This window comes from Pseudomonas sp. SMV7 (assembly GCF_052041995.1).
In the GTDB taxonomy this organism is placed as follows: Bacteria; Pseudomonadota; Gammaproteobacteria; order Pseudomonadales; family Pseudomonadaceae; genus Aquipseudomonas.
Genome location: NZ_JBKGGT010000011.1, coordinates 1 through 53,962, shown reverse-complemented (window position 1 = coordinate 53,962; position 53,962 = coordinate 1). Strand labels below are relative to the sequence as shown.

At 64.2% G+C, this 53,962-nt stretch carries 56 protein-coding genes and 1 pseudogene (1 of these 57 cut by a window edge); 24 read left to right on the top strand and 33 right to left on the bottom strand.

Going from position 1 to position 53,962, the window contains the following annotated elements; genetic code table 11:
* The 7 genes and pseudogenes from ACLEJP_RS15025 to mcpP all read right to left on the bottom strand — a co-directional run.
* A protein-coding gene (locus ACLEJP_RS15025) for a heme utilization protein (protein WP_440807582.1) crosses the window boundary here: on the bottom strand, positions 1 to 772 show its 5' portion. Its footprint begins 680 nt before the window's first position; only the first 772 of its 1,452 coding nucleotides appear in the window; the start codon lies at positions 770 to 772; the stop codon falls past the left edge of the window.
* A 50-nt stretch (positions 773 to 822) separates the two neighbouring features.
* The gene (locus ACLEJP_RS15020) at positions 823 to 1,401 is read right to left on the bottom strand and encodes an adhesin (RefSeq protein WP_440807580.1); all 579 of its coding nucleotides are present in this window, start codon (positions 1,399 to 1,401) and stop codon (positions 823 to 825) included.
* 1 nt (position 1,402) lies between these two features.
* Positions 1,403 to 1,840, bottom strand: coding sequence for a hypothetical protein (locus tag ACLEJP_RS15015; protein ID WP_440807578.1), 438 nt, complete (start codon positions 1,838 to 1,840; stop codon positions 1,403 to 1,405).
* A gap of 297 nt (positions 1,841 to 2,137) precedes the next feature.
* Positions 2,138 to 2,707, bottom strand: coding sequence for an AAA family ATPase (locus ACLEJP_RS15010; protein ID WP_440807576.1), 570 nt, complete (start codon positions 2,705 to 2,707; stop codon positions 2,138 to 2,140).
* The gene (gene pnuC, locus ACLEJP_RS15005) at positions 2,704 to 3,270 is read right to left on the bottom strand and encodes a nicotinamide riboside transporter PnuC (RefSeq protein ID WP_440807575.1); all 567 of its coding nucleotides are present in this window, start codon (positions 3,268 to 3,270) and stop codon (positions 2,704 to 2,706) included. The genes ACLEJP_RS15010 and pnuC overlap by 4 nt, the downstream gene beginning before the upstream one ends.
* Positions 3,271 to 3,385: 115 nt before the next feature.
* Positions 3,386 to 4,120 (bottom strand): methyl-accepting chemotaxis protein, encoded by a 735-nt coding sequence (locus tag ACLEJP_RS15000; RefSeq protein WP_440807812.1) that lies wholly within the window; start codon positions 4,118 to 4,120, stop codon positions 3,386 to 3,388.
* Between the two features lie 138 nt (positions 4,121 to 4,258).
* Positions 4,259 to 4,930, bottom strand: a pseudogene (gene mcpP, locus ACLEJP_RS14995) (methyl-accepting chemotaxis protein McpP); the annotation flags it as partial.
* A gap of 389 nt (positions 4,931 to 5,319) precedes the next feature.
* On the opposite strand from mcpP, the gene ACLEJP_RS14990 reads away from it, so the two are divergent.
* Positions 5,320 to 6,150, top strand: a complete 831-nt coding sequence (locus tag ACLEJP_RS14990; protein ID WP_440807573.1) for an undecaprenyl-diphosphate phosphatase — start codon at positions 5,320 to 5,322, stop codon at positions 6,148 to 6,150.
* Positions 6,143 to 6,556 carry a DUF1294 domain-containing protein gene (locus ACLEJP_RS14985; protein WP_440807570.1) on the top strand — a complete coding sequence of 138 codons (414 nt, stop codon included), beginning with the start codon at positions 6,143 to 6,145 and terminating at the stop codon, positions 6,554 to 6,556. Before ACLEJP_RS14990 ends, ACLEJP_RS14985 begins: the two co-directional genes overlap by 8 nt.
* Positions 6,557 to 6,634: 78 nt before the next feature.
* On the opposite strand, the gene ACLEJP_RS14980 is transcribed toward ACLEJP_RS14985, so the two are convergent.
* Both ACLEJP_RS14980 and ACLEJP_RS14975 read right to left on the bottom strand, forming a co-directional pair.
* On the bottom strand, positions 6,635 to 6,994 hold the full coding sequence (locus ACLEJP_RS14980; RefSeq protein WP_440807569.1) for an MmcQ/YjbR family DNA-binding protein: 360 nt from the start codon (positions 6,992 to 6,994) through the stop codon (positions 6,635 to 6,637).
* Positions 6,987 to 7,889 carry a LysR substrate-binding domain-containing protein gene (locus tag ACLEJP_RS14975; protein ID WP_440807567.1) on the bottom strand — a complete coding sequence of 301 codons (903 nt, stop codon included), beginning with the start codon at positions 7,887 to 7,889 and terminating at the stop codon, positions 6,987 to 6,989. Before ACLEJP_RS14975 ends, ACLEJP_RS14980 begins: the two co-directional genes overlap by 8 nt.
* A 132-nt stretch (positions 7,890 to 8,021) precedes the next feature.
* Here ACLEJP_RS14975 and ACLEJP_RS14970 point away from each other — a divergent pair, with 132 nt between their 5' ends.
* Positions 8,022 to 8,633, top strand: a complete 612-nt coding sequence (locus ACLEJP_RS14970; RefSeq protein ID WP_440807565.1) for an FMN-dependent NADH-azoreductase — start codon at positions 8,022 to 8,024, stop codon at positions 8,631 to 8,633.
* A gap of 182 nt (positions 8,634 to 8,815) precedes the next feature.
* Here the strand turns inward: ACLEJP_RS14970 and ACLEJP_RS14965 are convergent, their stop codons facing one another.
* The gene (locus ACLEJP_RS14965) at positions 8,816 to 10,213 is read right to left on the bottom strand and encodes a purine-cytosine permease family protein (protein WP_440807562.1); all 1,398 of its coding nucleotides are present in this window, start codon (positions 10,211 to 10,213) and stop codon (positions 8,816 to 8,818) included.
* Positions 10,214 to 10,447: 234 nt separating this feature from the next.
* Between ACLEJP_RS14965 and ACLEJP_RS14960 the strand changes: the two genes are divergently transcribed.
* From ACLEJP_RS14960 to ACLEJP_RS14945, 4 genes are all read left to right on the top strand, one after another.
* Positions 10,448 to 11,332: an EamA family transporter gene (locus ACLEJP_RS14960; protein WP_440807561.1), complete on the top strand. Its 885-nt coding sequence runs from the start codon at positions 10,448 to 10,450 to the stop codon at positions 11,330 to 11,332.
* A 59-nt stretch (positions 11,333 to 11,391) separates the two neighbouring features.
* Positions 11,392 to 11,712 (top strand): YbjQ family protein, encoded by a 321-nt coding sequence (locus ACLEJP_RS14955; RefSeq protein ID WP_003258990.1) that lies wholly within the window; start codon positions 11,392 to 11,394, stop codon positions 11,710 to 11,712.
* Positions 11,713 to 11,851: 139 nt separating this feature from the next.
* Positions 11,852 to 12,040 (top strand): hypothetical protein, encoded by a 189-nt coding sequence (locus tag ACLEJP_RS14950; RefSeq protein WP_085626612.1) that lies wholly within the window; start codon positions 11,852 to 11,854, stop codon positions 12,038 to 12,040.
* Between the two features lie 139 nt (positions 12,041 to 12,179).
* Positions 12,180 to 12,491, top strand: a complete 312-nt coding sequence (locus ACLEJP_RS14945; RefSeq protein WP_225778059.1) for a hypothetical protein — start codon at positions 12,180 to 12,182, stop codon at positions 12,489 to 12,491.
* Between the two features lie 45 nt (positions 12,492 to 12,536).
* Here ACLEJP_RS14945 and ACLEJP_RS14940 read toward each other — a convergent pair whose 3' ends face one another.
* On the bottom strand, positions 12,537 to 12,869 hold the full coding sequence (locus ACLEJP_RS14940; RefSeq protein ID WP_440807557.1) for a hypothetical protein: 333 nt from the start codon (positions 12,867 to 12,869) through the stop codon (positions 12,537 to 12,539).
* A 300-nt stretch (positions 12,870 to 13,169) separates the two neighbouring features.
* Positions 13,170 to 14,312: a class C beta-lactamase gene (gene ampC / locus ACLEJP_RS14935; RefSeq protein ID WP_440807554.1), complete on the bottom strand. Its 1,143-nt coding sequence runs from the start codon at positions 14,310 to 14,312 to the stop codon at positions 13,170 to 13,172.
* Between the two features lie 119 nt (positions 14,313 to 14,431).
* Between ampC and ACLEJP_RS14930 the strand changes: the two genes are divergently transcribed.
* Positions 14,432 to 15,424 carry a bile acid:sodium symporter family protein gene (locus tag ACLEJP_RS14930; protein WP_440807553.1) on the top strand — a complete coding sequence of 331 codons (993 nt, stop codon included), beginning with the start codon at positions 14,432 to 14,434 and terminating at the stop codon, positions 15,422 to 15,424.
* A 52-nt stretch (positions 15,425 to 15,476) separates the two neighbouring features.
* On the opposite strand, the gene ACLEJP_RS14925 is transcribed toward ACLEJP_RS14930, so the two are convergent.
* Both ACLEJP_RS14925 and ACLEJP_RS14920 read right to left on the bottom strand, forming a co-directional pair.
* Positions 15,477 to 16,067: an eCIS core domain-containing protein gene (locus tag ACLEJP_RS14925; protein ID WP_440807550.1), complete on the bottom strand. Its 591-nt coding sequence runs from the start codon at positions 16,065 to 16,067 to the stop codon at positions 15,477 to 15,479.
* A complete protein-coding gene (locus tag ACLEJP_RS14920) occupies positions 16,054 to 16,617 on the bottom strand; it encodes a TetR/AcrR family transcriptional regulator (protein WP_440807549.1) in 564 nt (187 codons plus the stop codon). Before ACLEJP_RS14920 ends, ACLEJP_RS14925 begins: the two co-directional genes overlap by 14 nt.
* An 89-nt stretch (positions 16,618 to 16,706) precedes the next feature.
* Here ACLEJP_RS14920 and ACLEJP_RS14915 point away from each other — a divergent pair, with 89 nt between their 5' ends.
* Positions 16,707 to 17,438 carry an SDR family oxidoreductase gene (locus ACLEJP_RS14915; RefSeq protein ID WP_289131388.1) on the top strand — a complete coding sequence of 244 codons (732 nt, stop codon included), beginning with the start codon at positions 16,707 to 16,709 and terminating at the stop codon, positions 17,436 to 17,438.
* A gap of 30 nt (positions 17,439 to 17,468) precedes the next feature.
* Positions 17,469 to 18,083 carry a 2-hydroxychromene-2-carboxylate isomerase gene (locus ACLEJP_RS14910; RefSeq protein WP_440807547.1) on the top strand — a complete coding sequence of 205 codons (615 nt, stop codon included), beginning with the start codon at positions 17,469 to 17,471 and terminating at the stop codon, positions 18,081 to 18,083.
* Here the strand turns inward: ACLEJP_RS14910 and ACLEJP_RS14905 are convergent.
* The 5 genes from ACLEJP_RS14905 to ACLEJP_RS14885 all read right to left on the bottom strand — a co-directional run bounded on the left by ACLEJP_RS14905 (position 18,056) and on the right by ACLEJP_RS14885 (position 21,889).
* Positions 18,056 to 18,337: a DUF7693 family protein gene (locus ACLEJP_RS14905; protein WP_440807545.1), complete on the bottom strand. Its 282-nt coding sequence runs from the start codon at positions 18,335 to 18,337 to the stop codon at positions 18,056 to 18,058. The genes ACLEJP_RS14910 and ACLEJP_RS14905 overlap by 28 nt on opposite strands.
* Positions 18,338 to 18,388: 51 nt before the next feature.
* The gene (locus ACLEJP_RS14900; protein WP_087500627.1) at positions 18,389 to 18,934 is read right to left on the bottom strand and encodes a cupin domain-containing protein; all 546 of its coding nucleotides are present in this window, start codon (positions 18,932 to 18,934) and stop codon (positions 18,389 to 18,391) included.
* A gap of 82 nt (positions 18,935 to 19,016) precedes the next feature.
* Complete coding sequence (locus tag ACLEJP_RS14895; RefSeq protein WP_440807542.1) at positions 19,017 to 20,222, bottom strand: MFS transporter; 1,206 nt, start codon at positions 20,220 to 20,222, stop codon at positions 19,017 to 19,019.
* 84 nt (positions 20,223 to 20,306) lie between these two features.
* Positions 20,307 to 20,840: a cytochrome b gene (locus ACLEJP_RS14890; protein WP_440807540.1), complete on the bottom strand. Its 534-nt coding sequence runs from the start codon at positions 20,838 to 20,840 to the stop codon at positions 20,307 to 20,309.
* Positions 20,837 to 21,889: a catalase family peroxidase gene (locus tag ACLEJP_RS14885; protein ID WP_440807538.1), complete on the bottom strand. Its 1,053-nt coding sequence runs from the start codon at positions 21,887 to 21,889 to the stop codon at positions 20,837 to 20,839. Before ACLEJP_RS14885 ends, ACLEJP_RS14890 begins: the two co-directional genes overlap by 4 nt.
* A 124-nt stretch (positions 21,890 to 22,013) precedes the next feature.
* Here ACLEJP_RS14885 and ACLEJP_RS14880 point away from each other — a divergent pair, with 124 nt between their 5' ends.
* Complete coding sequence (locus ACLEJP_RS14880; RefSeq protein WP_440807536.1) at positions 22,014 to 22,535, top strand: sigma-70 family RNA polymerase sigma factor; 522 nt, start codon at positions 22,014 to 22,016, stop codon at positions 22,533 to 22,535.
* Positions 22,532 to 23,284: an anti-sigma factor family protein gene (locus tag ACLEJP_RS14875; protein WP_440807534.1), complete on the top strand. Its 753-nt coding sequence runs from the start codon at positions 22,532 to 22,534 to the stop codon at positions 23,282 to 23,284. Before ACLEJP_RS14880 ends, ACLEJP_RS14875 begins: the two co-directional genes overlap by 4 nt.
* A 77-nt stretch (positions 23,285 to 23,361) precedes the next feature.
* On the opposite strand, the gene xthA is transcribed toward ACLEJP_RS14875, so the two are convergent.
* Positions 23,362 to 24,174: an exodeoxyribonuclease III gene (xthA, locus tag ACLEJP_RS14870; RefSeq protein ID WP_440807531.1), complete on the bottom strand. Its 813-nt coding sequence runs from the start codon at positions 24,172 to 24,174 to the stop codon at positions 23,362 to 23,364.
* 164 nt (positions 24,175 to 24,338) lie between these two features.
* Between xthA and ACLEJP_RS14865 the strand changes: the two genes are divergently transcribed.
* From ACLEJP_RS14865 to ACLEJP_RS14855, 3 genes are read left to right on the top strand one after another with little or no spacing between them, the layout of a single operon-like run.
* Positions 24,339 to 24,989, top strand: a complete 651-nt coding sequence (locus ACLEJP_RS14865; protein ID WP_289131397.1) for a GNAT family N-acetyltransferase — start codon at positions 24,339 to 24,341, stop codon at positions 24,987 to 24,989.
* Between the two features lie 52 nt (positions 24,990 to 25,041).
* Positions 25,042 to 26,784 (top strand): autotransporter assembly complex protein TamA, encoded by a 1,743-nt coding sequence (locus tag ACLEJP_RS14860; protein WP_440807529.1) that lies wholly within the window; start codon positions 25,042 to 25,044, stop codon positions 26,782 to 26,784.
* Complete coding sequence (locus ACLEJP_RS14855) at positions 26,781 to 30,455, top strand: translocation/assembly module TamB domain-containing protein (RefSeq protein ID WP_440807526.1); 3,675 nt, start codon at positions 26,781 to 26,783, stop codon at positions 30,453 to 30,455. The genes ACLEJP_RS14860 and ACLEJP_RS14855 overlap by 4 nt, the downstream gene beginning before the upstream one ends.
* Before the next feature lie 18 nt (positions 30,456 to 30,473).
* Here the strand turns inward: ACLEJP_RS14855 and ACLEJP_RS14850 are convergent, their stop codons facing one another.
* The 4 genes from ACLEJP_RS14850 to ACLEJP_RS14835 form a co-directional block, all read right to left on the bottom strand.
* Positions 30,474 to 31,028, bottom strand: a complete 555-nt coding sequence (locus tag ACLEJP_RS14850; RefSeq protein ID WP_440807523.1) for a DUF2589 domain-containing protein — start codon at positions 31,026 to 31,028, stop codon at positions 30,474 to 30,476.
* Positions 31,029 to 31,099: 71 nt separating this feature from the next.
* Positions 31,100 to 31,762 (bottom strand): DUF2589 domain-containing protein, encoded by a 663-nt coding sequence (locus tag ACLEJP_RS14845; protein ID WP_440807520.1) that lies wholly within the window; start codon positions 31,760 to 31,762, stop codon positions 31,100 to 31,102.
* 66 nt (positions 31,763 to 31,828) lie between these two features.
* On the bottom strand, positions 31,829 to 32,209 hold the full coding sequence (locus ACLEJP_RS14840) for a Mor transcription activator family protein (protein WP_225778040.1): 381 nt from the start codon (positions 32,207 to 32,209) through the stop codon (positions 31,829 to 31,831).
* Positions 32,210 to 32,459: 250 nt separating this feature from the next.
* Complete coding sequence (locus ACLEJP_RS14835) at positions 32,460 to 32,918, bottom strand: hypothetical protein (RefSeq protein ID WP_440807519.1); 459 nt, start codon at positions 32,916 to 32,918, stop codon at positions 32,460 to 32,462.
* A gap of 149 nt (positions 32,919 to 33,067) precedes the next feature.
* Between ACLEJP_RS14835 and ACLEJP_RS14830 the strand changes: the two genes are divergently transcribed.
* Positions 33,068 to 33,256 (top strand): hypothetical protein, encoded by a 189-nt coding sequence (locus ACLEJP_RS14830; protein WP_225778038.1) that lies wholly within the window; start codon positions 33,068 to 33,070, stop codon positions 33,254 to 33,256.
* Positions 33,257 to 33,291: 35 nt separating this feature from the next.
* Here ACLEJP_RS14830 and ACLEJP_RS14825 read toward each other — a convergent pair whose 3' ends face one another.
* A complete protein-coding gene (locus ACLEJP_RS14825; protein WP_225778037.1) occupies positions 33,292 to 33,666 on the bottom strand; it encodes a fe2+ zn2+ uptake regulation protein in 375 nt (124 codons plus the stop codon).
* Between the two features lie 198 nt (positions 33,667 to 33,864).
* Here ACLEJP_RS14825 and pvdQ point away from each other — a divergent pair, with 198 nt between their 5' ends.
* Positions 33,865 to 36,177, top strand: coding sequence for a bifunctional acylase PvdQ (gene pvdQ, locus ACLEJP_RS14820; protein WP_440807516.1), 2,313 nt, complete (start codon positions 33,865 to 33,867; stop codon positions 36,175 to 36,177).
* A gap of 59 nt (positions 36,178 to 36,236) precedes the next feature.
* On the opposite strand, the gene ACLEJP_RS14815 is transcribed toward pvdQ, so the two are convergent.
* Both ACLEJP_RS14815 and ACLEJP_RS14810 read right to left on the bottom strand, forming a co-directional pair.
* Entirely contained in the window at positions 36,237 to 36,959 is a 723-nt protein-coding gene (locus ACLEJP_RS14815; RefSeq protein ID WP_440807514.1) for a UDP-2,3-diacylglucosamine diphosphatase, read from the bottom strand.
* Positions 36,956 to 37,456: a peptidylprolyl isomerase gene (locus tag ACLEJP_RS14810; protein WP_440807512.1), complete on the bottom strand. Its 501-nt coding sequence runs from the start codon at positions 37,454 to 37,456 to the stop codon at positions 36,956 to 36,958. The genes ACLEJP_RS14815 and ACLEJP_RS14810 overlap by 4 nt, the downstream gene beginning before the upstream one ends.
* Positions 37,457 to 37,704: 248 nt before the next feature.
* Between ACLEJP_RS14810 and ACLEJP_RS14805 the strand changes: the two genes are divergently transcribed.
* Positions 37,705 to 39,408: a glutamine--tRNA ligase/YqeY domain fusion protein gene (locus ACLEJP_RS14805; RefSeq protein WP_440807509.1), complete on the top strand. Its 1,704-nt coding sequence runs from the start codon at positions 37,705 to 37,707 to the stop codon at positions 39,406 to 39,408.
* Between the two features lie 9 nt (positions 39,409 to 39,417).
* Positions 39,418 to 40,800 (top strand): cysteine--tRNA ligase, encoded by a 1,383-nt coding sequence (gene cysS / locus ACLEJP_RS14800; RefSeq protein WP_440807507.1) that lies wholly within the window; start codon positions 39,418 to 39,420, stop codon positions 40,798 to 40,800.
* Positions 40,801 to 40,834: 34 nt separating this feature from the next.
* Here cysS and ACLEJP_RS14795 read toward each other — a convergent pair whose 3' ends face one another.
* From ACLEJP_RS14795 to csiR, 3 genes are all read right to left on the bottom strand, one after another.
* The gene (locus ACLEJP_RS14795) at positions 40,835 to 42,226 is read right to left on the bottom strand and encodes a sensor histidine kinase (protein ID WP_440807505.1); all 1,392 of its coding nucleotides are present in this window, start codon (positions 42,224 to 42,226) and stop codon (positions 40,835 to 40,837) included.
* Positions 42,204 to 42,884: a response regulator transcription factor gene (locus ACLEJP_RS14790; protein ID WP_225778030.1), complete on the bottom strand. Its 681-nt coding sequence runs from the start codon at positions 42,882 to 42,884 to the stop codon at positions 42,204 to 42,206. Before ACLEJP_RS14790 ends, ACLEJP_RS14795 begins: the two co-directional genes overlap by 23 nt.
* 102 nt (positions 42,885 to 42,986) lie before the next feature.
* Entirely contained in the window at positions 42,987 to 43,685 is a 699-nt protein-coding gene (gene csiR / locus ACLEJP_RS14785) for a DNA-binding transcriptional regulator CsiR (RefSeq protein ID WP_440807502.1), read from the bottom strand.
* Between the two features lie 198 nt (positions 43,686 to 43,883).
* On the opposite strand from csiR, the gene glaH reads away from it, so the two are divergent.
* From glaH to proP, 5 genes are all read left to right on the top strand, one after another.
* The gene (gene glaH / locus ACLEJP_RS14780) at positions 43,884 to 44,861 is read left to right on the top strand and encodes a glutarate dioxygenase GlaH (protein ID WP_440807499.1); all 978 of its coding nucleotides are present in this window, start codon (positions 43,884 to 43,886) and stop codon (positions 44,859 to 44,861) included.
* Between the two features lie 113 nt (positions 44,862 to 44,974).
* Positions 44,975 to 46,225, top strand: a complete 1,251-nt coding sequence (gene lhgO, locus ACLEJP_RS14775) for an L-2-hydroxyglutarate oxidase (RefSeq protein WP_440807496.1) — start codon at positions 44,975 to 44,977, stop codon at positions 46,223 to 46,225.
* A gap of 228 nt (positions 46,226 to 46,453) precedes the next feature.
* Positions 46,454 to 47,347: a PA4780 family RIO1-like protein kinase gene (locus tag ACLEJP_RS14770; RefSeq protein WP_440807493.1), complete on the top strand. Its 894-nt coding sequence runs from the start codon at positions 46,454 to 46,456 to the stop codon at positions 47,345 to 47,347.
* Positions 47,348 to 47,467: 120 nt separating this feature from the next.
* Complete coding sequence (gene hemB / locus ACLEJP_RS14765; RefSeq protein WP_440807491.1) at positions 47,468 to 48,442, top strand: porphobilinogen synthase; 975 nt, start codon at positions 47,468 to 47,470, stop codon at positions 48,440 to 48,442.
* A gap of 154 nt (positions 48,443 to 48,596) precedes the next feature.
* Positions 48,597 to 50,099 carry a glycine betaine/L-proline transporter ProP gene (gene proP / locus ACLEJP_RS14760; RefSeq protein ID WP_440807489.1) on the top strand — a complete coding sequence of 501 codons (1,503 nt, stop codon included), beginning with the start codon at positions 48,597 to 48,599 and terminating at the stop codon, positions 50,097 to 50,099.
* Here proP and ACLEJP_RS14755 read toward each other — a convergent pair whose 3' ends face one another.
* The 3 genes from ACLEJP_RS14755 to treS form a co-directional block, all read right to left on the bottom strand.
* Positions 50,100 to 50,801: a YoaK family protein gene (locus tag ACLEJP_RS14755; RefSeq protein WP_440807486.1), complete on the bottom strand. Its 702-nt coding sequence runs from the start codon at positions 50,799 to 50,801 to the stop codon at positions 50,100 to 50,102.
* A gap of 9 nt (positions 50,802 to 50,810) precedes the next feature.
* Entirely contained in the window at positions 50,811 to 51,437 is a 627-nt protein-coding gene (locus ACLEJP_RS14750) for a riboflavin synthase subunit alpha (RefSeq protein WP_289131417.1), read from the bottom strand.
* An 81-nt stretch (positions 51,438 to 51,518) separates the two neighbouring features.
* Positions 51,519 to 53,585, bottom strand: coding sequence for a maltose alpha-D-glucosyltransferase (gene treS / locus ACLEJP_RS14745; protein WP_440807483.1), 2,067 nt, complete (start codon positions 53,583 to 53,585; stop codon positions 51,519 to 51,521).
* Between the last annotated feature and the right edge of the window lie 377 nt (positions 53,586 to 53,962).

Sequence of the window (53,962 nt, the reverse complement as noted above, 5' to 3'; positions counted from 1 at the left end):
CGCTGGCGCTTTGCGAGCCGGCCACGCTGAAGCTCGAGGAGGCACTGCGGTCGTCGGTCGAGTTGAACGTGCCCTCACGCGAGCTCGAACCACTCTGGCTGGTGGTGAAGGTCAGCGTGTCCACGCGGTAGGTGCGGTCGGCGCCGTTGTTGACCACCAGCCCCGGGCCGTTCTGCTCGGCCGAGGCGGTGGCGGTGGCATTGCCCAGCGGAGCACCGGTGTTGGCGATGGCCATGGTGTTCTTCTGCTGGTTCAGGTCGCCACCGGCGATGTTGACGCCGACGTTGCCCTCGGCGCCATCGGCCGAGCCGGTCATCACCGCCGAGTTCTGGGTGGACCAGTTGTCGACGCGGTTGTTGTTGCTGAACTGGCGAACGTCGGCAGTGGCCTCGGCGGTACCGAACACGAAGCTGTTATCCAGGCTGGACTCGGACGATGCGTTGGCAATGGCCGCGGCGTTGTCCTGCTGGTTACCGTTACCGGCTGCCACGTTGACACCCACGTTGCCGCTGGCACCGGTGGCCGAGCTGCTCATCTCGGCTTCGTTGACGGTGCCCTGGTTGGTGATGGTGTTGCCGGTGCTGCGCTGGCTGTCAATGGCGTTGGCAGTGGCAAACACAGGGATCCTCGTGGGAGGAGGCGTGTGCTGCCCGTTATTGTGGTGACCGTTGTGGTGCCCGCCACTCCGGTCGTTCTGTTCAGCTTGTACAGCAACAGCCATGACCGCAGCAATTGCGAAAACCAGAGGCTTGATTGCCATCGAGGGTTTCATGGTGATTCTCCGTACGTTATCAGGTTAAGTGTCGTTCTTGACTGAACGGGTCAATCCGCGACCCGGATGCTCAGGGTGTTGGCCATGCGGTTTCCCACCCCGGCACTCTGGTTCAACTGGATCACGCCACGGCTACCGGTGAAGGCCTGGTCACTGGTGGTGACCTGGCGATGGCCAGTTGGTGTGTCAGTTGCACCGGAGTTGTTGAGCAGCGCCACGTTCTGCTGCAGGAGGACGCTGTCATCGATGCTTTGCGGCTGGGCACCGATACTGATGCTCAGTGCATTCGCTTGCTGGGTATTGGCGCCGGCGCTCTGGTTGACCCCGAGGGCGCCGCTGCCGTTGCTGAAGGCGTTGCCCTGGATAGTCGCGCCGGCATCCATTGCCGGATTGGCGGGGGTACCCAGCCGTTGCCGTATCTGGGTGCTGGCATGTGCTTCAGGCCCGACCGCAATGGCGCGCGCATTCGCCTGCTGTTGCCGGTCACCTGCGGCCTGGTTGACCGAGAGGTTGCCTTGGTAGCGGCTGCCGGAGCTGTCGATGTCGGTGTGGTTGAGCACGGGTACTGGCGATTGGGCGAGCGCCGAGGCACTGCACAGCGTGGCCAGGATCAGCAGCGAGGGCTTCATCTCATTTGCCTCCCCCGGTCAGGATCTGCAGCGGGGCGAGGCCACGCTGCACGCTGGAGTTGACCATGTTGGCGATACCGTTGCCGGAGCCTGTGCCGCGCCCGCCGGAGAGGTTGGGCAGTTGCGTCTGGTTGCCGAGGTTGCCGCCCAGCTGGTTGGTCTGCTGGGTGACCAGGTTGCTGATGCCGGCGCCACTGCTGATGCCGGCGAAGTCGCCATCGCTCAGTTCGTTGGTTTGCCTGAGGACCTGGGCGGACGGGTTGGCATTGACGGTGATAGGGGACGGATCGGGGATCAGCGGCGGGACCGTCGCGTTACGCGTCTGCACGTCACGGGTAATGATGATGATGCCCTTGTCTGCCTGGGCGGTCAGGCTCAGCGAAGCGAGCACGCAGCCCAGCAACAGCAGGTGGTGAAGGCCTTTGTCAGTTTTCCTCACGACGGCAACTCCTTCTGTGCACGCTGGCCTTGTCAGCGATGCGAACGGGATAGCAGAAGGTGTGCCGCTTTTGGGAAAACGTTGTGGATCAGCAGGTTGGCGTGAGGTGGGGACAAACTGCGGCGTGTTCTGTCTCAGCCGTGAAACAGGCAAGCGCAAGGTTCATCGGCCAGGCCATGGGCGGCCTTGAGCGGGAAGCGATTATCGCTAGTGTTTCAGCATGTTGACAGTGCCGGCGGAGCCGGGCACAACCCCCGCAGTTTCGGGAGCCTGGGCCCACCGCGCTGTGTCGGCGGTTTAACACTCGGTGGGGCTGGCTGGCGCATCGCTATCAATCAGCCTAGCTACTGTTTGCAGAGCCAGCAACTGGCGCTGTGGCCAATTGCCCTCGATTATTTTGTATGCCTGGTGATGCTGCTGCAGCCAGTGCAGGCTGTCGTCGAAAAAGCGCTGGCGATCGCTCAGTGCTGGCTGGCTGCGCTGGCCATCGGCCACCCAGTCCACCCCTTGTGGGCTGAGCAACAGGTGCAGGTGATACTGCCGCGCCAGCAACGCTGGCTCCAGCCAGGCCGGGCAATCGCCGAACAGGGCCTGGCTCCAGAGCATGTTGCTGAGCAGGTGGGTATCCAGAATCAGCAGTGGCGGCGCTTTGGCACGGGCACTGTCCTCCCACGCCAGCTGGCCACGGGCGATGGTGGGAATGTCGGCGTAACAGGTGTCGCGGCACTCCTGGTCAATGAAGTGGCGCACGTATTCGGCCACCACCACGCCGCCGAAATGCGCCTGGATCACGCCGCTGAGCCAGCTTTTACCGCTGGATTCCGGGCCGCACAGTACCAGCACTTTCATCGCCTGGGCCGTGCTCATGGCTGTACCAGCGCCGGGTCGCGATGCCATTCCAGCCAGCCGCGCAAGGCAATGACGGTGAGTACCGCGAAGAAGCCCGCCGTGAAGTACAGCTGCTGGTGCAGGTACTGGCCAACGTAGATGATGTCGACCACCACCCACAGCGGCCAGCACTGCAGGCGTTTTTGTGCCATCCACAATTGCGCCACCAGGCTGAACCCGGTCAGGCTGGCGTCCAGCCAGGGCAGGGCGGCGTCGGTCCAGTTGGCCATGGCCGCGCCCAGTGCGGCGCTCAGCAGCACCCCGCTGGCCAGGCCAGTGAGCAGCGCCGGGCGCTGCAGGCGCGAGACCTGGCGGGCGTCTTCAACATGGCCCGGGCGTTTCCATTGCCACCAGCCATACAGCTGCAGGAGGGCGTAGGCCAGTTGCAGCAGCATGCCTGAATACAGCTTTACCTCGTAGAACAGCCAGCCATAGATCAGCACCATGACCAGGCCGATCGGCCAGCACCAGGCGTTCTGCTTGACCGTGAGCCAGACAGCGATGACGCCGAGGACGGCGGCGATGAGTTCAAGGCCGGACATCGGCGATCCTTGGAGAGACTATCGGAGAGAGCGGCGATTGTAGCGGGTCGGTTGGGCCAGGTGTAGGGCGTCGGGGCATTCGGGGCTGCTTGGCAGCCCCCAGGCATTCTCGACTCTACACCTTGAACTGCCGCAACAACTGTTCCAGCTCTTCGCTCAAGCGCCCCAGTGCCACGCCGGCCTCGCTGGACTGCCGCGCCGCATCGGCGGTCTGTTGCGACAAACCGGCGGTATCCAGCACATTGCGGTTGATCTCCTCGACCACATGCGACTGTTGCAAGGTGGCGCTGGCAATCGAGGCATTCAAGGCGGTGAGGTTGTTCAGCACCTGGTTGATGGCGTCCAGGCTGGCACCGGCTTCGCGGGCTTGCTCGACGGTCTGGCGCGAGGCTTCGCTGCTGGTGTCGATGGCCTTGACCGCAGCGTCCGACTGGCTTTGCAGGTGCTCGATCATGGTGTGGATCTCGGCCGTCGACTGCGCCGTGCGTTGCGCCAGCAGGCGCACCTCGTCGGCGACCACGGCAAAGCCCCGGCCTTGCTCGCCGGCCCGTGCCGCCTCGATGGCCGCGTTCAGCGCCAGCAGGTTGGTCTGCTCGGCGATCGAGCGGATAACGTCCAGCACGCCGCCGATGCGCGTGCTGTGCCCGGCCAGGTCGCGGATCACCTGCACCGCCTGGTCGATGGTCAGCGATAGCTGGTCGATCTGCGCCAGGCTGCCGTGGATAGCCTCCTGGCCATGCGCTACCTGCTGTTGCGCGGTGCGCATTTCCCCGGCCGCCTGCTCGGCGGTCTTGGCCACGTCCTGCACGGCATAGGTCACCTCGTTGACGGCAGTGGCCACCTGGTCCATCTGTGCCGACTGCTGGGCGCTGTGCTGTTGCGCGGCGCCGGCGTTGTCGCCTACATGCCCGGCGGACTGGGCCAAGGCATGGGCCGCCCCCTGCAACTGGCCGATCACGCCTTGCAGCTTGCCGTTGAAGCGGTTGAAGTGCTCGCCCAGGCAAGTGATTTCGTCACGGCCATGGGTGTCAAGGCGCCGGGTCAGGTCGCTTTCGCCACTGGCGATGTTGCCCATGGCTTGCACGGCCTCCTGCAGCGGGCGGGCGATGCTGCGGGCAATCAGCATCACCACCAGGGCCATGAGCAGGGCAATGGCCAGCCCGACCAGCGAGGCGTCGCGCAACTGGCGATTGAATTCGGCCTGCACGTCATCGACGTAGACACCCGAGCCGATGATCCAGCCCCATGGCTTGAACAGCTGAATATACGAGGTCTTGGCCACCGGCTCGCTGGCACCGGGCTTGGGCCAACGGTAATTGACCGGCCCTGCGTCCTGTTGCCGGGCCAGGGCGACCATTTCGTTGAACACGGCGAAGCCGTCAGGGTCGCGGATGGCCGACAGGTCCTGGCCGTCGAGCTTGGGGTTGGCCGGATGCATGATCATCTTCGGCCCGAGGTCGTTGATCCAGAAATAATCGTCGTGGTCGTAGCGCAGCGCCCGTACCACCTGCAGCGCTTGCTGCTGGGCCGCTTCGCGGCTGAGCGTGCCGGCCGTTTCCAGGCCTTGGTAATACGCCAGTACCCCCGCTGCGGTCTGCACCACATGGCGGGTCTTTTCCGCCTTGGCCTGGTACAGGTCGCCATGGATCTGGCGCAGCATCAGCAGGCCCAGCATCAGCAGCATCGCTACCGCCACCAGCAGGATCAGCCACAGGCGGCGGCTGATAGACATCGATCTCAGGGTTTTCATCCCACAGCTCCCGCGATTGTTCTTGTTATTCAAGTGCATCCAAGCATGGTTTGAGCGAGGGCCCTACTCGACTAATGGCTAAGTGCTATGCGACTGATAGTCTGCCGCGTTCGTACCAGGCGTTCGCAAAGGCGCTCTGCTAGGATTTCGGCCGCGCAAGATGAAACCTTTAGGCAGCGTGAACTTTTCTACTGGCGTTGCCCCCAACAGTCGCTGTAAAACAGCCGGGCCGCGCGCGGCAAACTCAAGCAAATCAAGAACAAGGGGCCTGCCATGAGCAGCGCTCCAGCGGGGGAACGATGGATTTTTGGACTGCCATTCAGGCAATCATCTTGGGCGTGGTCGAAGGGCTGACGGAATTTCTGCCGATATCCAGCACCGGCCACCAGATCATCGTCGCCGACCTGATCGGGTTTGGTGGCGAACGGGCCATGGCTTTCAACATCATCATTCAGCTGGCGGCTATCCTGGCCGTGGTGTGGGAGTTCCGGGGCAAGATCCTCGACGTGGTCTTCGGCCTGGCCAGCCAACCTACGGCGCGGCGTTTCACCGGCAACCTGCTGCTGGCATTCCTGCCGGCGGTGGTACTGGGCGTGCTGTTCGCCGACTTGATCCATGAGTACCTGTTCAACCCGATCACTGTAGCGGCGGCATTGGTGGTGGGTGGGGTGATCATGCTCTGGGCCGAGCGTCGCCAGCACCGTGTGCAGGTCGACCATGTGGACGACATGCGCTGGAGCCATGCCCTGAAGATCGGCTTCATCCAGTGCCTGGCGATGATTCCGGGCACTTCGCGCTCCGGTTCGACCATTATCGGCGGCCTGCTGTTCGGCCTGTCGCGCAAGGCTGCCACCGAGTTCTCGTTCTTCCTGGCCATGCCGACCATGGTCGGGGCCGCGGTGTACTCGGGCTACAAGTACCGCGACCTGTTCCAGCCCGGCGACCTGCCGGTGTTTGCCCTTGGTTTCGTGACCTCGTTCATCTTCGCCATGATCGCCGTGCGCGCGTTGCTCAAGTTCATTGCCAACCACAGCTATGCGGCGTTCGCCTGGTATCGCATCGGCTTTGGCCTGCTGATTCTGGCGACCTGGCAGTTCGGCTGGGTTGACTGGGCCACTGCACATGGCTGAGGCGGCCAGGGGAGTACGCCTGGAAGGCGTACGCGACGTGCGCCTGAAACTGCTGTTGTGGGGCCTGCTGTGCCTGTTGCCCGGCCTCGGCGCGGCGCGCATGGCCTGGGTCGACCAGGCCTGGTGGCCACTGGCGTTGTACCCGGCGATGAGCCTGGTCAGCCTGCTGCTGTACTGGCAGGACAAGCAGCAGGCTCGCACCCAGGCCTGGCGTACGCCAGAAAAGGTGCTGCATGCCAGTGAGCTGCTGGGTGGCTGGCCGGGCGCACTGCTGGCGCAGCAGCTGTTTCGGCACAAGACGCGCAAGGTCTCGTATCAGCTGGTGTGCTGGGGAATCGTGCTGCTGCACCAGGTGTTCTGGGCGGACTGGCTGTTTCTTGGCGGGCGTTACCTACCAGTTGGCTGATCCAGGGTTGTGCCTGCCCATTCGCGGGTAAACCTGTTCCTGAAAAGGTGCAGCCGCGAAGATGCTGGCAAAAATGGATCACACTACCAACCCCACCTGCAGCCGCTTGGGCAGGCGTCGCACCACCAGCTGGTGCGAGCGCTGCAGCAAATCACACAGCTCCTCGCGCGCCATCGGGTAGGGCGGCGCCATGCTGATCCACCGCGCCCGCGCCAGATACGGCGCAGGCCGCACTCCCGGGCGGTCGCAATAGCCGAGAAACAGCTCGTCGGCCACTTTGAACGACAACCCGGCGCCCGCCAGGTCAAGTACCGCGAACATCTTGTTGCCCGCCACCGAGAACACCCGGATGCCGCCCCATTTATAGTCTTCCCGTGCCCCTGGCAGGCTCAGGCAGAACGCCGCCACCTGGGCTTCGCTCAGGCTTCGCTCAGACATACCGTTCTCCACAGGCCTCGAATGAGGCCGCAAGGTGGTCGATCCACACCCGTACCGCCGGCAGCAAACCCCGCCGGTGCGGGTACACCGCCTGCAGGTAGCCACCCGGTAGCGACCAGTCCGGCAGCAGGCGCACCAGTTCGCCACGTTCCAGTTCTTCTTCGCAGAACATGCTGGGCAGTGCGGTAAACCCGAGGCCTGCCCGTACAGCAGCATTACGTACTACGAAATCATCGATCGCCAGGCGTGGTTCCAAGGCGATTTCCTGCTGTTTGCCGTGCGGGCCGAACAGGCGGAAGTGTACCAGCCGGTCTGCTTCGGCGGCGCCCAGCACCGGTAACGAGGCCAGTTCGGCGGGTTCGCGAATGTGGTCGGCGAAACCGGGCGCGGCAACCAGTTGCATCTGCGCCTGGCGCAGGCGCCGGGTGACCAGGGCCGGGTCTTCATCGCCCAGGTCGCGCACCCGCAGCGCCACGTCGATGCCTTCGGAAATCAGGTCGACCCGGCGGTTGAGCAACACCATGTCCAACTGCACCAGCGGGTATTGCTCGAGAAAGCGGCTGATCACCTCCGGCAGGAAGGCATGGGCCAACGCCACCGGGCAGGACACCCGCAACCGGCCACGTGGCTCGCTGCTCATGCTGGCCACCGCTTCGTCGGCGGCTTCGGCCTCAAGCAGCATGGCCTGGCAGTGGTGCAAGTAGCGTTCGCCTACGGCGGTGAGCTTCAGTTGCCGCGTGGTACGCTGCAGCAGGCGAGTGCCCAGGCGTTCTTCCAGCTCGGCAATGCGCCGCGACAGCCGCGACTTGGGGATGCCCAGCTGGCGACCGGCTGCGGCGAAACCGCCGGCCTCGACTACGCGGGCAAAATAAAAAAGGTCGTTGAGGTCTTGCATGGTATGTCCCACTGTTCCATCTATGGGACAAACTAACGCATTTTTGCTGACTTATCAGCCATTGGCTCCCTCGGTAGGATTCTCCCCATCGTGATCGCCCACTGTCGCGGTCGTCATTCACAGGAGAGTCCCATGAAACTGTTGCATATCGATTCGAGCATCCTGGGCGACAATTCCGCCTCCCGCCAACTGAGCCGCGAAGTGGTCGCAGCCTGGAAAGCTGCCGACCCTAGCGTGGAAGTGGTGTACCGCGACCTGGCCGCTGACGCCATCGCCCACTTCTCTGCGGCCACCCTGGTAGCGGCGGGCACCCCGGAAGACGTGCGCGATGCAGCCCAGGCCTTCGAGGCCAAGCTCAGCACAGAAACCCTGGAAGAGTTCCTGGCGGCGGATGCCGTGGTGATTGGCGCGCCGATGTACAACTTCACCGTGCCGACCCAGCTCAAGGCCTGGATCGACCGCGTTGCCGTCGCTGGCAAGACCTTCCGCTACACCGAAGCCGGCCCGGAAGGCCTGTGCGGCAACAAGAAAGTCGTGCTGGTGTCCACTGCCGGTGGCCTGCACGCTGGCCAGCCGAGCGGTGCCGGGCATGAGGAATTCCTCAAGGTGTTCCTGGGCTTCATCGGCATCACCGACCTGGAAATCGTCCGCGCCCATGGCCTGGCCTACGGCCCTGAGCAGCGCAGCCAGGCGATCGACGCTGCCCAGGCGCAAATTGCCAACGAGCTGTTTGCGGCGGCCTGAGTCAGGTACCAATCGCTGACGCTGTAACAGCGGCCTGGTGTCGCGAAAACGCCGCAAGGCGGCCCCGGAGATCTCGGCGATAACGCTGAAACCGGGGCCGCTTTGCGGCTTTTTTCGCGACCCAGGCCGCGCCTGCATGGCCGCGTCGGCCTGGCGGTTGCTCTAGGCCGTTTCTGCGCGGCTCAGTGACTCTCAGGCACAATCATCGACACGGGCGCATGGTGGGCCCGCTGGCGTGCCACCAGGTAGTACAGCACGCTCGGTACTACCAGGCCGATCAGCCACGATACATCCACACCGCCCAGGTGCTCGACCAGCGGCCCGGTGTACAGCTTGGTATCGATGAACGGCATCTGGATCAGCACGCCCACGGTGTAGACGATGATCCCGGGCCAGTTCCAGCGGCCATAGCGGCCCTGCGGGTCGGCGAGGGCAGGGATGTCGTAACGCTCCTTGGTGATGAAGTAGTAGTCGACCAGGTTGACGGCACTCCATGGCACGAAGAACGTCAGCAGGAACAGGATGAACGACTTGAACGCACCGAGAAACGAATGCTGGCCAAGCAGGGCCAGCAAGGTAGCGGCACCGACGATAGCCAGTACGAACAACAGGCGTTGTGCGCGGCTGACCACCAGGTGGCCGCGAAAGCCGCTGATGATGGTGGCAATGCACATGAAGCTGCCGTAGGAATTGAGCGTCGAGATGGTCACCTTGCCAAAGGCGATGCAGAAATACAGCAGCGCTGCGGTGCCGCCGGCCCCGCCCAGGCCAACGATGTAGGCCACTTCGCGACCGGAGAACTGGCCGCCGGCAATGGCGACGGCGAACACGCCGAGGACCATTGACGCCTGGGCGCCGATCACCGAGCCCAGGCCTGCGGCGAGAAAGGTCTTGAGTGGTGAGGTGCGGCTTGGCAGGTAGCGCGAATAGTCGGCGACATACGGGCCGAAGGCGATCTGCCAGGACCCCGCCAGTGACACCGCGAGCATGAACGATGCCCAGCTGAAGTGGCGGTTGTCGAGCAACTGGCCGATGTCAGCCAGCATCAGGATACGGCTGAACAGGTAGACGAAGGCAATGATGCCCAGCACGCTGGCGACTCTGCCGATCCAGTGGATGACCCGGTATCCGGCCAGGGTGGCGAGCACGATGACGCTGGCGAAGATCAGGATACCGGTACTGTCGCTGACGCCCAGCAACTGGCCGATCGCCTGCCCGGAGAGCACCGTGCCGGTGGCAGTGAAGCCCAGGTACATCAGGCATACCAGTACCATCGGTATGGCCGCACCATACACCCCGAACTGAACGCGGCTGGAAATCATCTGCGGCAGCCCCAGGCGCGGGCCCTGTGCGGCATGCAGGGCCATCACCGCGCCGCCGATCAACTGGCCGAGCAGCAGGCCGATCAACGACCAGAACACGTCGCCCCCAAGCACCACGGCCAATGCGCCGGTGACGATGGCAGTGATCTGCAAGTTGGCGCCCAGCCACAAGGTGAACTGGCTGTATACGCGTCCATGGCGCTCGGTTTCGGGTATGTAGTCGATCGAGCGCCGCTCGATTACGGGTTTGCTGGACATACGCTGCTCCGCTTCTTTGTAGTTGTCTTGGCGAGTCAGTCATCGCCGGCACGCAAGGCGGATGACATCGCCTGCATGTGAGCATGTATATACAAGTAGGGTCAAGTGAAGTTGCGACAGGTAAAACAGTGCACTGTTGCGTAAGGATGGGCGGCAACTGTGCTGGTTACCGGCAAGGGAATAGCCTTATGCTGTAACGAAATATGTCTAGAACGCCTGAAAAAGGATACCGCAATGCCGCTCAAGGACCTGCTCATCGCCCTGGTGGTGATCGTCGCATGGGGAGTCAACTTCGTGGTCATCAAGGTTGGCCTCGATGGCTTGCCACCGATGCTGCTGGGGGCACTGCGCTTCCTGCTGGTGGCGTTCCCGGCGATTCTGCTGGTCAAGCGGCCGCAGTTGCCGTGGCGCTGGCTGGTCGCCTACGGTGCGACCATTTCCCTCGGCCAGTTCGCCTTCCTGTTCCAGGCCATGTACAGCGGCATGCCACCAGGGCTGGCCTCGCTGATCCTGCAGTCGCAGGCCTTCTTCACCCTCGGTTTTGCCGCGCTGTTCCTCGGCGAGCGGCTGCGCCTGGCCAGCGTGCTGGGGCTGCTGGTGGCGGCCACTGGCCTGGCGCTGATCGGCAGCGAAGACGGCGGCCATGTGCCGATGCTGGCGCTGGTACTGACCCTGTGCGGCGGCGCCATGTGGGGGCTGGGCAACATCATCACCCGGCGCTTTGGCTCGGTTGACCTGGTGGCCCTGGTGATCTGGGGAGGGTTGATCCCACCGCTGCCGTTCCTGGCCTTGTCCTGGTGGCTGGAGGGGCCGGAGCGCATCGGTCATGCCCTGGCGAATATCAGCTGGAGTTCGGTATTGGCCCTGGCGTACCTGGCGTTTGTCGCCACCATGCTGGGTTACAGCCTGTGGAGCAAGCTGCTGTCGCGCCACCCGGCCGGCAAGGTAGCGCCGTTTTCGCTGTTGGTACCGGTCATTGGCCTGAGCTCGTCGGCCTTGTTGCTGGGCGAGCGCCTGAGCGCAACCCAGGGCTGGGGCGCCTTGCTGGTGATGGCGGGGCTGCTGGTGAACGTGTTCGGCGCGCGCATCGGCCAGCGCTTGCGCGCGGTCAGCGCATGAAGTGCGGCGCCGGGGGCTGTTAGAATCGGTCTCTTTGCCAAGCCAATGGAGTGCACCCCATGATCATTTCCACCACCAGCCAGCTCGAAGGCCGCCCGATTGCCGAATACCTGGGCGTAGTCAGCTCCGAATCGGTGCAGGGGATCAATTTCGTGCGCGATTTCTTTGCACGTTTTCGCGATTTTTTCGGCGGCCGTTCGCAAACCCTGGAAAGCGCATTGCGCGAGGCCCGGGAACAGGCCACCGAAGAACTGAAAGCGCGGGCACGCCAGTTGCAAGCCGATGCGGTAGTGGGGGTGGATTTCGAGATCAGCATGCCGTCGGTACAGGGCGGCATGGTCGTGGTATTTGCCACCGGCACGGCGGTGCGCCTGAAGTAGGGCGCCCGGCCGCTGGTCGGGTGCGGAGTTGCAGTCCGGGCGGTCTGCAAATGACCAGCTAGTCTCACTTTCACTGGGCGCGTTTATCTGGGCAACCCTTCTGGTTGTCGGCGCGTCCGCCACTGGAGGGAGACAGGGCATGAGCGAATCCTTTTTCGAAGACCTGAACGACGTGTTCCCGATCAACAGCCAGGTGCGTTGCGGCCAGGCGGCCTTCCGCCTGGGTTTCGCCCACATGACGCTGGATGATTCCGAACAGCTCCAGCCAGCACACCTGCAGCGCAGCAAGAAAGGCCGCTTCATGCCGCGGGTGCCGCTAAAAAAGTGATCCGCTTCAGCTCAACCCCGCCGAACGGCGGGGTTTTTGTTGCAATTCGTTGATCCGCCTCATGGCATTGCCGGGTAGCGCTCGCCGGATTGCCAAGGCTGTGGTTTCCTGACGTGGCATTCCTGTAACGGAGGATTGAATGCTCATGCGAGTCAGGGAAGAGACCTATTGGCAGTGGGCCGATGCCCAGCTGCATAGCCGCTGCCATGATGAAGCGCTCAGTGATGGCACCACGCTGGATGTGCAGGTGCGCCTGTCGCGCCTGGGGGCGACCCAGCTGTTCCTGGGCTTGTATGGCCGGGACGGGCGGGCATTGCTGGAGGAGTATTACCCCGCACGGCCGGGCGAGACCATGACCCGTGCGTTGGTCTGGGGCGTGAACCGGGCCCGGGCCATGGCCACCGGCGCCTTGCCGCTGCCGGAAACCCGCAAGCGCCGGCGCCAGGCATGAAAAAGCCCGGCCTGTGCAGGCCGGGCTCAAGCAGGGTGCGAACCCTCAATTGATGGATTCGATCACCTTCACGGCCTGCTGCTCACGGGCAGCGGGCCATTCCTGTTGCAGGGTCTGCAGGACACGGCCGACGAACTCGGTGTCGGCGGCGGCCTTCTTGCCGACGTAGCCTTGGCCACGGCGGTAGACCTTGAAGCGCGCACGCATGCTGGGCAGGTGCTCTTCGAATTCATCTTCGACCGTGTTCGGTGGCAGGCGGTCCAGGCGCACTTCACCGGTCTGGCTGACCCACAGCAAGTGGTCGTCAAGGCTGTCCTTGCGTACGGCGAACAGCTGAGCCAATTGATCGATAGTCGGATTGTTGTTCAGGTTCATCATAAAGCCCCCATTACCCAGTCGTAGTGATTTTTCACAGTTGGCGCTACCACGGTGTAGCGCACTACCAAGGCTGCTACAGCAGCATCGCAACAGGGGCTTTCTCACGCTGCCTTTTGGACAGTTTCCCTCTCCACGGACGGCCTGCGTTACCGCGCAGGCCGTCTGGAACACCCTTGCCACCGCTCCCGATCAGGGAGACGGCTTCATCATGCCCAAGGGCGATGAACGGCGTCAACCATTTTGTAGTGAATATTTTTCCTCACTACATTGTGTCGTTTTGTCTGACAATCGCAGCCGCTACTAGAGCCCGGAGAGTATTTCAAAGGCGGCGCGTACGCGGGCTTCGTTCGGGTAGTTGCGGTTGGCCAGCAGCACCACGGCCAGTTGTTCGGCGGGCACGAAAGCGGCGTAGGCACCGAAGCCATTGGTCGAGCCGGTCTTGTTGTACCAGGCGGCCGCCAGCGCGGGCAGGGCAGGTTGCAAGCGCGTGGTCGCCTGCGGTTCACGGATGAGCCGCGGGCTGTTGCCGTCGACCAGGGTAGCCAGCGTGACCGGATACGGGTAACGCTCCCAGCCCAGGCCTTGAGTCATGGCGCCAACCTGGAAGTAACCCTGCCGGGTGATGGTTGTCGCTTGCACCAGGGCGGCAGGCAGGCCGTCCGGCTGCATGTGCAGGCGCACATAGCGCAACAGGTCGCTGGCGCTGGTCTTGATGCCGTAAGCCTCATCTGCGTACGGGCCGGGGCCGACCCGCACGGGCTGGTCGTTGGCGTCGTAGCCCTGGGCATACAGCCCCTGGACATCGGCCGGAACCTGCAGGTAAGTGTTCTGCAGGCCCATTTTCGCCAGCAGGCCCTCGCTCATCAGGGTGGCAAACGGCTGGTGCCGGGCCCGCGCGGCCAGGTCACCGAACAGACCCAGGCTGGGGTTGGAGTAGCAACGCTGGGTGCCAGGTTCGGCGCGGGGTTGCCAGTGGCGGAAGAAATCGACCACTTGTTGTGGTGTCTGCACCGCATCCGGAAATTGCAACGGCAGGCAGTCAGCGCTGTAGGCGCCCAGGTCCAGGACGCTCGCCTCGCCAATGGGGGCCCCGGCCAGGGCCGGGTGATAGTGCTTGGCCGGGGCGGCGAGGTCCAGCGCGCCCTCGGCGCTGGCCAGCGCGACCAGGTTGGCGGTGTAGGTCTTGCTCAGCGAACCGATCTCGAACAGCGTGTCGCGGCTGACCGGTACATTGTCGGCCTTGCTGGCCACGCCATAGCTGAAGTAGTGGGCGTGGTCGTGGGCATAGATTGCCACGGCCATGCCGGCAATGCCTTGTTCCTGCATCAGTGGGCGAATGATCCGGTCGACCTTGGCCTGCAATTGGTCGTCGGCCTCGGCGGTGCTGTAGCCAAGACTGAGGGAGAGGGCAGCGGCAAGTGCGGCCAGGCGGGGGAAAGGCATGGGCGGGTCCTTTTGCGGGAGGTGTCCGTTGCGCGATACCGGTGGGGGTTCCGGCGTTAGCGGCGAAAAGTCGAAGACCTTATCGTCTGCCCTTGCACAATGACAAGACGGAAACGCTAATGAAGTATTTGCGCATGTTGTTCGACAACTTCACCCTGGCCTTGCTCGGGGTGGTACTGCTCGCCACCGTGCTGCCCTGCTCGGGCGACGGTGCGGTGTATTTCGGCTGGCTGACCAACCTGGCCATCGGCCTGCTGTTCTTCCTGCATGGCGCCAAGCTGTCGCGCGAGGCGATCATTGCCGGTGCCGGGCACTGGCGCCTGCACGGGGTGGTATTCGCCTGCACCTTCGTGCTGTTCCCGTTGCTGGGGCTGGCGTTCAAGCCACTGTTCGTACCACTGGTGGGCAACGAGTTGTACCTGGGCGTGCTCTACCTGTGTGCCTTGCCGGCCACCGTGCAGTCGGCCATCGCCTTCACTTCGCTGGCACGCGGTAACGTGCCAGCGGCCATCTGCAGCGCGGCGGCATCCAGCCTGCTGGGCATCTTCCTCACCCCCTTGCTGGTCATGCTGTTGCTCGGCGCCAGTGGCGATACCGGCTCGGGCCTGGAGGCGGTGCTGAAGATCACCCTGCAATTGCTGGTGCCGTTCCTGGCCGGGCAGGTCGCCCGGCGCTGGATCGGTGCCTGGGTCAAGCGCAATGCGCGTTGGCTCAAGGTGGTGGACCAAGGCTCGATCCTGCTGGTGGTCTATACCGCCTTCAGCGAGGCGGTGGTCACCGGGCTGTGGCACACAGTATCGCCGCAACACCTGGCCGGATTGTTTGCCGTATGCGGGATCTTGCTGGCGGTGGTGCTGTACGGTACCCGGCTGCTTGGCAAGCTGCTGGGCTTTGACCTGGAGGACCGTATCACCATCCTGTTCGCCGGCTCGAAGAAAAGCCTGGCCACCGGGGTACCGATGGCCCAGGTGCTGTTCGTCGGTAGTGGCATCGGCGCGATGATCCTGCCGCTGATGCTGTTCCACCAGATCCAGCTGATGGTCTGTGCGGTGCTGGCGCAACGTTATGCCAGCCGTGAGCAGGTGCCCGAAGAGGCATCGGCGGCGTCCTGACACGCGGGTTGGCCCGCGACGCGGTCGCCGCTTGCACGGCGACCGCCAGTCTCTATCTGGCCTGCCCTGAGCCACGCGCGCGCAGCGCCTTGCCCACTTCAGCCTCGATCTTGTAGGCCGGCGCTTCCAGCTCGTCGTAATTGCGCGTGTAGCGCCGGGCGAACTCTTCCACACCCAGTTGCTGATACTGCTGCACATGCATGAGTTCGTGTGCCCACAAGGCCACGTTGTCCTCGGCGTCGGAAGCGCGGCGGAAGATGATCGTGTCGATCAGCGTCACGGCATTCACATCAGGGTTCTGCAGTAGCGCATTGGCCGCGCTCATTTGCTGTTCGTCACCCACCCGGAAACGTGCCGCGTCGAGCACGGCAAAGTCATACCAGGGTTCGAGTTGCGCGCGAATATGCAGCGGGATCGGTTGCACGCCGTCGGCGGTGGCCTCGTCGCGGGCCTGCTGCAAGGCGTAGGTCAGGCTGGAAGACGCCAGCACTTCAACATCCTTGAAAATCTGCCCGGCCTGCCCGGGGTCGATGGGCGCACAGAAACACCCCATCAGGCACACCTGGTACTGCCCTGGCGGGCAAGCCTGTTCGGCGAACGCAGGCAGGGCCAGTAGCCCCAGCAGGAGACTAATCCGCTTCATGCAGGGCCTTCTCGACGAAGTGGCGGCTAGCATCCAGCACCTGCGCCTGCACGCTCTCGGTGGCCAGCATGCGCCCGACCAGCAAGGCGCCGACGCACTGGCTGATCAACACCCAGGCCAGCTCGTCGTCCTCCAGGGTCGCGCTCCAGGCCCGGTGCAGTTCCACCAGCCAATGCTCGGCCACCGCGCGCACGGGTGCCTGGGCCCGGGCAATCTCCACCCCCAATGGCGGCAGCGGGCAGCCACCTTCGGCATTGTGCAGGTGGGCCAGGCTCAGGTACTGCTGCAGGCAACGGGCCAGGCGTTCGCGGCTGGCCTCCTGGTTGGCCAGGCGCGCCAGCGGGCTGTTGCACAGTTCCTGTCGCACCACTTCGGTGAACAGGTCGTCCTTGGACGGGAAGTGGTTGTAGAAGGCACCGCCGGTCAGGCCGATCGCCTTCATCAGCCCGGCCACGCCAGTGCTGGAAAAGCCCCCGCGTTTGGCCAGGGCGCCGCTGCTGGCCAGCAGCCGCTCACGGGTTTGCTGCTTGTGTTCGTTGGTGTAGCGCATTCACTTGCCTCTGCAGGCGGGCTTGACGGTGGCGGCGATCATAACATAGCGTTCGTTTACTAAACGATCATTCACCAATAGGTGCAGGCATGGCAGAACAACAAAAAGTAGTGCTGGTTGTAGGAGCGGGCGATGCCACCGGTGGCGAGATTGCCAAGCGCTTTGCCCGCGAGGGCTATATCGCCTGTGTGACCCGGCGCCAAGCTGACAGGCTGCAGCCGCTGCTGGACGAAATCCGCGCTGCCGGCGGCCAGGCTTACGGTTTTGGCTCCGATGCGCGCAAGGAGCAGGAGGTGGCGACGCTGGTGGATACCATCGAGCGCGATATCGGCCCGATCGAAGCGTTCGTATTCAACATTGGCGCCAATGTGCCCTGCAGCATTCTTGAAGAAACCCCGCGCAAATACTTCAAGATCTGGGAAATGGCCTGTTTTGCCGGTTTCCTTACCGCCCAGGCGGTGGCCCGGCGCATGGTCCAGCGCGAGCGCGGCACCCTGCTGTTCACCGGCGCCACTGCGGGCACCCGTGGCGCGGCCGGTTTTGCAGCGTTCGCCGGGGCCAAGCACGCCTTGCGCGCCTTGGCGCAGAGCATGGCGCGCGAACTGGGGCCGCGGAACATCCATGTCGCCCACGTGGTGGTCGACGGCGCCATCGACACGGCTTTCATCCGTGACAGTTTCCCCGAGCGCTACGCCCTCAAGGACCAGGACGGCATTCTCGACCCGGCTCACATCGCTGACAGCTACTGGTTCCTGCACACCCAGCCCCGCGACGCCTGGACCTTCGAGCTGGACCTGCGCCCCTGGCTGGAACGTTGGTAAAGCCCCTTTCAGTGAGCAAGGATCGTCACCATGCACAAGACTGTCGACTTCTTTTTTGACCTGGGCAGCCCGGCCAGTTATCTGGCCTGGACCCAGCTGCCTGGCCTGTGTGCCCGCCAAGGTGCCACGCTGCGCTACCGGCCGATGCTGCTGGGCGGGGTTTTCCAGGCTACCGGCAACGCCTCGCCGGTCATGATTCCGGCCAAGGGGCGTCACATGTTCATCGACCTGGCGCGCTTCGCCGCGCGCTATGGGGTTGCGTTCGGGCTGCCGCCGGGGTTCCCGGTCAATACCTTGACCCTGATGCGTGGGGCGTTGGGCACCCAGCTGCGCTCGCCGGAGCAATTCGAGGCGTTACTGGCGGTGCTGTTCAATGGGCTGTTCGTGCAGCGCCGCAACCTGGGCGATAGCGTCGTCCTCGACGCTACGCTCAGCCAGGGCGGCTTCGACCCGCAGGCATTTCGCGCGCTGGCGGGGGACGAGCAGGTAAAGGCTGCGCTCAGGCAGGTGACCGAAGAGGCTGTGGGGCGCGGGGTGTTTGGTGCGCCGACCTGCTTCGTCGGTGACGAGATGTTCTTCGGCCAGGACCGCCTGGACTTTGTCGAGCAGGCGCTGTGTCAGGGCGCCAGCAGCCGTTCCAGCTGAGTGCGTTCCCACAGGCTGAGCAGGTCGGTCGGGTTGGTGCCATAGCGCTGCCAATCTTCGAGCCCGGCCTGTTCCCCGTTGGGTGCCTGGCAATGGACGCATTGGGCCAGGCCCTCGACGTCCATGGCGAGGGTCAGCTGCCAGCCCTGGATAGCGATATCGACCAGGCCGTGATCGTGGCGGGCTTCAACGGACAAGGCATGGATGCCAAGCGCTGCATCACGCAGGCATTGGTAGACGGTCCGGGTGTTCATGCTGCTCCTGTCGGGGGCCGCTGAGCGGCCCTTCGCGGCAGTTCGGCCAGGTCAGAAATTCGCCGGGGTGTTGGCGCTGATGATCTCGGCCTCGTCCGGGCCGATATTCTTGAAGCTGTGCGGCAGGGTCGTGGGGATGTAGTAGCCGTCGCCCGAGTTGAGCACGCTCACCTGGCCATCGACCCACAACTCGACGGTACCGCGGGTGACCAGGCCACACTCTTCACCCTCGGCATGCACGATCGGTTCGCCCGAGTCGGCACCCGGTGCATACAGTTCGCGCAGCATGCGCATCTGGCGGCCTTCGACACTGGCGCCGACCAGCAGCATGCGCAAGCCATTGCGGCCCAGGTCTGGCTGTTCGCCGGCACGGAACACGTAGCGCTCTTCGCGCACCGGCTCGTCGAAGCTGAAGAACTCGGCCAGGCTCATGGGGATGCCCTCGAGCAGTTTCTTCAGGGAACTGACCGAAGGGCTGACGCGATTCTGCTCGATCTGCGAAATGGTCGAATTGGTCAGCCCGCTGCGGCGGGCCAGTTCCCGTTGGGAGAGGTTGTTGCGTTCACGCACCAGTTTGAGTCGCGTCCCCGTGTCCATAGCCGCCTTGTATTCAAGAGGTGTCAAAAATAATGAGCGATGCGCATTAAAACACACTCTGCACGCTTGCGCGCTGTGCTTGTCAGGCCCTTTGTGCGGCGGGCATCGGCCACAGCCCGACGAGCAGCAGCAGGGCCGCAACGGCCAGGAATGGCAAGCGTGGGTCGAGCGCATACACCAGGGTGCCCGCCAGCGGCCCGATCACCGCGCCCATGCCCTGCGCTGCACCGATGGCACCGGCTGTAGCGCCTTGCTCCGACGCGTGCATGGCATTTGCCGCCAACGCGGAAAACGCCGGGAACACGAAGCCCATGCCCGCCGCCGCGACGAAATAGCAGGCCCACAGCCACGGCGCCGTGGTTGCCAGGGCCCCGCAGGCAAAGCCCATGGCCGACACTGTGGCACCCACCCGAATCATTTTCAGCGGCGGCCATTCCAGCTGGCGCAGCATTACTTGCGCCAGGATCAGTGCCACGCCCACCGTGGTCAGGGCGATGCCGGCGGCCTGGGCGGCCTCGGCTGGGCCCAGGTGCAGGCGGTCGAGGGCGAAGAACCCGACCACGATCTGCGAGACCGTGACGCTGAGCATGGCGCAGAATGCAACCAGCAGGGGGCGGCGCAGGCGCGGGTCGTTCAGCTGCACCGGGCGCGGAACATGGCGGTGCGACAGCGCCTGTGGCTTGAGGCTGAACAGCAGGACGAGGAAGGCGCTGGCTGGCAGCAGCGACAGTATGTGGAACGGCAGGCTCAGGCTATGCCGCGCCAACAGCGCGGCCAATGCCGGCCCGACCACCAGGCCGATGGCGTTGGCGGCGCCCAGCGCGGCCATGGCCCGGGCCCGGCGCTGGGGTTCGACATGGTCGGCGATCAGCGCGTTGCAGCCCACCGGGATGGCGGCATAGAACGCACCGATGCAGCCGCGCGCCACGGTCAGGCCGATGAACGCCAGCGTCGCCCCCGGCAACCAGCGCAATGCACCTTCGATGAACAGGCACATCAGCCAATAGCCCAAGGTGAAGCCGGCGCTGCCCAGCAACAGGATGCGCCGGCGGCCGTAGCGATCCGCCGCGCGCCCCCAGGGGCGTGCCAGCAGTACCCAGACCACCCCGGCCACGGTGACCGCGGCACCGGCTTGCCAGGTGGCCATGCCGAGCTGCCGGGCAATCGGGCCGATCAGCGCGACAAAGGCCATCATCGACAGGGTACAGGCCATGTTGGCCAGCAGCAGCGGACGCAGGTCCAGTGTGCTGGCAGGGAGGAGAGCGGCAGGATCCTTTGCAGCATTCATCAGGCAGTCCAGGGCAGTGCGGCAGACAGAAAGCCGAGTTGATCAGGAATCGCCATCGGTTGTCGAGCGCCCTGTCCGCTGCGGTCACGGGTTGCGGCGCAAAGGGCCGGGCCACATGCTGCGCAATACCCCGTCACGACGCACCCATGCATGCATCAATGCTGCCCCCACGTGCACCAGCACGGTGGCAAACAGCAGGTAGCCGGCCCAGCCATGCGCCTGGCGCAATACGGCGTACAGCTGCAGGTCGTGTGGGGCGATCGCCGGCAGGCCCAGTGGCCGCGGGTAGCCCCCCGCCGACAGCATGGCCCAGCCCAGCAGTGGCATGGCCAGCATCAAGCCGTACAGCAGCAGGTGCGAAGCGCCGGCGGCCCAGCGCTGCGCTGCTGGCAGGTCACCTGGCAAGGGCGGGTGGGGCAGAGCCAGGCGTACGCCGATGCGTAGCACTACCAGCACCAGCAGGGCCAGGCCAGTGGCCTTGTGCAGGCCGATCAGCACGGTATGACGCAGCGACAGGTCCGCGACCATGCTCACGCCGATGAACAGCATGGCCAGAATCAGGATGGCCATCAGCCAGTGCAGCAGGCGGGCGATCGGGTGGAAGGCTTCGGGTCTCATGGGCGGGCTCCAGTGCCGAGCGATTCACGGCTGCGGCGGTTGAAGGATTCCGAATAGGCGGCGGAGCGGGCGGCGAGGATCGGGTCGGCTGACGCTTCCATACCGTGGGGCAGGATCAGCGGGTCGAAGTTGAGGTCGCGGCAGGCGCCTTGTTCGGGGGCATCGACCTGTTCCAGCACCAGGGTGCCGGCATCCACGCTGCGCCGCTCGGCAGGCCAGGGGCGGGCAGGGTCATCCACCGCATCGCCCGGCTCGGCCAGGACCAGGCGCAGGGTCCAGCGCAATGGGCCCTGCGCCAGGCGTTGCTGCAGGTCGTGTTGCAGGAACTGTTTGTCATCGACCTGCGCAGGCAGCGCGGCAAACGCGCTGTGTGGCTCAAGTTGCCAGCGTACCGGGTGGGCGGCACCAGCTGCATCGACCAGGCGGAAGGCGTTGATGCTGTGGTATTGCGTGCTGGCGAAGCTGTTGCTGGGTTTGTAGGCGGCGACCCACTGGCGAAACGCCGCGCTTTCCGGATGGGCGGCGAAGAACGCCTGCAGTTTGCCTGGGTCGGGTTTGCCGGTGGCCGGGTCCGGCGCGCTCGCCAGCACTTGCTCATAGAACCCTTGCGGGGTGCTCACCGCCAGCACCGGCGGGTTGTTCATGCCGGTGCGCCAGATCTGCCCGTCATCGGTGCGCAGCTCGATGGCCAGGCTGCGTACCGGTATGCCGGTATCGGGCGCGAACGGGTTGGCGCCGCCGATGGCGAAGCGGCCGATGACCGGCACCCGTTGCTGGCTGAACACGCGCGCCGTGGACAAGCTGGCAGCCTGCCCGCTGGCCTGGAAGTAGCCGCTGACGCACAGGCCTTTGGCGTGGTTCTTGCGGTAGCCTGGGTAGTGCCCAGCCTGTGCCTCGAACGTGTCGATGATCCGTTGTGGCGTCAGCCGGGGCTCGCCGAGCCAGCCGGCGGCATAGGCAAAGCTGGCGCCGGCCGCCAGCATCACGGCACCGATGGCCGCCAGGCGCAAGGCTCGGGCCTGGCCGTGCAGGGGTGAGTTCATGGTCATTGTCCGGTTCAGTGAAGGTGCCGGTACGACGCCGCCGGCAAGGTCTTATTCCCTCGGCCGGAATAAAATGTCCTGGCAGGCGTCTGCCCCGTACACTGACACCCCCAGAGGCCGGAATTTTGCCATGCACGACCTGGACGACCACCAGTGGCGCGAGCTGCTTGCCCGCCTGCGCCGCTTTGCCGTGTGGCTGACGCGCGAGCCGGGCAGCGCCGATGATCTGGTGCAAGCCACGGTAGAGCGGGCCCTGAGCCGGCGCGATCAACAACGTGATGCCGATGCATTGCGCGCCTGGCTGTTCACCATTCTCTACCGGCTGTTCCTTGACGCTAAGCGCCGTGAGCGCCTGCATGCGCGCTGGCTGTCCTGGTTTGGCCGTGGCGAGCGTGACGAGGAACCGGTTGGCGACAACCTCGAAGCCACCATCCTGGCCCAGGCCGACTTGCAGGCGTTTGCCCGGCTGACGGCACAACAACGTGCCTTGTTGCTGCTGGTCAGTATCGAAGGCTTGAGCTACAAGGAGGCCGCGCAGGCGCTTGGTGTCCCCATTGGCACCGTGATGTCGCGCCTGTCGCGCGCGCGCAATGCCTTGCGTCAACTGACCGAAGGCGCCCCCCAGCCACCAGCCTTGCGGAGACTCAAATGACGCGCCTGATCCCCAGCGAAGACGAATTGCATGCTTATGTCGATGAGCGCCTCGAGCCCGCACGCCGCGCCGAAGTGCAGGCCTGGCTGGCGGCCAACCCGCAGGCAGCGGCCAAGGTCGAGGGCTGGCGTGCCGATGCCCGCCGCTTGCGCGCAGCGCTGGCCGGCTTTGCCGAACTGCCCGGGGCGGCCCAGCTGGACCTTGCCCGCTTGCAGCGGCAAGTGCGCCAGCGCCGGCAGCGGCGCTGGGCCACCGCGGCGGTATTGCTGCTGGCACTGGGGGTGGGCGGCCTGGGCGGTTGGCAGGTCCGCGACCTGAGCCTGACGCACGCCAGCCTGCCGATGGCCGATGCGGTGCAGGCGCACCGTCTGTTCGCCGGCAGCGAGGCGCTGGATATCCAGGCCCGCGACCCGGCGCAGTTGCGCGACTGGCTGGGCCGGCACTTCAGCCGCGTGGGCCAGTTGCCAGACCTGGCAGGGTATGGCTTCACGCCGGTCGGTGCACGCCTGCTGAGCAACGAGCAAGGCCCGGCGGCGTTGCTGGTGTTCGAGGACGGCAAGGGGCAGCGCATCAGCCTGTTCCTGCGCTCACCGGGTGAGCAATACCGGCGCATGCCCGACGGGCAGCGCGTGGAGGGGCAGCTGGAGGCGCGCTATTGGTCGCACGGGGCGTACAACTTTGCCTTGGTCAGCGCGGCTGACGACGTGCGCGGGGCTGGGGTAGGCGAGGCGTTGCGCCTGGGGTTGTGAAAGACAGTGGTACGGCCCGCAGGCGTGGCCCTTTGCAACGCAAAGGCCGGCCATGCGGGGCCGCACGGGCGATGCGATCAGCTCAGTTCCAGCCAGATCGGCGCGTGGTCCGACGGTTTTTCCATCCCGCGCAGCTCGTAGTCCACTCCCGCTGCCTTGATCCGCGGCACCAGGTGCTGTGACGCCATGATCAGATCGATGCGCAGGCCACGCTTGGGCTCGTCTTCGAAGCCACGGCTGCGGTAGTCGAACCAGCTGAAACGGTCGGTAACGTCCGGGTGCAGGTGACGGAAACTGTCAACCAGGCCCCAGCCTTTCAAACGCTCCAGCCACTCGCGCTCTTCCGGCAGGAAACTGCATTTGCCAGTCTTCAGCCAGCGCTTGGCATTGTCCGGGCCGATGCCGATGTCGCAGTCCTGCGGCGAGATATTCATGTCGCCCATCACCAGCAGGGGCTGGTCGTTGCGGAACTGGCCTTCGAGCAGCGCCTGCAAGTCGCTGTAGAAGCGCTGCTTGGCCGGGAACTTGGTGGGGTGGTCGCGGCTCTCGCCTTGCGGAAAGTAGCCGTTCATGATGGTGACCGGGGTGCCGTTGGCATCGGCGAAAGTACCCCAGATGAAGCGGCGCTGGGCATCTTCTTCATCGGTGGCAAAGCCCTTGTGCAGGCTCAGCGGTGCCTGCCGCGAGAGCAGGGCCACGCCATAGTGGCCTTTCTGGCCGTGGTAGTGCACGTGGTAACCCAGTGCCTGCACCTCGGCCGCTGGGAACTGATCGTCGCTGACCTTGGTTTCCTGCAGGCCGATCACGTCCGGCTGGTGCTTTTCGATCAGCGCCGCCAGCTGGTGCGGGCGGGCCCGCAGGCCATTGATGTTGAAACAGACGATCTTCATGGAAAGACAATCCTGGTAAAAGGCGCGATGCTAGCCGACATCGCCTGTCACCACCAGCATGGCGGCTTCGCGAGGCTGCTGCTAACGTGCTTTGCAGGGGGTGAACGATGCACGCTGAGGCGCCTCCAAGGCACTGTATGCCCATTCCAGGAGGTCTGCCCGCAATGCCCGAAACCACTGCCGCTCCGGCTCGTGTCTGCCTGCTCGATGACGGCTACAGCCGCGAAGCGCGTTCGCTGCTGTACAACGCCTACCGCCACGAACCGACCTTTGCCTATATCTTCGAGGCCCAGCGCCCGGGCTATGAACGGCGTTTGCGGGTGATGGTGCGCGAATGGGTTCGCCAGCATTTCTACCTGCAACTGCCCGCCATCGGCCTGCTGCTGGACGACCGCCTGATCGCCCTGGCCCTGATCGTGCCACCGCTGCGCCGGCTGGGCGTGGCCGACAGCTGGGCCTGGCGCCTGCGCATGATGCTGGGCACCGGCCTGCGCTGTACGCGCCGCTACATGGACTACCAGGCCGCCCTGGCCAGTTGCCTGCCCACCGACAAAGTGCATGTGTTGCCGCTGCTCGGCGTGCATCCGCAGTACCAGGGCAAGCAGTACGGCGAGCAACTGTTGCAAGCGGTGCACGACTGGTGCGCAGCGGACGCGAATACCCAAGGCGTGGTACTGGACACCGGCAATGAACACTACCTGGCGTTTTACCAGCGTCAGGGTTATGAAGAAATTGGCGAGGTAGCTGTAGGACCAATCCGAGAGAGAGTGTTCTTTCATCCCAACCCGGTCTCTTCCGATTCCGCTTTTGCCTGAGCGGGCAGCGCAGCGGCTCACTTGAACGCGCGCCTCTGGTAGCATGCGCCGCATGACGTATTCAGGAAGATTGACCTGGGGCCTGGTTATCTGGGCCGCCAGTTTCGCAGCATGGGGCCAGAGCGAGTTGCTGGTGAAGGTTGAACCCGCCAACAAGGCGCTCAAGGCCAATGTCGAAGGCTATATCGGTACCCTCGGCGACCGTGATGAAGAAGCGCTGCTGCGCTTCAGTCGCGGCGCCCAGGAGCAGGCGCGCAAAGCCGCGCAGGCGCTTGGCTACTATCAGGCGCAGATCGACACCGAGGTCAAGCCTGCCAGCGCGGCCGAGCGTTCCCCGCAACTGATCATCACCATCACCCCAGGCGAGCCGATTCGCCTGCGCAACGTGACCGTGCGCATCGAAGGGCCCGCCAGCGAGCTGAAGGCTTTTCGCCTGCCCGACAGCAGGGCCCTGCGTGCCGGTGAACAGCTCAACCACGGCCACTACGAAGATGCCAAGCGGCTGATCCAGAACCAGGCGTCACGCTATGGCTTCTTCAGTGGGCGCTTCAGTCGCCAGCGCCTGGCGGTGGACCCCCAGGCGGGCGTGGCTGATATCGAACTGGTGTACCAGAGCGGCCCGCGCTATCGCCTGGGCGCCGTGACCTTTGGCGGCGACACCCCGCTGGACGACGACCTGCTGCAGCGCATGGTCTCGTTCAAGCCAGGTACACCCTACGACTCCGAACTGGTCGCCGAACTGAACAATGACTTGCAATCGAGCGGCTACTTCGAAGGCGTGCGCGTGGATGCGGCGCCTACCGCCGCCGTCGGCGAAGAGGTCCCCGTGGACGTCCACCTGCAAACGCGCAAGCCGCGCACATTGGGCCTGGGGCTGGGCTTTTCGACCGACGTCGGCCCCCGCGGCAAGGCCAACTGGACCCGCCACTGGGTCAACCCGCAGGGCCATAGCTATGGCTGGGAAACCGAACTGTCGGCACCGCGGCAGAACGTCGGCCTGTGGTACGACATACCGCTCGACCCACCGCTCACCGACAAGCTGCGCTTTGCCGGCGGCTACCAGAACGAGGAAATCGCTGGCACCGACACGCTCAGTAAGCTGCTGACGGTCGGCCCCGAGTGGCACAGCAAGCTGCCCAGTGGCTGGCAGCGGGTGGTCTCGCTCAAGTACCAGCGGGAAGAGTATCGCCTGGGCGACGATTCCGGCTTGAGCAACCTGCTGATGCCGGGCGTGAGCTTCTCGTTCCTGCGCAGCGACAACCGCATCGACCCGCATAACGGCTACCGCCTGCAGTTCGATGTGCAGGCCGCCAAGGAAGGGGTGGTTTCGGACACCAACCTGTTGCATGGCAACGTACTGCTCAAGGGCCTGACCACCCTGGGCCACAACCACAGGCTGCTCGGCCGGGTGCAGTTCGGGGGCAGTGCAACCAATGGCTTCAAGAACAACATTCCACCTTCATTGCGCTTCTTCGCCGGTGGCGACCAGAGCGTGCGCGGCTACGACTACCAGACCCTGTCGCCGAAAAACAGCGATGGCGACCGCATTGGCGGGCGCTACCTGGTAGCGGGCAGTGTCGAGTACCAATACTCGCTGACCGAGAAGTGGCGGCTGGCTACCTTCGTCGACCAGGGCAACTCGTTCAACGACCTTGAGCTGCCGAGCCTGAAGACCGGCGTCGGTTTTGGTGTGCGCTGGGTATCGCCGGTCGGGCCATTGCGCCTGGACCTGGCCAGGGCACTGGATGACGAAGGGGGCATCCGCCTGCACTTTTCCATGGGGCCTGAGCTGTGAAACGTGTGATCAAGTATCTGCTGGCGGGCCTGCTCGGGAGCATTGCCAGCCTGGCTATTGCCGTGGGCCTGCTGCTGGGGACCGAGGCGGGCAGCCGCTGGACGCTGGGCCAGGTGCCCGGGCTAGAGGTGGCGGATTTCCAGGGCCGCCTGGGCGGTAGCTGGCAAGCCAGCCGGCTGGTCTGGGCCGACGGCGCCAGCAGGGTAGAGCTGCAGGCACCGCTGCTGGCCTGGTCGCCTGCATGTTTGCTGCGCGGCACCTTGTGCATCGGCCAGTTGCAGGCCCAGCGCATCGACATGGCCTTTGCTCCAGGCGCTGAGCCGAGCGAAAGCGGCCCGCTGCAACTACCGGCCCTGCGGTTGCCGTTGGCGCTCGAGTTGGGCGAAGTCAAGGTCGGCCAGTTGCGTCTGGACGGCAGTGATCTGCTGGGTGACCTGCACCTGGCTGCGCACTGGACACGCAGCGGGATGCGTATCGACAGCCTGCAGCTGCAGCGTGATGACCTGCAGTTGAGCCTGCAGGGCGACCTGCAGCCCGAAGGCGACTGGCCGGTGCAACTGCAGGCGCAGCTGCAACTGCCTGCAGTAGACGGCAAACCTTGGCAGGTGGCACTGACCGCCAGCGGCGAACTGCAGAATAGCTTGAAGCTGGCCGGGACCAGCAGTGGCTACCTCGACGCTACCCTGAGCGGGCAGCTGCAGGCGCTGGCCGAGCATCTGCCGGCAACCTTGCAGGTTCGCGCCGAGGCATTCAAACCAACCGGTTCGCTACCCGACACCCTGCAGTTCAACCAACTCAAGCTCGATGCCAAGGGCAACCTGCTCAGCGGCTATCAGCTGTCGGGCTCTGCCCGCCTGCCCGCCGAACAGTCGCCAGTGGCCTTGCTGTTGTCTGGATTGGTCGACAGCAAAGGGGCCAGGCTGGATGCCCTGGACCTGAGCGCCAGCGACACCCAGCGCGTCAAGCTGCAAGCCACGGCCGACTGGCAGCAAGGCCTGGTCGCCGATGCCCAGGTGGACTGGCAGGACTTCCCGTGGCTGCGCCTGTACCCGCTGGAGACGCCGCCCCAGGTCACGCTCAAGCGCTTCATCGCACAGGTGCATTACCGCGATGGCAATTACCAGGGCAGCTTCAACGGCGATCTGGATGGCCCGGCCGGGCCGTTCAGCCTGGCCAGCCCGTTCCAAGGGGACCTGAGCCAGGTCAAGCTGCCGCAGTTGGCGCTGAGTGCCGGGCAAGGCAAGGCTGAAGGCAGTGTTGCCGTGGGGTTTGCCGAACACCTGGCATGGGACGTTGCCCTGCAGCTTTCGGCGCTCGACCCGGCCTATTGGCTGGCCGAGCTGCCAGGCACCCTGGCCGGGCCGCTGCGCAGCAAGGGCGAGCTCAAAGGTGATGCGCTGAGCCTGGAGGCCCAGCTGGACCTGAAAGGCCGTCTGCGCGGCCAGCCGGCGGTGCTCAAGGTCGACGCCCAAGGGGCAGGGGAGCGTTGGACGCTGGGCGCCTTGGCCATCCAACTGGGTGACAACCGCATCATGGGCAGTGGTAGCCTGCAACAACGCCTGGCCGGGCGGATCGACCTCGACCTGCCGCGCCTGGGCCAGTTGTGGCCAAGGCTGCAGGGCCAGGTCAAGGGCCGGCTGGACGTCGCCGGTACCTTGCAGGCCCCGCAAGGTACCTTGGCCGTGCAAGGCCAGCGGCTGGCCCTGGCTGAGAACCGCCTGCAGCAGCTGGACCTGGACGCCCGCCTGGATAACGCCCAGCGCGGCGTGCTGGTGCTCAAGGCCAGCGGCATCCACCTGGGTGACACGGCATTGGGTGAGCTGCAGGCCAACGGCAAGGGCGATATTCGCCAGCAAGCGCTGACCTTGGCGCTGGACGGGCCGCAACTCAAACTCGACCTGGGCCTGGATGGCCAGTTGAACAAGGGGGACTGGCGTGGGCGCCTGGCCAGCGGGCGAATCCAGGCCGGTGGCCAGGACTGGCAGTTGCAGGCACCGGCGCGCCTGCAGCGGCTGGCCAGCGGCCAGCTGGACTTCGGTGCCCATTGCTGGCGCTCCGGCCAGGCCAGCCTGTGTGGCGAGGACCAGCGCCTGGCCCCGGATCCACGCTTGCGCTACCACCTCAAGCAGTTCCCGCTGGACAGCCTGGCCCAGTGGCTGCCGAAAGACTTCGCCTGGCAGGGCCTGCTCAATGCCGACATCAATCTGGACATTCCCGCCAGCGGTCCCAAGGGCAGCATCGTCGTCGACGCCAGTGGCGGTACCCTGCGTGTGCGTGACCAGCAGCGCTGGGTCGACTTCCCCTATCAGGCCCTGCGCCTGGACAGCACACTGGCACCACGGCGCATCGATACCCGCCTGGTGTTCCGTGGCCAGCGCCTCGGTGAGCTGAACGTCAATACCCGCCTCGACCCGCTGGGCAGGAACAAGCCGTTGTCCGGTGATTTCCGCCTGGCCGGCCTCGACCTGTCAGTGGCGCGACCGTTCGTGCCGATGGTCGAGCGCCTGGCCGGGCAGCTCAATGGCAGTGGACGGCTGTCGGGTACCCTGCTGGCGCCGCAGGTCAACGGCAACCTGGTGCTCAGCGGCGGCGAGGTCAGTGGCGCCGAGCTGCCGGTCAGCCTCGAAGGCCTGTCGTTGCAGGCGTTGATTGCCGGCGAGCAGGTACAGCTTGCGGGTGACTGGCGCAGTGGCGAGGCGGGGCGGGGCCAGTTGCGCGGCAACCTCACATGGGGCCAGGCACTGGGCATGGACGTGCACCTGCAAGGCCAGCAACTGCCCGTCACCGTCGAGCCCTATGCCACGCTGGAGGTCGCACCTGACCTGACCTTGCGCCTGATCGACGACAAGCTGGCAGTCACCGGCAAGGTGCAAGTACCCAAAGGCACGATCACCGTGCGTGAGTTGCCACCGTCCACCGTTAAAGTGTCGGACGACGCGGTGATCGTCGGCCACCAGACCGAACAGGGTACCCCCCCCATGGCGATGGCCATGGACATCGACGTCGAGGTGGGCCACGACAAGCTGGCATTCAGTGGCTTTGGTCTGAAGGCCAACCTGCTCGGCCATGTGCACATCGGCGACAATCTGGATACCCGTGGTGAACTGAGCCTGGCCGACGGGCGCTACCGCGCCTACGGCCAGCGCCTGACCATTCGCCGTGCGCGACTACTGTTTGCCGGGCCGATCGACCAGCCTTACCTGGACATCGAAGCGATCCGCAAGGTTGACGACGTGATTGCCGGTATCCGCCTGACTGGCAGTGCAGAGCAACCCACTACCAAGGTGTTTTCGGAGCCGGCCATGAGCCAGGAGCAGGCATTGTCATACCTGGTGCTGGGACGGCCTCTGGGCGCTTCCGGCGAAGACAGCAACATGCTTGCCGAGGCGGCTCTGGGCCTGGGCTTGGCCGGTAGCGCCGGTATCACCGGCAGCCTGGCTTCGAGTTTGGGGATTGATGATTTCCAGCTGGACACCGAAGGTTCCGGCACCACCACCAGCGTGGTCGCCAGCGGTAACCTGACCGAGAAGCTGAGCCTGCGCTACGGCGTCGGGGTGTTCGAACCCGCCAATACCATTGCGTTGCGCTACAAGCTGAGCAAGAAGGTCTACCTCGAGGCTGCCAGCGGGTTGGCCAGTTCACTGGATATCTTCTACAAGCGCGACTTCTGAGCCGCGCCGGGGCGGCCGTCAACGGACCGTAGCCGCCTCGATGAACTCATTGGTATCGGGCGAAAGCGGGGGGCTGGGGGCTCGTACCGGGATGATCAGCTTGGTGTACTCCTCGATCAGCCGGTTGAGGGCTTCGGGTGGCTCGCTGGCCTGGAACTGCATGCGGATCTGCACTTCGTCGGGGTCACGGCTTTCCCCTTGGCGGCCTTGGCCGCCGATCGTGACCTTGAAACTCGCGGCCTGGTGTTCGCTGGCGGTCAGCAGTGCCCGTTGTGCTTCGGTACCTTTGACCCGGACCGACAGGTCGACCTGCATACGCTCCAGGGCCAGGCCCTTGGGCGAGACCAGCGCGAACAGGGGGACGCGCATGATGTGCTGGCCGTCCATCGCTACCTCGACCATCTTGGCTTTCATGGGCGCGCCCAAGGCTTCGGTGTCACAGTCGAAGAACTGGTCGAACAGGTTGATATACTGCTGCGCGATCAGACCGTTGGTAGCGCTGGCGGCTTCTTGCAGGCCACGCGTAATCTCACGCAGGTCGATGGAAGTCATCGGGGCAGGAACTTTGTCCACTCACTTGGCTCCTCTGGACGGTAGTGCCCCCACCCTGCCGAGTGGGGGCTTTTTTGTGGTTTTTGCGTGGTTCAAGGCGCCATGGCGCCGTTGCGGGCACCGGCTCCAGCGTCGGCGCCCTTGTTATTCAGCGTGTCGGCCGTCGAGATCGCATCGGGGCTTTCCAGTGCTGCCGTCTTGACCACGGTCGGTTTGGTGGCGGCGTCGGTAAGGAAGTCGATCACCCGCATCAGCGCTTCCGGAGGGTCCTGGCGCTTGAGGGTGGTATTGAAGGCATAGCGGGCGCGGGTATCGGTCTTGCGGGTTTGCGTGGACTTGTGGCTGATGCTGCCTTTCATGTTGAGTTTGAACGGTCCCCAGCCCAGCGAGGCGGCCATTTCGCCGCCCTTTTCGCTGCTGGATGTGTCTTCCGCCGACTGTTCGATGGTCAGTTCGAACTCGACTTTACCTTCTTCGATGGCGATGTTCGGGTGGGTAATGGCCGCCAGCAGCGGCACTTTCATGGTCTTGCTGACCACGCCCTTGTATTCGCCCTGTTCGTCGACAATGGTTTCGTCGTAGTCGAACTGGATGGCGACCGCTTTGCCGTCCTGGATACATACTTGCATCAGGAAGTCGGCGTATGACTTGCTCGCGGTGACCTGGGCCTGAACCATCGCCTGCAGCGGGCCGGCAATCATGCGGTCCATCGGCAACGAGTTGATGACGGATCCAATGAGGCTGTTATCTATCATGACTGGTCTCTCTTTCTGGTTGGGTGTGACAAGCGATCGTTAGCGACCGGCCACGGGGGGTGAGGCTCAGCGAGCGCACGCTTCCTGGCGACGGATGTTGCCGATCTGGCGCAGGCTGAGGCCGTACTTGTTGGCCAACAGGCTGCGTGACAAGCCGTTGGCGCTTTCTTTCTGAATTTGCAGATTGCGCAGTTGACGCAGGAAGTGGTCGGCCTTGGGAATTTCCAAGGCGACCCCGGCAAAACGCTTGATCAGTGCGTCAAGTGCTTCGGCCGGCAGAACGTCGGCGAGCTTGGTGCGCTCACGGTACTTGGGGATGTACTTGGGTCTGCCGCCATATGCGCAGGTGAGCTGATAGGCGTTTTCGATGCCGATGCAGTCGATCAGGGCCTGCAACGAATGGGGCAGCTGGCTGGTATCGATTTGGCTCAAGTCTGGTAATTCCATGTGGCGCTCCTCGGGGATGGATGGGATTACTACCCGATCACCAGCGGCGTTATGTCGACGGTGTGACTGAATTTTCTGCGACGGCCCTGGCTGGTCGCTAGGCGACATAGGGGTTTGGGCTTGTAGCTTCGGAGAACAGCTTTTGCAGGCAGCGATATCCGGCGCTGTAGGACATGGATTCAACACTCGGCTGTAGCGGGCGGTTTCCCATCAGGTCTCCTCCGGGTATGCCTGTTGGGTCCGGTACCTCTTAGTCGCACGGATAGCTGCTCAGCAGACTGGCGCTGCGCAAGTAAGCCTGGGGGGTGTCGAGCATGCCTTGCGGCAGCGTGCGCCAATCGACCAGCAGGCACAGCGCATGCAGCGGCTGGCCGTCGCGCTGGCCGACTACCTGGCCGGCAAAGGTGCGTCGGTACACAGCCTGGGTTTGCTGCAGCGCTTGGACCCGGTCAGCTTGGGCCAAGGTTTGCCGGGCCAGCTGGGGCAGCAGCGCCGGCGCCACGCTGAAATGCACGGATGCACCGTTTGCCTGCAGGTAGCCGGCCTGGCGCACCCGTTGCCAGAGTTGTTGCCACTGGCTGGCACCGGCCTGGTCTGCCAGGTTGCGCCCCAGCTCAAGCAGTTGCTCGGCCGAAGCCTGGCGGGTATCGAGTGCATGCAAGGAAAAGGGCGTCAGAAACAGGGATGCGAACAGCAGGGGTTTGTACATGGTGACTCCGGCGGGTAACTCGGGAGCCCCATGCTTTCAGGCCGCCGCCGGCTCACCCAGCAGGAAATCCAGCGCCGGGGCCGGCCGGCGTTGTATCATTGCCGCGGCTCGTTGCGAGCCATTTGCCCCGATGTTGCAAGGAACCTTCGATGACACACGTGCAGCGCCTCAAATATTCCATTCTGATCATTCTGGTCGTCCTGGGCCTGATGCTGGGCCTGTCCCATCTGCAGAAGCAGGGCACGATCAGTGAACAGACCTTTCAGATACTGGCGATTGCCATCGCCGTGGTGGTCGTGGTGATCAACGGCATCTTGCGGCGCAAGGTCAAGCCCTGACGAGCTGGGCCGGCCTGGTGTGGCCGGCCGCCCACTCAGCGTGAAGACGCCTGCTCCAGCACGGCGCGTGCCTGGGGGTGGAGGCTGTAGCACTTGTCGCTGCCCAGCTGGATGACGCCTTCCGCGCACAACCGCTTGAGCACTTCGCGCACGCTGAGGAACGACAGCGGAATATCCAGCTGTTCCAGTTGGGCGTGCACGCCGCGCACACCGATGCTGCGGCCACTGCGCTGGGCGACGTGCAGGGTGTCGATCACCTTGAGGCGGATCAGGCTGGTGCGCAGGCCGAAGGTGCGCAACAACTCGCGAATCTGTTCGTTGCCGGTGCGTCCGTCGGCCAGTGCGTCCTGTCCCTGGGGCGCTTTGCCCGGGACGCGCCCGGCCTGGATCGAGGATGGCGGGTTGTACATGTGAATGCTCCTTTTCGTCGACGAACCCGAAACAATCGGTGCCTCACTGACTAAGACGAATGAGAAGGGAAAAACTGCAGCCCTTCGGTGAAAAAAAATGCCGGTTACTGTGCAAGACGTTTCATCAGCCGGTGCCTGGTAAAATTTCCATTCAGGTATTCGTCTGATCGGGATGACCCCCGAAATCGAGGAATGCCTGTGTTTCCACTCTCCCGTCCCATGACTTGCGCTGGTCTGGCTGTCGCCCTGGTGGCGTTCAGCGCAGGTGTTCCGGCACAGACCGCCGCAGGCGAAGCCAGCGCGCAGATTCGTCGCACCAGCTATGGCGTGCCGCATATCGTGGCCAAGGATGAGCGGGGTCTGGGCTATGGCATCGGCTACGCCTATGCCCAGGACAACCTGTGCCTGCTGGGTAACGAGGTGCTGACCGTCAGCGGCGAACGGTCGCGATATTTCGGTGCCAACGGCAAGACGCTGGAGCAGCGCGACAACCTGGCGAGTGACCTGTTCTTCACCTGGCTCAACAGCCCCTCGGCGGTCAATGCGTTCTGGCAGGCACAACCGGCCTCGGTCCAGGCGCTGCTGGCGGGCTATGCCAGCGGCTACAACCGGGCCCTGGCCGAGCGCCGTGGCCAAGGGTTGCCCGCCGAGTGCGGCAATGGCGAGTGGTTGCGACCGATCAGTAGCGAAGACCTGGTCAAGCTGACCCGCCGGCTGTTGGCCGAAGGGGGTGTCGGGCAGTTCGTCGAAGCCCTGGCGGGTGCGCAACCGCCCAGTCTGGCCGACCGGCAGGCCACGAGCGGCTATGCCACGGCGCTGGCCCGGCAGGAACGTTTTGCCCTGGAGCGCGGTAGCAATGCGGTGGCCTTGGGCGCCCGGCGTTCGGCCAATGGTCGCGGCCTGTTGCTGGCCAACCCGCACTTCCCGTGGATGGGGGGCATGCGCTTCTATCAGATGCAGCTGACCATCCCCGGCAAGCTCGATGTAATGGGGGCGGCATTGCCGGGGCTGCCCGTGGTCAATATCGGTTTCAACCAGCACCTGGCCTGGACGCACACGGTCGATACGTCGCAGCACTTTACCCTGTACCGTCTGCAGCTCGACCCCAAGGACCCGACCCGCTACCTGCTCGATGGTAAATCGCTGCCACTGGTCCGGCAGACCATCAGCGTTGCAGTCAAGGCCGAGGATGGCAGCCTGAGCCAGGTACAACGCCAGGTCTACAGTTCGCGTTTCGGCCCGGTGGTGCAGTGGCCCGGGCGCCTCGACTGGGACAGCCGCACGGCCTATAGCTTGCGGGATGCCAACCTGGAAAACACCCGGGTATTGCAGCAGTGGTACCAGATCAACCGCGCCGACAGCCTGGCAACGCTGCAGGGTTCGATCGGGCAGTTGCAGGGTATTCCCTGGGTCAATACGCTGGCGGTGGACCAGGGTGGCCAGGCCTTGTACCTGAACCAGTCGGTGGTGCCCTATGTCGACCAGCAGTTGCTCGACACCTGCAGCAATCCGCAGGCCCAGGGTCGCCTGGTAGTGCTGGATGGCTCGCGCAGCGTGTGTGCCTGGAAAGTGGATGCGCAGGCGGCACAGCCAGGTATCTTCCCGGCACGCCTGCTGCCAAGCCTCCAGCGCAGCGATTTCGTACAGAACTCCAACGACCCGGCCTGGATGACCAACCCGGCGCAGCCGCTGACCGGCTATTCGCCGTTGATAAGCCGTAGCGACCAGCCGCTGGGCATGCGTGGCCGATTTGCCCTGCAACGCTTGCAGGGCAAGGCCCGGTTGAGTATCGATGATCTGCAACGCATGGTGACCGACGATGAGGTGTACCTGGCCAGCCTGGTGTTGCCAGACCTGCTGCAATGGTGCCAGGGCGCCGCTGCCGATGTGCAGGCCGTATGCCGCAGCCTGGCGGCCTGGAATGGCAAGGCCGACCTCGACAGTGGCATTGGCCTGGTGCACTTCAACAACCTGTTCGAGGCGCTGGCCAAACACCCGGAAAGCTGGCGGGTGGCTTTCGACCCGGCCGACCCGCAGCATACCCCGCGTGGCCTGGCGGTCGAGCAGGCGGCGGTGCGCAAACGGCTGCACCAGGCGGCGCTGGCGTCGCTCAGGCAGGTGAATGAAAGTGGTGTGGCAGGGCAGGTGCGCTGGGGCCAGGTGCAACAGGCCGTCGATGGCACCCCGGTGCCGGGCGGCCCGCAAGCGTTGGGCGTGTACAACGCGATCCACAGCGTGCCGCACGGGCAGGGCAAGCGGCTGGTGGTCAGTGGTACCAGCTACCTGCAACTGGTCAGCTTTACCGACAAGGGGCCGGAGGCGCGCGGGTTGCTGGCGTTTTCTCAGTCCAGCGAAGCCGGTTCGGCGCACTTTGGCGACCAGACCAAGGCCTTTTCGGCCAAGCAACTGCTGCCATTACCGTTTACCGAGGCACAAATCCAGGCCGACCCTGAGTACCGGCAGTATGTGATCCGCGAGGGGGACGAGGGCGCGCTGGCCAGCCAGCCTTGAGGCGCTGACACAGGCACTGCACCCCTGACAGCAAGCGGTGCAGTGCTTGTGCTACAGCGTCAGGAAAACTCGAACGGCGCCAGCTGAAAGCCCTGCTCGTCAACCTGCAAGACCCAACCCCGGCGGTCCCAGTCACCCAGCACGATGCGTCGTGCCGGTTGCCCATCGACCACCAGCTTGTGGATCGCCGGCCGGTGAGTATGGCCATGCACCAATGTGCGTACGCCATGCACGGCCATTACCTGGGGCACTTCTTCCGGCGTCACATCGACGATCTCGGTAGCCTTCATCCGTACTTGCGTGCGGCTTTCGCTGCGCAGCTTGTGCGCCAACTGGTACCGCGCCGCCAGCGGCAGGTGGCGCAAGATCCACAGGCTCAGCGGGTTGCGCAGCAAACGGCGCATCTTCATGTAGCCCAGGTCACGCGTGCACAAGGTGTCGCCATGCATCAGCAACACCGGTTCGCCAGCGAGTTCGATCACGCTGGGGTCGGCCAGCAAGGTGCAGCCTGCGGCGTCACAGAAGGCCTGGCCAATCAGGAAGTCGCGGTTGCCATGCATCAGGTAGATGGCCGTGCCGCTGTCGCTCAGCCGGCGCATGGCCTGGCAGATCGACTGCTGGAAGGGTGTCATGGCGTCGTCGCCGATCCACGCTTCGAAGAAGTCGCCGAGGATGTACAAGGCCTTGGCGTGGCGGGCACGACCATCGAGCAAATCAAGAAACGCCCGGGTAATGTCCGGGCGTTCTTCTTGCAGGTGCAGATCGGAGATCAGCAGGATCACTCAATGATCTCGGCTTTCTCGATGATCACATCGTCTTTCGGCACGTCCTGGTGGCCAGCCTTGGAGCCGGTCGCGACCTTTTCGATGACATCGACGATTTCACGGCCTTCGATCACTTCGCCGAACACCGCGTAACCCCAGCCCTGCACGTTCTTGCCGCTGTGGTTGAGGAAGTCGTTGTCAGAGGCGTTGATGAAGAACTGCGCCGAGGCGGAGTGCGGCTCCATGGTACGGGCCATGGCGATGCTGTACTTCTTGTTCTTCAGGCCGTTGTCGGCTTCGTTCTGGATGCTGGCGCGGGTCTTCTTCTGGCTCATGCCAGGCTCGAAGCCGCCGCCCTGGATCATGAAGCCCCTGATCACGCGGTGGAACACGGTGCCGTTGTAGTGGCCATCCTTGACGTACTGAACGAAGTTTTCGGTAGTCAGCGGCGCTTTTTCGGCGTCCAGTTGCAGGACGATGTCGCCGTGGTTGGTGCTCAGTTTGACTTTGGACATGCTGAAATTCGCTCTTTCAAGGCAATCGGGAATTAGGGTGCGCAGGGCGCGGGTTACCACCTGACGCAGGATCAGGCGGTCGCGACACATGGCGCGCACTGGCCATTTTGCCAGGCTGCGGCAAAAAGCCGTGATAAATCACGCCTGTTTGTCCGGGCCCGACTGTCAGCAGCTTGACTGCTTCGGCTATGATAGGCCCTTTGATTCAATCGGCCTACCCAGGCCGGCTACGTGCATTCAAGGATCCTATGAGCAAGCCCACTGCCGACAACGCGCCCAACGCCGCTGCCAAAGGCGCCCCCGCTGTCCCTGCGAACTTCCTGCGGCCGATCATCCAGGCCGACCTGGACTCGGGCAAGCACAGCCGTATCGTTACCCGTTTCCCGCCGGAGCCCAACGGTTACCTGCACATCGGCCACGCCAAGTCGATCTGCGTGAACTTCGGCCTGGCCAAGGAATTCGGTGGCGTCTGCCACCTGCGTTTCGACGATACCAACCCGGCCAAGGAAGACCAGGAGTACATCGACGCCATCCAGAGCGATGTCAAGTGGCTGGGCTTCGACTGGGCCGGTGATGTGCGCTACGCCTCCGATTACTTCGACCAGCTGCACGACTGGGCGGTCGAGTTGATCAAGCGCGGCAAGGCCTACGTTTGCGACCTTACCCCGGAGCAGGCCAAGGAGTACCGTGGCAGCCTCAAGGAGCCGGGCAAGAACAGCCCGTTCCGCGAGCGCAGCGTGGAAGAGAACCTGGACCTGTTCGCCCGCATGAAGGCCGGTGAGTTCAAGGACGGCGAGCGCGTGCTGCGGGCCAAGATCGACATGGCGTCGCCGAACATGAACCTGCGCGACCCGATCCTGTACCGCATTCGCCATGCCCACCATCACCAGACCGGTGACAAGTGGTGCATCTACCCCAACTACGACTTTACCCACGGCCAGTCGGACGCCATCGAGGGCATCACCCACTCGATCTGCACCCTGGAATTCGAAGGGCATCGTCCGCTGTACGACTGGTTCCTCGACAACCTGCCGGTGCCGGCCCATCCGCGCCAGTACGAGTTCAGCCGCCTGAACCTGAACTACACCATCACTTCCAAGCGCAAGCTCAAGCAACTGGTCGACGAAAAACACGTCGAAGCCTGGGACGACCCACGCATGTCGACCCTGTCCGGCTTCCGTCGCCGTGGCTACACCCCGGCCTCGATCCGCAACTTCTGCGAAATGATCGGCACCAACCGTTCCGACGGCGTGGTCGACATGTCGATGCTGGAGTTCAGCATCCGTGACGACCTGGACCGTACCGCTCCACGCGCCATGTGCGTGCTGCGCCCGCTGAAGGTGGTCATCACCAACTACCCGCAAGGCCAGGTCGAGCAGCTCGAGCTGCCGCGCCACCCGAAGGAAGACATGGGCGTACGCGTGCTGCCGTTCTCCCGTGAGCTGTACATCGACCGCGACGACTTCATGGAAGCGCCGCCGAAGGGCTACAAGCGCCTGGAGCCGGCCGGTGAGGTGCGCCTGCGCGGCAGCTACGTGATCCGCGCCGACGAGGCGATCAAGGATGCCGACGGCAACATCGTCGAGCTGCGCTGCTCGTACGACCCGGACACCCTGGGCAAGAACCCTGAAGGGCGCAAGGTCAAGGGGGTTATCCACTGGGTGCCGGCCGAGGGCAGCGTCGAGTGCGAAGTGCGCCTGTACGACCGCCTGTTCCGCTCGCCGAACCCGGAAAAGACCGAGGAGGGCGGCAGCTTCCTGGACAACATCAACCCGGATTCGCTGCAGGTGCTGCGCGGTTGCCGTGCCGAGCCGTCGCTGGCCCAGGCCCAGCCCGAGGACCGCTTCCAGTTCGAGCGCGAAGGCTACTTCTGCGCCGACCTGAAAGACAGCCAGCCGGGCCGCCCGGTGTTCAACCGCACTGTCACCCTGCGTGACTCCTGGGGCAGCTGAGGAACCGCCGTGCTTACCATCTACAACACCCTGAGCAAAGCCAAGGAAGTCTTCAAGCCGCTGGATGGCAACAAGGTGCGCATGTACGTGTGCGGCATGACCGTATATGACTACTGCCACCTCGGCCATGGCCGCAGCATGGTCGCCTTCGACCTGGTTACCCGCTGGTTGCGCAAGAGCGGCTACGAGCTGACTTATGTGCGCAACATCACCGACATCGATGACAAGATCATCAACCGGGCCAACGAGAACGGCGAAACCTTCGACGCCTTGACCGCGCGCATGATCGACGCCATGCACGAAGACGAGCGACGCCTGAACATTCTGCCGCCGGACCAGGAACCGCGTGCCACCGACCATATCGCCGGCATGCACGCGATGATCCAGACCCTGATCGACAAGGGCTACGCCTACGCCCCGGGCAACGGCGACGTGTACTACCGGGTCGGCAAGTTCGTCGGCTACGGCAAGCTGTCGCGCAAGAAGATCGAAGACCTGCGTATCGGTGCGCGCATCGAGGTTGATGAAGCCAAGCAGGACCCGCTGGATTTCGTCCTGTGGAAAGGCGCCAAGCCGGGCGAGCCGAGTTGGGAATCGCCATGGGGCCCGGGGCGTCCGGGCTGGCATATCGAGTGCTCGGTGATGTCTACCTGCTGCCTGGGCGAAAGCTTCGACATCCACGGCGGTGGCAGCGACCTGGAGTTCCCCCACCACGAGAACGAGATCGCCCAGAGCGAGGCGGCCACCGGCAAGCAGTACGCCAACGCCTGGATGCACTGCGGCATGATCCGTATCAACGGCGAGAAGATGTCCAAGTCGTTGAACAACTTCTTCACCATCCGCGACGTGCTCGAAAAGTACCACCCGGAAGTGGTGCGTTACCTGCTGGTGGCCAGCCACTACCGCAGCGCGATCAACTACTCGGAAGACAGCCTGCGCGATGCCAAGGGTGCCCTGGAGCGCTTCTATCATGCCTTGCGCGGCCTGCCGCGCGTGCCGGCCAAGGGTGGGGAGGCGTTTGTCGAGCGCTTCAGCGTGGCGATGAACGACGACTTCGGCACGCCTGAAGCCTGCGCCGTATTGTTTGACCTGGTGCGCGAGATCAACCGCCTGCGCGACAGCGATCCGGATGCGGCTGCCGGCCTGGCGGGTCGCCTGCGCGAGCTGGGTGACGTGCTGGGGGTGCTGCAGCTGGACGCCGATGACTTCCTGCGTGCCGGTGCCGAAGGCAAGGTCGATGCCGCCGAGGTCGATGGCTTGATCCAGGCGCGCCTGCAGGCGCGTGCGGACAAGAACTGGGCCGAATCCGATCGTATTCGCGACCAGCTGACCGCCATGGGGGTCGTGCTGGAGGACAGCAAGGGCAGTACTACCTGGCGTCTGGCTGACTGATCGCCGACAAGGGGCTGCCAAGCAGCCCCTTTGTTCACTTGCCTGACGCGGCCAACGGGCAATGCAGAACCAGCCTGGCCCCACCCAACCCGCTTGCTCCTACCTCCAGCCCGAACCCGTGCAGGTCGACGATCGCCGCAACGATCGACAGCCCCAGCCCGAACCCCGCATGGCGATGGCCTTCTTCGCTGCGATAGAAGCGCTTCAGTACCGCAGCCCGTTCTTCTTCGGGAATACCCGGCCCACTGTCCTCGATGGCAAGCTGCAGGCTGTTGTCGTCCTGCGTGGCGCTGATTCGCACCTGGCCACCCTCCGGGGTGAACTTGATAGCGTTGCCCACCAGGTTGGCCAAGGCTTCGAACAACAGCTCGCGGTCACCATGCAATGCCGGCAGTTCCGTGGGCTGCTGCAGTTCCAGGCGAATGCCGCCATCCTCGGCCAGTGGCAGGTAGAAGTCATGCAGCTCCACCAGCAACGCGTGTGGGTCCAGCTGTACGAAGCCGGCGCGGCGTTGCCGGTCTTCCAGTTCGCTGATGCGTAACAGCCCGCGAAAACGCGCCATCAGGGTGTCGGTTTCGCCGATCGCCTGGTCCAGCGCCTCGGCCTGGGTGGAGTCGCTGTCGCTCTGCTGGCGAATGCGGTACAGCTGGGCGCGCAGGCGCGTGAGTGGGGTGCGCAGGTCGTGGGCGATGTTGTCGCACACACCCTTGACCTCGTGCATCAATCGCTCGATGCGGTCGAGCATGGCGTTGACGATGGCCGCGAGCATGTCCAGCTCGTCGCGCCGGGCCGACAACGGCAGGCGGTGGGTGAGGTCGCCGGCGACGATCAGCTCGGCCTGGGCCTGGATCGCACGGATGCGTTTGAGCGGCCTGCGACGCAGCAGGTACCAGCCGGCAAAGCCCGGGATCAGGGTCAACGAGATGCCCCACAGCAGCGCATGCAGGATGATCCGGGTGACCACGAACAGCGAGCCGTTGTCACGCACCAGTACCAGCCAGCGGCCGTCCTGCACCTTGATCGCCACGGCATCGCAGCTGTCGCGCGGCATGTGTGGGTCGTCGGCGTCCAGGCAGCGCTTGAGTTCGTGAACCTTGCCATCGAGCTTCAGTTCTGCCGGGACGGCGCGAATGCGCCCGCCAAGCGGCTTGAGCTGGCCGTCGAACAGGCCATAGGCATCGAAGCTGCGCTCTTCCAGGGCCTGGCTGGCGACCAGGGCGTCATCCAGCTGCTTGCCGCTCATGTGGGCGAACAGGTGCTGGCGCTGCAGCATGGAATGGCGGGTGAGTTTGTTCAGGTAGCTGGACACTTCGAAGTACAGCACCCCCATGAGGATGCTGCTCCAGGCCACGAACAGAAAGCTGTACAGCGCCAGCAGGCGGCTGGTCGAGGAGCTCCAGCCTTTAGACGGGTTCAGCAATGGCATAGCCGGAGCCCCGCACCGTACGGATCAGCGGCGACTGGCCGGGAGAGTCGATTTTCTTGCGCAGGCGACCAATGTGCACGTCGATCAGGTTGGTACCCGGGTCGAAGTGGTAGCCCCAGACTTCTTCGAAGATCATCATGCGGGTGATCACCTGGCCGCTGTGGCGCATCAGGTATTCCAGCAGCTTGTATTCGGTGGGTAGCAGGTTGAGCGTCTGGTCGCCGCGTCGGGCCTCGTGGCTGATCAGGTCCAGTTGCAGGTCGGCAACTTGCAGGCGGGTCTGGGTGACGGGCACGCTGTTGCGGCGCAGCAGGACCTCGACCCGTGCGGCCATCTCGTCGGAGGCGAACGGTTTGGTCAGGTAGTCGTCACCGCCGGCACGCAGGCCGCGCACCCGTTCGTCGACATCCGAGAGGGCGCTGATCATCAGGATCGGCGTGGCGATCTTGAGGTTGCGCAGGGTGGTGACGATGGTCAGGCCGTCGACCTCGGGCAGCATGCGGTCCAGGGTGATCAGGTCGTAGCCGCCGGCAATGGCCTTGGCCAGGCCTTCACGGCCGTTGTCGGCCCAATCCACTTCCAGGCCGTGGCTGGTAAGTTCGGCGACGATTTCCTGGCCGGTGACGGCGTCGTCTTCGATGGTCAGTACGCGAGGCATGCTGGTTTCCGGGCATCTGATGGAAAGTGGATTGTGCCAAAGAATAGCCAACCGGCGATTTAAGAAAAATTCATCTACGCGCCTGGCCGGGCAGGGCAGCTCCTACAAGCGCGCGCCGATGCCTTCGGCATGCATGATCTGGGCAATGATCGGCACCGGGGTCATCAGGTGTGAACGCATCATGGCACTGGCGCGCCTGGCATCCCGGGCGAGAAGCGCTTCGACCAGTGCCGCATGTTCCTGGCGCTTGAGTTCCAGGGCCTGCTCGGAAAACACCGTCTGGGTCAGCCACAGGTGGCGGTAGCGTTCGGCCTGGTCGAACAGGTAGGTGCGCGCCTGCAGCAGATGCCGGGAGCCGCAACCCGACGCGATCGCAGTGTGGAACGCCTTGTGCCGTTCATCCCAGACATCCAGGCGCTGCTCGCGGGTTTTCACCTCCACCACCTTGGCCAGGGTATGCGAGTGGGCCAGTACCGACGCTTCCCAGGCATCATCCCCGCGCTCGATGGCCAGGGTGATGATCATCGCCTCCAGGTTGGCGCGGGCATCGTAGATGTCGTTCATTTCCTCCAGCGACATGGGGGCCACGCGGTAGCCCTTCTGGCTGATCGCGTTGACCAGATGCTCGGCAACCAGCTGCGACAGTGCCTCACGCAAAGGGCCGACGCCCAGGTCGTAACGTTCCTTCAGCGTGCTCATCAACAGCTTTTCCCCGGGCTTGAACACGCCGCGGATGATGTCCTTCTTGAGCCTCTCATACCCGCTGAATGCTGAGTTTTGTCGGGGGGTGAGCGCTTCCAAGGTGCTGATTCCTCAAACCGTTTTGGCGATCATACCGAAAGCGCCTGCTGGCGAAAAACAATGGACAAATTACTGGTTTGTCGCCTAAACACAAAAATGTAGACATTTTTAGTTTGTGGCGATATTTTTTGTGTCGCCCGCACAGATCCACGTCATGACCGGGCGGCGACACTCACCTTTTCTTGCCAGGACTTTGCCATGAATGCCTTTACGCAGATCGACGAACTTGTGATGCCACTGCCGCTCGAACCGCATGGTTTTACCATCGCCCCTTCACCACAGTCGCCGCGCCTGCTGGAGATCACCTTTGCCCGCGAAACGGTCGAAGCGTTCGTCCAGGCCGTTGCCCAGTGGCCGGTGCAGGCGCTGGAATACAAGTCGTTCCTGCGTTTCCGCGTCGGCGAGATCCTCGATGAGCTGTGCCAGGGCACCCTGCGTCCGGTACTGCTCAACACCATCCTCGACCGCGCCAGCGGCGGCATGCTGATCACCCCGGTCGGCCTGGATGACGTGAGCCAGGCCGAAGACATGGTCAAGTTCACCACCGCTTGTGCGCACCTGATCGGGCGCAGCAACTACGACGCCATGAGTGGCCAGTTCTATGCCCGCTTCGTGGTGGTCAACACCGACAATTCCGACAGCTACCTGCGCCAGCCGCACCGGGTCATGGAGCTGCACAACGACGGCACTTTCGTCAACCAGATCACCGACTACGTGCTGATGCTGAAAATCGACGAAAAGAACATGGAGGGCGGCAACTCGCTGTTGCTGCACCTGGATGACTGGGAGCAGTGCGACGAGTTCTTCCGCCACCCGTTGGCACGCCGCGAAATGCGCTGGACCGCGCCGCCGAGCAAGAAGGTCGCCGAAGATGTGTTCCACCCGGTGTTCGACACCGATGCTGAAGGCCGCCCGACCATGCGCTACATTGACCAGTTCGTGCAGCCGGCAAACTATGAAGAAGGCATCTGGCTGAACGCCTTGTCCGAATCGCTGGAAGGCAGTGCGAAGAAGCTTTCGGTGCCGGTCGGCGTGGGCAGCTTCCTGCTGATCAACAACCTGTTCTGGCTGCATGGCCGCGATCGTTTCACGCCACACGAAGGCCTGCGCCGCGAGCTGATGCGCCAGCGCGGTTACCTCGCCTTCCCCAAGCCGCTGTACCAGCGCGGGCAATAATGACAGGGCGCGGGGCGGGCAGCCGCCCATGCGTCCATGTAGCAACCGAAGCCACCAGGGCCCTGCGGGCCTTGGTGAGCCAGCCAGGCAATGCCTGCGTATGAGGTAAGGCTGTGTACGATTTCATCATCATCGGCGGTGGCATTGTGGGCATGTCCACGGCCATGCACCTGGTCAAGGTCTACCCGGATGCGAAGATTCTCCTGTTGGAGAAAGAATCCGGCCCGGCCCGCCACCAGACCGGCCACAACAGCGGCGTGATCCACGCCGGCGTGTATTACACCCCGGGCAGCCTCAAGGCGCGCTTCTGCCTGGAAGGCAACAAGGCCACCAAGGCCTTCTGTACCCAGCATGGCATCCGCTTCGACGAGTGCGGCAAGCTGCTGGTGGCCACCAACGAACTGGAAATGCAGCGCATGAAGGCGCTGTGGGAGCGCACCGCGGCCAATGGCCTGGAGCGCTATTGGCTGTCGGCGGCCGAGCTGCGCGAGCGCGAGCCGAACATCGTGGGCCTGGGCGGTATCTTCGTGCCCTCCAGCGGCATCGTCAATTACGCCCAGGTGACCGCGGCGATGGGCGCGGAGTTCCAGCGTGCCGGCGGTGAAATCCGTTATGGCGCCGAGGTGGTTGGCTTGCAGGAGCTGGCCAGCGAAGTGATCGTGCGCACGCCAGGCGACGAGCTGCGCAGCCGGTTCCTGGTGACCTGCTCGGGGCTGATGGCCGACCGCGTGGTGAGCATGCTGGGCCTGCGTACCGAGTTCGTCATCTGCCCGTTCCGCGGTGAGTACTACCTGCTGCCCAAGCAGCACAACCAGATCGTCAACCATCTGATCTACCCGATTCCCGACCCGTCCATGCCATTCCTCGGGGTGCACCTGACGCGCATGATCGACGGCACCGTCACCGTCGGCCCCAACGCCGTGCTGGCGATGAAGCGCGAGGGCTATCGCAAGACCGACATCAGCCCTGGCGACCTGTTCCAGACCCTGACCACCCCCGGCATTCTCAAGGTCCTGGCGAAGAACTTCCGCCCGGGCCTGATCGAGATGAAGAACTCGCTATTCAAGGGCGGCTACCTCAAGCAGGTACAAAAGTACTGCCCGAGCATCACCAAGGCCGACCTTACGCCGTACCCGGCCGGTGTGCGTGCCCAGGCCGTGTCGCGTGACGGCAAGCTGATCGACGACTTCCTGTTCGTCAACACCGCACGTAGCGTCAACGTCTGCAATGCGCCGTCGCCGGCCGCCACGTCTGCCATCCCGATCGGTGCCTATATTGTCGAGAAGGTCTGTGAACAAGTCAGCCGCCAGGGCAGCAATGCGCCCAAGGCTGACTTGGTGCCGCGCCAGCGGGCAGCCAGCTGAAGTACCCGTACACAGCCTGCGGTTTCGTTTATTCAACCCGTACTGCCCTGCTCGCCCTCCAGGGCAGGGCGGGCTTTTTCGCGCCTGCGCCGGTGACGTGCAAGCCGGCCGGTGCCAGGTGGAGTGGAGCAGGGCGCCTGACCCTGGCGCGCTGAAGACAGACGAGCAACTCGCTGCCGGCTGTGAGAGGATGTCCGTCATCACAGCCAGGACCCCGAACGCAGCCTGATGAAGACACCGAAAAGAATAGAACCCCTGATCGAAGACGGCCTGGTCGATGAAGTACTGCGGCCGTTGATGAGTGGCAAGGAAGCTGCCGTGTACGTCGTGCGCTGCGGCAGCCAGGTACGCTGCGCGAAGGTATATAAAGAAGCCAGCAAGCGCAGTTTCCGCCAGGCCGCCGAGTACCAGGAAGGCCGCAAGGTCCGCAACAGCCGCCAGGCACGGGCCATGGCCAAGGGCAGCAAGTATGGCCGCAAGGAAGCCGAGGATGCCTGGCAGAACGCCGAGGTGGCGGCGTTGTTCCGGCTGGCCGCTGCCGGCGTACGCGTGCCACGGCCCTACGACTTTCAGGACGGCGTGTTGTTGATGGAACTGGTGACCGATGCCGATGGCGACGCTGCACCTCGCCTGAACGACGTGCACCTGGAAGCCGAGGAAGCCCGCACGTTCCATGCCTTCGTCATCCGCCAGATCGTGCTGATGCTGTGTGCCGGGCTGGTGCATGGCGACCTGTCGGAGTTCAACGTGCTGCTCGGTCCCGACGGCCCGGTGATCATCGACCTGCCGCAGGCCGTGGATGCGGCGGCCAACAACCATGCCTTCAGCATGTTGCAGCGCGATGTGGCCAACATGGCGCACTATTTCGGGCGTTTTGCGCCGGAGCTGAGAAATACCCGGTACGCGCAGGAAATGTGGGCCTTGTACGAGGCGGGCGAATTGCGCCCGGACAGCCCGCTGACAGGGCTGTTCGAGGAGGACGCCCATGATGCCGACGTGGCGGGGGTGATGCGCGAGATCGATGCAGCCCGGCGGGATGATGCGCGCCGGCGTGCGGCGCGGGCCGAGGCCGAGCATGGGCCGGCCGGGGCCGAGGAGCCGACGCCGCCCTGGCTGCAATGACCGGTTGCCTGTGGCGCCGCAACCGTTGCCTTTGACGCACGACAATATCTCATCATTTGGCCTTTTCACTGGCGCGCGACAGGCATAAGGTATACGCCGTTCAAATTCCCTGGAGCAGTCATGTCCAACCAATTCCCGTCCGTTCGTCCTCGCCGCCTGCGCCAGAACGAGTCCCTGCGCACGATCTTCCAGGAAACCGAGTTCCGCCTTGAAGACCTGATTCTGCCTATCTTCGTCGAAGAGGGCATTGACGACTTCGTGCCGATCACCAGCATGCCGGGCGTCAACCGCATCCCCGAGAAGCTGCTGGCCCGGGAAATCGAGCGCTACGCCCGTGCTGGCATCAAGTCGGTGATGACCTTTGGCGTTTCGCACAACCTGGACGCCGTTGGCAGCGACACTTGGAACGAAAACGGCCTGGTCGCGCGCATGTCGCGGATCTGCAAGGACACCGTGCCGGAAATGGTAGTGATGTCCGATACCTGCTTCTGCGAATACACCAGCCACGGCCATTGCGGCGTGTTGCATGACCACGGCGTGGACAACGATGCCACGTTGGCCAACCTGGGCAAGCAGGCAGTCATCGCCGCCGCTGCCGGTGCCGATTTCATCGCCCCTTCGGCGGCAATGGACGGCCAGGTGCAGGCGATCCGCAGCGCGCTTGACGGTGCCGGTTTCCACGACACCGCGATCATGGCCTATTCCACCAAGTTCGCTTCGTCGTTGTATGGCCCGTTCCGCGAAGCCGGTGGTACCGCGCTGAAGGGCGACCGCAAGAGCTATCAGATGAACCCCATGAACCGCCGCGAAGCGGTGCGCGAATCGCTGCTCGACGAGCAGGAAGGGGCCGACGTGCTGATGGTCAAGCCGGCCGGCGCCTACCTCGACGTGATTGCCGATATCCGTGCCGCCTCGCGCCTGCCGCTGGCTGCATACCAGGTCAGTGGCGAATACGCGATGATCAAGTTTGGCGGCCTGGCTGGCGCCATCGATGAAGGCCGCGTGGTACGTGAAAGCATCGGCGCGATCAAACGCGCCGGTGCCGACCTGATCCTCACCTACTTCGCCATGGACCTGGCCCGCGACGGTATCTGACCGGGGCCTTTGCCCGTGTAAGCCGCTGTCATCGCAGCGGCTTATACCAGTGCGCAACAGCTGTCGGCAAAGCACGAAAAATCATTAAGCGCTGAATTATTTAGTGTCCCGTTGTATCTCATCCCTTAGAGCATTCATCGACAGGGATACGGACATGAAACCTCGCAAGAAAAGCGTCCAGCCAATCGGCCTCAAGGACATCACCATCGTCGACGACGCCAAGATGCGCAAGGCGATTACCGCCGCCGCCCTGGGCAATGCCATGGAGTGGTTCGATTTCGGTGTCTACGGCTTCGTCGCCTACGCCTTGGGCAAGGTGTTCTTCCCCAATGCCGACCCTGGTGTGCAGATGATCGCGGCATTGGCCACGTTCTCTGTACCGTTTCTGATCCGGCCATTGGGCGGGCTGTTCTTCGGTGCCCTGGGCGACCGTTTCGGGCGACAGAAAATCCTCGCGGCGACCATCGTGATCATGTCGCTCAGCACTTTCGCCATCGGCCTGATACCGTCCTATGCCAGCATTGGCATCTGGGCGCCGATCCTGTTGTTGCTGGCGAAGATGGCCCAGGGCTTCTCGGTAGGGGGCGAATACACCGGCGCGTCGATCTTCGTCGCCGAATACGCGCCCGACCGCAAGCGCGGGTTTCTCGGCAGCTGGCTGGACTTCGGCTCGATTGCCGGGTTCGTGCTGGGGGCCGGTGTGGTGGTGCTGATCTCTACCGTGCTGGGTGAGGACAAGTTCCTTGACTGGGGCTGGCGCCTGCCGTTCTTCCTCGCCCTGCCGCTGGGCATCATCGGCCTCTACCTGCGCCACGCGCTGGAGGAGACGCCGGCCTTCCAGCAGCACGTAGACAAACTGGAACAAGGCGACCGCGAAGGGCTGGCCGCCGGGCCCAAGGTTTCGTTCAAGGAAGTCGCCACCCAGCACTGGCGCAGCCTGGTGACCTGTATCGGCGTGGTAATCGCCACCAACGTCACCTACTACATGCTGCTCACCTACATGCCCAGCTACCTGTCGCACAACCTGCATTACAGCGAAGACCACGGCGTGCTGATCATCATCGCGATCATGGTCGGCATGCTGTTCGTGCAGCCGATGATCGGCCTGCTCAGCGACAAGTTCGGCCGGCGCCCGTTCATCATCGTCGGCAGCGTCGGCCTTTTCGTGCTGGCCATCCCTGCCTTCATGCTGATCAACAGCGGCGTGCTGGGGGTGATTTTCGCCGGGCTGCTGATCATTGCCGTGCTGCTGAACTTCTTCATCGGGGTGATGGCCTCGACGCTACCGGCCATGTTCCCCACGCACATCCGCTACAGCGCCCTGGCCAGCGCCTTCAATATCTCGGTACTGATCGCCGGGCTTACCCCAACCCTGGCTGCCTGGCTGGTGGAGAGCAGCGGCAACCTGTACATGCCGGCCTATTACCTGATGGTGATCGCGGCCGTGGGCCTGGTCACCGGCCTGACCATGAAGGAAACCGCCAATAAACCGCTGCGTGGCGCGGCACCGGCGGCTTCGGATATCGAGGAAGCGCGCGAGCTGCTGCAGGAGCACCATGACAATATCGAGCAGAAGATCGAGGACATCGATGCGCAGATTGCCGAACTGGAGGCCAAGCGCAAGTTGCTGGTGCAGCAGCACCCGCGCATCGACTGATCAGCGTGGCATGTAGCCACGCTGCCAGGAGCGGGGAATGAAGCGCGACACCAGGGCCAGCACGCAGGCCAGCGAGCAGCTGCCGGCCAGCGCCTGCAGGCCCAGGCGTTGCTCCAGCCAGGCGCCCAGCGCAGCGCCTAGCAGCATGCCGGCCCACGGTACCAGTTGCACGCGCCAGCCGTTGCGCCGCTCGCCCAGCAACCAGCGCCCCAGGCCGCGGCCGAAGCGTGACAGGGCGCCGGTGACGTAGGTCAGGCCGATTGGCAGGCCGTTCACCTGTTCCACCACGGCATTGATCATGCCCATGGCCAAGGTGGCGGCGAGCAGCGCCGGGAAGGTATTGCCCAGGCGCCAGCCTGCAGCGAAGGCCAGCAGTACGGCGACCACCAGCAGCACTGGCCAGGCCCGACGGCGGAAGCCGCGCGCCAACAGCACGCCCAATGCATTACCGGCGACAAAACCGAGCAAAGCGCCACTCAGGCGCAGCACCATGGCCAGGTCCGCTTCATTGATGGCCACTGCCAGGCGCGTGGTATTGCCGCTCATGAACGACACGAAGTCGCCCAGGGCCAGCAGGCCGATGGCGTCGGTCATGCCGGCAAGGACCGACAGGCCGGCAACCAGGCCAAGGCCGACACGGCCACGCAGGATCTGCAGGCGCAGTCGCCGGGCCGTGCGTGCGGGAAGGGCGTTGGGCAGCATGCCTGGCCCTCAGCGCGGCAGTTCGCGAGCGAGGGTGCTCTTGATGGTGCGCTCCACCACATCCACCAGCACCATGGTCTGGTGGTCGACCTCGATATTCAGCAACTCGCCGGCCTGGTAACGGGCGAAGGTGGTCTGGCGCAGGGTCTCGGGGATCAGGTTGATAGTGACCACGTTGTCTTCCACATCGGCGACCGTCAGGCTGCAGCCGTTGACGCCGATGAAGCCGCGCGGAAATACGTACTTGCCCCATTGCGCCGGCATGCGGAAGCGGATGAAGGCGCCGGTCGGCTGGATCGACAGCTCGACGATCTCGGCAGTGGTGGCGATGTGCCCGGCCATCAGGTGGCCGCCGACTTCGGCGTTCATCTTCGCCGAACGTTCGATGTTGACGCCCTGGCCAGCCTTGAAGAAGCGCAGGTTGGTGCGCTCGAGGGTGGCGGTCATGGCGTCGAACCTGACCCGCGTGCCGTCAATCTCGGTGACCGAGAGGCAAGTCCCTTCGACACTGACGCTGGCGCCGATCTTCAGCTCATCGAGCAGCTCCGGGGTCAGGTCGATGGTGAACTGGTTGTGGCCCGGGTAGCTGGTCACTTCAAGCAGGGGGCGGACGGCCTGGACGATGCCGGTATACATGGGTTGCTCCTGGGCACAGAGAAAGAAAACTTCCGAACGCTATGCCCGTGGCGCGGCAAATGCAAGACCGGCCAGCCCGGTTCAGACATGCCCGCTGCTATTGACGATACGCAGGCACAGCGCCTCGTACGGGTCCAGGTTGACCATCAGCCGTCCGTCCTCGGTCAGGTCCCCTTCGTCCGTCTCATTGATCATGTCTACCACCGGCCCCGGAGTGAATCCGGTCAAGTGCAATTCCTCGGCTATCGCTTCCCGGCCGAAGTTCAGCGCACTGATCTGGATGCCGCGCCCAGCCGGCAACTCATGCACCATCACCAGCAGCCCGGGGCTGCTGACGTCAGGTACCAGCAACTGACGGCTGCTGGCAATGCCATAGGCCTGGCGCACCGCCAGCAGCTTCCTGACCTTGCAGGCAAATGAATGGCCGTTCTCCAGCTGGCTGTCCAGGCTGCCATACAGCGCCCGGGCACGCGGCATGCCACGTACCGATACCTCGGCCTGCGGGTCGAGCCCGGCCAGGTCGTAAGCACCCCGGTGAATCCAGCGGGTATCGCCATCCGTCATCCGCTGCGCCACCGCTTCGGCGGGCAAGGGCAGGGCGCCCACCAGGTCCCAGCCGGACAGTGCCACCACCCCCGGCTGCATGGCGTTGTACATGACCAGCAACAGGTGCACCTTCTGAATCAGCTCGACCTCTGCCGGGCCGATCTGCCCAAGGTCGCGGATGCCCAGGGCCGCGGCGATCAGGCTGACTGTGGTGCAGGCGATGCCATTGGTGACGAAGCGCAGGTTGTAGGGGGCATGTTCGCCGGACAGCCGCTCGTAGATTTCTTCGCGGATGTGTTCACGGAGGATGCCGCCGGGCAGGGTCTGGCCCTTGTACAGGTACATGTCATGGGCGTGCAGGGTCCAGAAGTGCACCAGTTCCACGGTCAGCTCGTCGTGGTTCTGCAGGGCATGGATCAGCGAGGCCGGGTCGATGCCGAAGGCATGCATCTCTTTCAGCATCAGGCGCAGGAACTCGGTGTCGCCGGTCAGCAGTGCATGCTGGTAGGCGGGCCGGGTGATGAAGTCATAGGACAGGTCGGCACCGCCCTTGGACATCTGCGCGATGTCGTCGAGCGTCAGGTTCAGTTCCTGGAAGCTGAAGCCGCCCGCCTTGCGGATCATGCCGCCGATCAACTGGTTGCCGACCAGCGACAGCGGGTGGCTTTCCGACCAGGCTGTGCCGTTGGCGCGCGTCTCCACGCCGAGAAAGCCGTTGGCATCCAGGCGCAGGCCGCGCGCGCCCAGGCAGTCCAGGGCATGCAGGGCATCGCCAATGATCATCTGCTGCGCGGCGAAGGTCGGGTCCAGCCAGTTCAGTGACGGCTGGCCTTCCTTGAAGTAGTGCAGGTATACCCAGCGCCGGGTCTTGCCGTCCACCCCGGTCACCGGCGGCGTGGCGCTCCAGTCGGTTTCCTTGACGCCGGGCTCGAAGAAGATCACCCGTTGCAGCTGGCCGACAATGTAATGCCGGGCCTTGAGTTCGTCGCACTGTGCCGGCAACAGGTTGACCGCGTCGCGTCCGGCGGGGACATCCGGCAGCAACGGCCAGTCCTCCTCGCGGATCTCGACCATGTGGTACAGCCCCGGGTAGGGCCCGTAAGCCAGCTCGGCGAGGCGGAAGTCGGCGCCTTTGCCGGTGTGCGAGGGGATCAGGTCGTCGATGGTCACGGCGTTGTGGGCGGCGGCCATGCGGCTCATCCGGATCAGCTCCTGCTCGCTGCCGTACAGCGGGTCGATGTCGAAGCTGATGCGGTCGAAGTTGCCGTCCACACTGGGTGTGAGTTCGCGGCCTTGAATGCCGCCGGAGCGCTTGATCGGGCCGGTGTGCAGGCCCTGGATGCCGATCTCCGACAGGCGTTTCCACAGCGCTTCGTGGGCCAGCGCGCCAAGTACCGAACAGCCCTCGGGGGCGATGATGGCGTCAGGGTAGACCGTCAGCCAGACCGAGGCGATCTCGATGGCCCGGCGTGGCTGGGCTTCGGCGTAAGGCTGCTGCCACAGGCGCGACTGGCCTGAGTACAGGTGGGTACGCTGCTGGGCTGCCTGAAGCATGGCGCGCTCTTCGAGCCATTTGACATAGGACGGGTCGGGCTGGGTCATTGCGCTTCCTCATTGCGTTCACCGGCTCAGGTTATGACGGCTTTGCAGGCGGAACGTTTCACTGGGATGCGTTCGTTGCAGGCAAGGCGTTTGGGGCCTGTACCCAGCCCCGGGAGCGGTCCAGTCGAAATGTCCTACAGCGGCCTGGGAAGGCCCCGACTTCTCACAGAATGGCTTCCCCGATAGCGTGCATGTCTTCAGTCTGCTGGAAGACAAGGACCTTCTCATGCCCCGGCCACGCTCCATCCCGCCTGAAGAAATCGGGGGCGCCAAGGCCGCTCACGACGTCATGGAAAACAGCCTGCACGCCATGCTCGAGGCCCCGCAGGAAGCTCAGTCGCCGTACCTGGCTGCGGCAGCAGAGCTGACAGGCTACC

What these genes read in the sequence shown, in the direction of transcription:
- ACLEJP_RS15020 (WP_440807580.1), bottom strand. Translation starts at nt 1,401, where the DNA reads ATGAAGCCCTCGCTGCTGATCCTGGCCACGCTGTGCAGTGCCTCGGCG.
- ACLEJP_RS15010 (WP_440807576.1), bottom strand. Translation starts at nt 2,707, where the DNA reads ATGAGCACGGCCCAGGCGATGAAAGTGCTGGTACTGTGCGGCCCGGAA.
- pnuC (WP_440807575.1), bottom strand. Translation starts at nt 3,270, where the DNA reads ATGTCCGGCCTTGAACTCATCGCCGCCGTCCTCGGCGTCATCGCTGTC.
- ACLEJP_RS15000 (WP_440807812.1), bottom strand. Translation starts at nt 4,120, where the DNA reads ATGGACCAGGTGGCCACTGCCGTCAACGAGGTGACCTATGCCGTGCAG.
- ACLEJP_RS14990 (WP_440807573.1), top strand. Translation starts at nt 5,320, where the DNA reads ATGGATTTTTGGACTGCCATTCAGGCAATCATCTTGGGCGTGGTCGAA.
- ACLEJP_RS14985 (WP_440807570.1), top strand. Translation starts at nt 6,143, where the DNA reads ATGGCTGAGGCGGCCAGGGGAGTACGCCTGGAAGGCGTACGCGACGTG.
- ACLEJP_RS14980 (WP_440807569.1), bottom strand. Translation starts at nt 6,994, where the DNA reads ATGTCTGAGCGAAGCCTGAGCGAAGCCCAGGTGGCGGCGTTCTGCCTG.
- ACLEJP_RS14975 (WP_440807567.1), bottom strand. Translation starts at nt 7,889, where the DNA reads ATGCAAGACCTCAACGACCTTTTTTATTTTGCCCGCGTAGTCGAGGCC.
- ACLEJP_RS14970 (WP_440807565.1), top strand. Translation starts at nt 8,022, where the DNA reads ATGAAACTGTTGCATATCGATTCGAGCATCCTGGGCGACAATTCCGCC.
- ACLEJP_RS14965 (WP_440807562.1), bottom strand. Translation starts at nt 10,213, where the DNA reads ATGTCCAGCAAACCCGTAATCGAGCGGCGCTCGATCGACTACATACCC.
- ACLEJP_RS14960 (WP_440807561.1), top strand. Translation starts at nt 10,448, where the DNA reads ATGCCGCTCAAGGACCTGCTCATCGCCCTGGTGGTGATCGTCGCATGG.
- ACLEJP_RS14955 (WP_003258990.1), top strand. Translation starts at nt 11,392, where the DNA reads ATGATCATTTCCACCACCAGCCAGCTCGAAGGCCGCCCGATTGCCGAA.
- ACLEJP_RS14950 (WP_085626612.1), top strand. Translation starts at nt 11,852, where the DNA reads ATGAGCGAATCCTTTTTCGAAGACCTGAACGACGTGTTCCCGATCAAC.
- ACLEJP_RS14945 (WP_225778059.1), top strand. Translation starts at nt 12,180, where the DNA reads ATGCTCATGCGAGTCAGGGAAGAGACCTATTGGCAGTGGGCCGATGCC.
- ACLEJP_RS14940 (WP_440807557.1), bottom strand. Translation starts at nt 12,869, where the DNA reads ATGATGAACCTGAACAACAATCCGACTATCGATCAATTGGCTCAGCTG.
- ampC (WP_440807554.1), bottom strand. Translation starts at nt 14,312, where the DNA reads ATGCCTTTCCCCCGCCTGGCCGCACTTGCCGCTGCCCTCTCCCTCAGT.
- ACLEJP_RS14930 (WP_440807553.1), top strand. Translation starts at nt 14,432, where the DNA reads ATGAAGTATTTGCGCATGTTGTTCGACAACTTCACCCTGGCCTTGCTC.
- ACLEJP_RS14925 (WP_440807550.1), bottom strand. Translation starts at nt 16,067, where the DNA reads ATGAAGCGGATTAGTCTCCTGCTGGGGCTACTGGCCCTGCCTGCGTTC.
- ACLEJP_RS14920 (WP_440807549.1), bottom strand. Translation starts at nt 16,617, where the DNA reads ATGCGCTACACCAACGAACACAAGCAGCAAACCCGTGAGCGGCTGCTG.
- ACLEJP_RS14915 (WP_289131388.1), top strand. Translation starts at nt 16,707, where the DNA reads ATGGCAGAACAACAAAAAGTAGTGCTGGTTGTAGGAGCGGGCGATGCC.
- ACLEJP_RS14910 (WP_440807547.1), top strand. Translation starts at nt 17,469, where the DNA reads ATGCACAAGACTGTCGACTTCTTTTTTGACCTGGGCAGCCCGGCCAGT.
- ACLEJP_RS14905 (WP_440807545.1), bottom strand. Translation starts at nt 18,337, where the DNA reads ATGAACACCCGGACCGTCTACCAATGCCTGCGTGATGCAGCGCTTGGC.
- ACLEJP_RS14900 (WP_087500627.1), bottom strand. Translation starts at nt 18,934, where the DNA reads ATGGACACGGGGACGCGACTCAAACTGGTGCGTGAACGCAACAACCTC.
- ACLEJP_RS14895 (WP_440807542.1), bottom strand. Translation starts at nt 20,222, where the DNA reads ATGAATGCTGCAAAGGATCCTGCCGCTCTCCTCCCTGCCAGCACACTG.
- ACLEJP_RS14890 (WP_440807540.1), bottom strand. Translation starts at nt 20,840, where the DNA reads ATGAGACCCGAAGCCTTCCACCCGATCGCCCGCCTGCTGCACTGGCTG.
- ACLEJP_RS14885 (WP_440807538.1), bottom strand. Translation starts at nt 21,889, where the DNA reads ATGACCATGAACTCACCCCTGCACGGCCAGGCCCGAGCCTTGCGCCTG.
- ACLEJP_RS14880 (WP_440807536.1), top strand. Translation starts at nt 22,014, where the DNA reads ATGCACGACCTGGACGACCACCAGTGGCGCGAGCTGCTTGCCCGCCTG.
- ACLEJP_RS14875 (WP_440807534.1), top strand. Translation starts at nt 22,532, where the DNA reads ATGACGCGCCTGATCCCCAGCGAAGACGAATTGCATGCTTATGTCGAT.
- xthA (WP_440807531.1), bottom strand. Translation starts at nt 24,174, where the DNA reads ATGAAGATCGTCTGTTTCAACATCAATGGCCTGCGGGCCCGCCCGCAC.
- ACLEJP_RS14865 (WP_289131397.1), top strand. Translation starts at nt 24,339, where the DNA reads ATGCCCGAAACCACTGCCGCTCCGGCTCGTGTCTGCCTGCTCGATGAC.
- ACLEJP_RS14860 (WP_440807529.1), top strand. Translation starts at nt 25,042, where the DNA reads ATGACGTATTCAGGAAGATTGACCTGGGGCCTGGTTATCTGGGCCGCC.
- ACLEJP_RS14845 (WP_440807520.1), bottom strand. Translation starts at nt 31,762, where the DNA reads ATGATAGATAACAGCCTCATTGGATCCGTCATCAACTCGTTGCCGATG.
- ACLEJP_RS14840 (WP_225778040.1), bottom strand. Translation starts at nt 32,209, where the DNA reads ATGGAATTACCAGACTTGAGCCAAATCGATACCAGCCAGCTGCCCCAT.
- ACLEJP_RS14835 (WP_440807519.1), bottom strand. Translation starts at nt 32,918, where the DNA reads ATGTACAAACCCCTGCTGTTCGCATCCCTGTTTCTGACGCCCTTTTCC.
- ACLEJP_RS14830 (WP_225778038.1), top strand. Translation starts at nt 33,068, where the DNA reads ATGACACACGTGCAGCGCCTCAAATATTCCATTCTGATCATTCTGGTC.
- ACLEJP_RS14825 (WP_225778037.1), bottom strand. Translation starts at nt 33,666, where the DNA reads ATGTACAACCCGCCATCCTCGATCCAGGCCGGGCGCGTCCCGGGCAAA.
- ACLEJP_RS14810 (WP_440807512.1), bottom strand. Translation starts at nt 37,456, where the DNA reads ATGTCCAAAGTCAAACTGAGCACCAACCACGGCGACATCGTCCTGCAA.
- ACLEJP_RS14805 (WP_440807509.1), top strand. Translation starts at nt 37,705, where the DNA reads ATGAGCAAGCCCACTGCCGACAACGCGCCCAACGCCGCTGCCAAAGGC.
- ACLEJP_RS14795 (WP_440807505.1), bottom strand. Translation starts at nt 42,226, where the DNA reads ATGCCATTGCTGAACCCGTCTAAAGGCTGGAGCTCCTCGACCAGCCGC.
- ACLEJP_RS14790 (WP_225778030.1), bottom strand. Translation starts at nt 42,884, where the DNA reads ATGCCTCGCGTACTGACCATCGAAGACGACGCCGTCACCGGCCAGGAA.
- glaH (WP_440807499.1), top strand. Translation starts at nt 43,884, where the DNA reads ATGAATGCCTTTACGCAGATCGACGAACTTGTGATGCCACTGCCGCTC.
- ACLEJP_RS14770 (WP_440807493.1), top strand. Translation starts at nt 46,454, where the DNA reads ATGAAGACACCGAAAAGAATAGAACCCCTGATCGAAGACGGCCTGGTC.
- hemB (WP_440807491.1), top strand. Translation starts at nt 47,468, where the DNA reads ATGTCCAACCAATTCCCGTCCGTTCGTCCTCGCCGCCTGCGCCAGAAC.
- proP (WP_440807489.1), top strand. Translation starts at nt 48,597, where the DNA reads ATGAAACCTCGCAAGAAAAGCGTCCAGCCAATCGGCCTCAAGGACATC.
- ACLEJP_RS14755 (WP_440807486.1), bottom strand. Translation starts at nt 50,801, where the DNA reads ATGCTGCCCAACGCCCTTCCCGCACGCACGGCCCGGCGACTGCGCCTG.
- ACLEJP_RS14750 (WP_289131417.1), bottom strand. Translation starts at nt 51,437, where the DNA reads ATGTATACCGGCATCGTCCAGGCCGTCCGCCCCCTGCTTGAAGTGACC.
- treS (WP_440807483.1), bottom strand. Translation starts at nt 53,585, where the DNA reads ATGACCCAGCCCGACCCGTCCTATGTCAAATGGCTCGAAGAGCGCGCC.